Below are 54,153 nucleotides of genomic sequence, written 5' to 3'. Positions count from 1 at the left end.
ACTTCACCCAGTTCATCTCGGCGCTGGAAAACAGGCCGTGAAACATGAGGACCGGGCGGCCCTCGCCCAGGCAGTGGACAACGATGGAGGTGCCGTCAGGCGCGGCGATGGTTTCGCGGCGAATGTCGTTCATCGTGCGATGCAGTTCTCGCCCGCCCACAGCATCTGCACGGCGGCATTCTCGCCTTCGCCGGAGAACAGGCCGGCAATCTCCGGCCCGGCTTCCGCGGCGATCACGAATTCCTCGCCAATCGTGCTGTCTTCCACCAGCGTGACGCTTTCACCCGCCAGCATTTCGCCGCGTGTGGTTTCCGGCACGTAGGGTGCTTCCGCCGTGTAGCCGACGAACTGGCCGTCACGAAAATTGAGGCTCAGGCCCTCGTAACTGGTGAAAGTGAGGCCGCAGTCGTTGGGCTGGTCGCTCTCGTCGATGGCGCTGCCGACGAGATTGGCGAGTGTCGCCTCGGTCGGCGCGCGGGCGGAGCCGAACGGCACGGCCAGTTCCTCGAACCCGGCCTGTGCGGGGATCACGATACCGGTGCCCTGCAACTCCAGCGTCGCATCGGGGACCGGCTCTATCGCGCCCTGCCCGGCGCCCGCCTGGCCTTCGCCCTCCGGTGTATCGCCGCAGGCGGCGAGGAACAATGGAAGGGCGATCAGGGCAAGGCGGCGCATGGCGATTATCCTTTCTTCAGATGGCGACGGCCGAGAAGCTCGGCGATCTGCACGGCGTTCAATGCCGCACCCTTACGCAAGTTGTCGCTGACGCACCACAGGACGAGGCCGTTATCGACGGTGGAATCCTCGCGCACGCGGCTGATGTAGGTGGCGCTGTCGCCGGCGCTTTCCACCGGGGTGACGTATCCGCCGTCCTCGCGCTTGTCGACCAGCATGATGCCCGGCGCCTCGCGCAGGATGTCCTGCGCTTCGGTGGCAGAGATTTCCTTCTCGAACTCCAGGTTGATCGCTTCGGAGTGGCCCACGAACACGGGCACGCGCACGCAGGTGGCCGTCACCTTTACCTTGGGGTCGAGGATCTTCTTGGTCTCCACCACCATCTTCCACTCTTCCTTGGTGGAGCCGTCGTCCATGAAGGTGTCGATGTGCGGGATGACGTTGAAAGCGATCTGCTTGGTGAACTTGCGCGGCTCCACTTGGTCGCCCACGAATATGGCGCGGCTCTGTTCGAACAGCTCGTCCATGCCCTGCTTCCCTGCGCCGGAAACCGACTGGTAGGTGGAGACGATCACGCGCTTGATCGTGGCGGCATCGTGCAGCGGCTTCAGCGCCACCACCATCTGCGCGGTGGAGCAGTTGGGGTTCGCGATGATGTTCTTCTTCGTATAGCCGTCGATGGCGTCGGGGTTCACCTCGGGCACGATCAGCGGAACGTCAGGATCCATGCGGTAGAGCGAGCTGTTGTCGATCACCACGCAGCCCGCTGCCGCGGCCTTGGGAGCATAGGTCTTGGTCGCCTCGCTACCGCAGGCGAACAGCGCGATGTCCCAGCCGGAAAAATCGAAATGCTCGAGGTTCTTGCATTTCAGCATCTTGCCGGTGTCGCCGATCTCGATCTCGGTGCCGGTCGACCGTCCGGAGGCGACTGCGGACACCTCGTCCATCGGAAACTCACGCTCAGCCAGGATGGCGAGCATCTCGCGCCCGACATTTCCCGTCGCACCGACTACGGCAACACGATAACCCATTTCAAACTCACTTCCATTGATTGACGCGCGCTAGCTAGCGTGCCTTTTCGCACATGCAACCGTAATTGCGGTTTCATACGATACCGGCGAGATGCAGGGCCAGCAGGACGATCGCCGCCAGCGCGCCGAGGCAGCCCGCAATGGCTACGCCGCGATGCGCGACATTGCGGATATAGGCGATGAAGTTGACAGTGGCGAACACCGCCAGGAAAACGAAACTTGCCCCCTGCACCAGCTGGTCCAGCGCGCCGAAAAAGGCCATGGCGCTGGCGGCAATGGCGATGACAAGGATTCCGGCGTAAGGAACGCCCTCGCTGTCGGTCTTGCCGAAGATGGCGGGCATTTCCTCCTCGTCGGCCGCTTCCCTTCCCAGCCGCGCCGTAGCGAAGATGGTGGCGTTGATCGCGGACGCGGTGGAGAATACCGCGGCGATCGTGACGGCAATCAATCCCGCGGTGCCCGCCGCGGCGCGTCCCGCCTCCGCCAAGGCGATTTCCTGCCGCTCCACGATGGCATCGCCGCCCACCAGCATCGCGGTGCCGAGCACCACCACTATGTAGACCGCGATGGTGACGAGGATGGCCACGGACATCACCTTGCCGATGGCCTTGCCGTCTTCCATTTCGTCATAGTCGTAGGCGAGCAACTGGAAGCCTTCGTAGGCCATGAACACGGTTGCCGCGCCGATGATCGCGCCGCTGATGCCGGAGCCGGTGCTTTCGCTGGCGACAAGCTGGCCCGCGTCCCACTGCGACAGGCCGATGGCGGCCAGCACCACGAGGATGGCGAGCTTGCCCCACACCACCACGATTTCCACCATGCTGCTCTCGCCCGCCCCCATCAGGTTCACGCCCGCGAGAATGGCGATGGAGGCAATAGCGGCAGCCTGCGGCAACCAGCCCGGCCCGCCCACGGCATGGGCAAGGTAGGCCCCGAAGGTGTAACCGTAGACCGATACCGTCAGTGTGTACCCCAGCATCAGTGCCCAGGCGACAACGCGCGCCACCTTGTCGTGCCCAAGGTCGCGCAGGTAGGCGAAAGCCCCGCCGGCCTTGTCCAGTTGCCGGGTCAGGCAGCCGTAGGAATGGGCCGTGGCCAGAGCGATCAGCCCGCCGATCAGGAAGCTGGCCCACGCCCACTTGCCCGCCACCGAGATAACGACGCCCATCGTGGCGAAGATGCCGCCGCCGATCATCCCGCCAACGGCCATGGCAAAGGCCGCGTTGGTGCTGAGCTTGCTGCCACTCATGTGCGGGGGTGAAGCACCGGCAGGGCGCGATGGCAAGCGCCGCCCCTCTCAACGGTTCATGGTTAACTCGCTGCTAACCGTGTTCGGTAACTCCGTGTTAACCGTTCACCTTCAATTCTGTGCAAGGTGACACGGAAAACCCTGGCCTTCAGTCACCAGGTCGATCCTGGTTAGATCGATTGTCGCAAGAACGACAAAGGGGCGGCTTCCACCTTCTGGGAAGCCGCCCCTTCTCGTTTGCGGTGCGAGATTTCGCTGCGAAGCTTACTTCGGCTGGTTCTCGCGACGTTCGGCGATACGTGCGCGCTTGCCGGTGCGGCCGCGCAGGTAGTACAGCTTGGCACGACGCACGATGCCGCGGCGGACCACGGTGATGCTGTCGATGTTGGGCGAGTACAGCGGGAACACGCGTTCCACGCCTTCGCCGAAGCTGATCTTGCGAACGGTGAAATTCGAATTGATGGAGCGGTTCGAGCGCGCGATCACGACGCCTTCGAAGTTCTGCACACGCGTGCGCTGGCCTTCGACAACGCGCACACCGACGCGAACCGTATCACCGGCGCGGAAATCGGGGATTTCCTTGCCTTCGGTGAGGCCCTGGATTGCTTCGGCCTCAAGTTCCTGGATCAGACCCATTGGTCGTTCCTTCTAGTTTTCATGCTGCGCATCAGAGGCAGACTGGCCCGGAGCACCACCGCGGCGCTCCCAAAGGTCCGGCCTGCGTAACCGTGTATCGTGTTCGCTTCTTGCCTTGCGCCAAGCAGCGATCTTCGCATGATCCCCCGATCGCAGCACTTCAGGGATCGTGCGCCCTTCCCATTCCTGAGGTCGGGTATACTGCGGGTATTCGAGCAAACCGTCCTCGAACGATTCCTCATGCCCGCTAGAAGCCGCGCCCATTACCCCCGGAAGCAGCCGAATGCAAGCGTCGAGTATGGCAAGCGCGGCGGGTTCTCCGCCGGAGAGGACGATGTCGGCAAGGCTCACCTGTTCGACCTGCGGCCGCGCCTCGAAGAAACGCTCGTCGAACCCCTCGAACCGGCCGCACACGAAGGTGACGCCCGGCCCCGCCGCGATCTCCCGGATGCGCGCCTGCGTGATGGGCTTCCCGCGCGGCGTCATGGCGAGGACCGGGCGGCTGTCCGCCACGCTATCGAGCGCGCTTGCCAGCACGTCGGGCTTCAGCACCATTCCCGCTCCGCCTCCAGCGGGCGTATCGTCCACCGTGCGGTGCTTGTCGGTCGCGAAATCGCGGATCTGCACGGTCTGGCAAGACCAGTCCCCCCGCTCCATCGCCCGCCCCGCCAGCGACAGGCCGAGCGGGCCGGGAAACATCTCCGGGTAGAGGGTGAGGATGGTGGCGGCGAAGGTCATTCCGACCTGTTCTTCGCCCGGTTGCGCGCATAGGCATCGCCCAGCAGGCCCACGCCGAACCCCGTCACGGCAGTCAGCACGCCAATCACGTAGAAGGCCATCGCCCACAGCACCGCCATGTTCTCGCACGGCTCCTTGGTCGGGCAGGTCATGTCGTTCGTGAACGTGATCCACAGCGCATAGGCGAAGCACGGCAGGCTGACGGGCAGCGCGGCGAGCGCGGCGTTCTTCAGGCTGCGGCTTTCGGGACGGTAATGGGCCAGCACGAAGCCGATGGGGAACGGCACGAGCACCACGGCGAAGAAGATCAGGAACTGGTCGGTCATGCCGCCAGCGTTAGGCAGGATTGCCCCTTTGCGCAATCAGCCTCGCACAGCGGAAGCGCCTCAGGCGCATTTCACGAATTCCACGCCGTCGCCCGCGATCGTCGCGCCGCCCACGTCGACAGGGTCGTAGCGCGCATCTGTGGCGGGGCGCAGCACGGCGAGGCTATCGGGGCCGCGGCTTTCCAGCGGCATGTCGGGCAGCGGGTCGTCCCAGTCGATCACCGGGTAATTGCCCAGCGCGACGCGGCCCGTTTCGGGGGTGCCGTTGACGCTGGTCTCGATCACCAGCCTGTCGCCCTGGCCCGCGGTGATCTGGAAATCGGGCCGGTCGCAATCGGCATCGACGCCTTTGGCGACCCAGCTTCCGGTCACATAGGCGCGGGTGAGCGCGATGCCGCCTGCTCGTGCGGGATCGCGGTCCCTCGCCGGGGGCTGCATCGTGTCGATGCTGCTGGGGATGATAGTGCCCTGCCCTTCCATGCAGAAGCTGGCCTCGGCCTGTTCGCCGAAGACTTCCACGTAATCGCCAATGGTCACGTTGTCGGCCTCTCCCGAGATCGCCCAGCGCTCGCCATCCGGGGTAACGAGCACCATGCATTCGGTGCCCTGCTCCAGCCGTCCCTCGAGCGCGAGCGTGCCCGCCTGCGCCGAGGGGGCGGCGGCGATGGGATCGCTTTCGATGGCGGGCGTTGGCGCACTGTCATCGCCCGGTGCGTCCGAACAGGCGGCGATGAGAGCGGCGGCGGAAACGGATATCCAGTGTCTCATGCCACTGCAACGTGGCGGACGCGCGGATGTTTCCGATCAGCCCTCGATCAGTTCGGGCGCGTCGTTCTCGATCTCCGGCACCGTCTCCTTGCCGCGCCCCAGGCGCGTGGTGGCATACCATGCAGGCGGCAGGCAGCAGACGGAGAGGATCACGAAGGTCAGCAACACCAGCGCCACGACGCTGAGCAGGAATTCATCCTCGGCAACGTTCGCTTCAAGGAAGAAACCGCCGAAAGCGAGGCTCATTGGAAGGAATGCGGCGAGACCCGCGGCCCAGATGATGCGGGCCCGTTCCGCCATGCGCGGAAACAGCAGGTGCATACCCAGCGCCAGTCCGGCAGACATACCCGCGATCAGGAAAATGGTGAGCAGTACCCACAAGAGCCACATGATGTTCGATCCCTCCAGCTTGCGTCCCGGCAGGTGTATTAGCGTGATAAGACGCCTGAGGCAAGGGCGCGCCTAAATATCGGCGAAATCGTCCGTGACGGTGAGAGTTTCGTCGTCCCAGCCGGGCACGGCTTCGACGCGCATGGGCACCATGAAAGTTTTGCCGTTTTGGCGGCGAATTTCGATCACGTCGCCCGCGCCGAAGTTCTGCACGTCGATCACCTCTCCCAACGCGCTGCCGCTGGTCGACACGGCGGCAAGGCCGATCAGGTCGGTGTGGTAGTACTCGCCTTCCTCCAGTGGAGGGAGCGTTTCGCGCGGGACAGTGAGCGTGGTGCCGCGAAGGTTCTCGGCGGCGGTGCGGTTCTCGATTTCGGCGAAGCGCGCGATGGCGCCGCCCTTGTTGTCGTCGCGAACCTTTTTCAGGGTCAGGGTCGCCCCCGAACCGGAAGCGTTGAACGACTTGTGCCCTTTCAGCGAGGCAAACCCGTCGCCGAACAGTTTCAGGCGGACCTCGCCCGTCACGCCGTGCGCACCGGTGACAGCAGCAAGCGTGACGGGACGGGATCCGGACAAGATCAGCCTTCCGACTTCTCTTCTTCGGCAGCTTCCTCGGCGGGAGCTTCTTCAGCAGCGGCTTCTTCAGCGGGTGCTTCTTCAGCGGGTGCTTCTTCTTCAGCCGGAGCAGCCTTGGCTTCTTCCTCGGCAGCCTTCTTGGCTTCCTCGGCCTCGGCAGCCTTGGCGGCCTTTTCCTCGGCGCGTTCCTTGGCGGCTTCGCCCGGTTCACCCTTCTTGGGGTTGTTCTTCGGAGCGCGTTCCAGGATGCCGGCGGCATCGAGGAAACGGTGCACGCGGTCGCTCGGCTGGGCGCCAACGCTCAGCCAGTAGCGCACGCGGTCCTCAATCAGCTTCACGCGATCTTCGGAATCCTTGGGCAGCATCGGGTTGTAGGTGCCCAGCTGCTCCAGATACTTGCCGTCACGCGCACGGCGGCTGTCGGCAGCCACGATGCGGTAGTACGGACGCTTCTTGGCGCCACCACGGGCGAGACGAAGAGAAATTGCCATTAAAACTTACCTTTCCAACTCAAATCTTTGAATAATCTTATTTCTTCTTGAGAAAATCCTGCATTTCCGGGGGCAACTGGCCACCCGGAAGTCCGGGCATTCCGCCACCGGGAAGGCCGGGCGCGCCGCTGGGCGCACCGCCTGCGCCGCCACCGCCCATGCCGAACATGGCAGCAAGACCCTTCATGCCGCCCATCTTGCGGATCTGCTTCATGGCACGGCCCATTTCCTGGTGCATCTTGAGGATCTTGTTGACCTCCTGCACCGAGGTGCCGCTGCCCGCAGCAACGCGCTTCTTGCGCTTGGCGTTCAGCAGCGCGGGGTTCGCCCGTTCCTTGGCCGTCATGGAGCCGATGATGGCATCCATGTGCACCAGCACCTTGTCGTCCATGTTGGCGCCGGCCATGGCCTGCTTGGCCTTCTTCATGCCCGGCATCATGCCCGCCAGCATTCCGAGGCCGCCCATATTCTGCATCTGCTGCAACTGCTTGCGAAGGTCGTTCAGGTCGAACTTGCCCTTCATCATGCGGTTGGCGAGTTCCTCGGCCTCCTCGGCCTTGATCGTTTCCGCCGCTTTCTCAACCAGCGATACGACATCGCCCATGCCGAGAATACGGTCGGCCACGCGCGCCGGGTGGAAACGCTCGATCGCGTCCAGCTTCTCGCCGGTGCCCGCGAACTTGATCGGCTTGCCGGTGACGGCGCGCATCGAGAGCGCGGCACCGCCACGCGCATCGCCGTCCATGCGGGTGAGGACGACCCCGGTGAGCGGAACCTCGTCGGTAAAGCTCTGCGCGACGTTCACCGCGTCCTGACCCGTCAGCGAATCGACCACCAGCAGCACTTCGGCAGGCGTCGAGACACCGGCGACGGCCTTCATCTCGGCCATCAGCGCTTCGTCGACGTGCAGGCGACCCGCAGTATCGAGCAGCAGGACATCGACGTTCTGCAGCTTCGCGCTTTCCAGCGCGCGCTTGGCGATATCGACAGGCTGCTGGCCGGGCACGATTGGCAGGGTGGCGACACCGGCCTGTTCGCCCAGCACGGCCAGCTGTTCCTGCGCCGCCGGACGGTTGACGTCGAGCGAGGCCATCATGGCCTTCTTGCCCTGCTTTTCCTTCAGCAGCTTGGCGATCTTGGCGGTGCTGGTGGTCTTGCCCGAGCCTTGCAGGCCGACCATCATCACCACGGCAGGCGGGCGAACGTCGAGGTTGAGCGGCGGAGCTTCGCCCGCGCCCGCATCCTCGCCGCCGAGCATGGCGATCAGTTCGTCGTTGACGATCTTGATGACCTGCTGGCCGGGCGTGACCGACTTCAGCACTTCCTGGCCGACGGCGCGTTCGGTGACGCGGGCAATGAAATCGCGCGCAACGGGCAAAGCCACGTCGGCTTCCAGCAGGGCAACCCGCACTTCGCGCATGGCATCGCGCACGTCCTGCTCGGCCAGTGCCCCGCGACCACGCAGGCGGTCGAAGACATTGTTCAAGCGATCGGACAGCGTATCGAACATGCGCTACTAAAACTCCTGTGCGGCGGATGCCCGCCAAACGCGAAAAACGCCGGCGGACGAAAACTCGTCGGCCAGCGTGAGCCCCAAAAATGAATGGCGGCCCGCTAAATCAGAACACTGCGCGTATCGCGAAGTGCGTATCAAATGCTTCGATGGTGGAGCCTAGCGGGATCGAACCGCTGACCTCAACACTGCCAGTGTTGCGCTCTCCCAGCTGAGCTAAGGCCCCTTAACCATCGATATGAAGCATCTTACCAGATGCCGTTTCCCTATGCCAGTGGAAGCCCATCGGCGTCGGGAGGTGGCCCTTTATGAGAGGAGTATTCCTTTCGCAAGGGCTTTTTTCCATCTGCGCCCGCCCCACCGGACGGGCGCAGATCGAAAAATCAGGAATCTTCTTCCTTCTCGTCGTCGCCGGTGTCGACGCCGAGATCGTCGTCGCCGCCAAGGTCTACGTCGTTGTCGGGCGAATCGTCGTCGTCGTCGATATCATCCAGATCGTCATCGGCGAGATCCGAATCGGAATCCTTCTTCTCGTCCTTCTTCTCTTCCTCGAACGGGATCGGCTGCTTCGTCTTCAGCACGGGTTCGGGCGTCCACTCGTTGCCGCATTCGATGCAGGTGACCGGGTCTTCCTTGCCCAGGTCGTAGAAGCGTTCACCGCATTTGGGGCAGGTGCGCTTGGTGCCCCATTCTGCCTTCGCCATAAGTAAATCCTTGTCTCATCCGGCCCGCCCATGATCGGGAGGACCGGGGAATAGCGTTCTTTGCGTTTCGGAGTAGCCCCTGAATCGCGAGCGGGCGCGCCTTGCCATAGGGCCAAGCCGCTGTCAAAGCACCGCGCCGACAGACGATGAGATAGGCAGTACCTTGAGTCATTCCAACCCGCCCTCGCCCAAACGGTTTTCCGGCCTCGGCGCACTGACCGGTCGCATCCGCGTGCCGGGCGACAAGTCCATCAGCCACCGCTCCATCATGCTGGGCGCGCTGGCCGTGGGCGAAACCCGCGTCACCGGCCTGCTTGAAGGCGAGGACGTGCTGGCCACCGCTGCCGCCATGCGGGCGATGGGCGCGAAGGTGGAGCGCGGGGAAGACGGCACCTGGCGGATCAACGGCGTGGGCGTGGGATCGCTCTTGCAGCCGCAGCAGGCGCTCGACATGGGCAATTCGGGCACCAGCACGCGGCTGCTGATGGGCCTTGTCGCCAGCCATCCGATTACCGCGATGTTTACGGGCGACGCCAGCCTGTCGAAGCGGCCGATGGGACGGGTGATAGACCCGCTCTCGCAGATGGGCGCATCGTTCGAGGCCAGCCCCGGAGGCCGCCTGCCGCTGATGCTGCGCGGTATCTCGCCTGCCGTGCCGATCACCTATCGCCTGCCCGTCGCATCCGCACAGGTGAAAAGCGCCGTGCTGCTGGCGGGCCTCAACACCGCGGGCACCACCACGGTGATCGAGCCGGTACCCACCCGCGACCATTCCGAACGGATGCTGCGCGGCTTCGGTGCCTCGCTGGAAGTGGGCGAGGAGAACGGCGCCAATGGTCCGGAACGCGTAATTTCGATCCACGGCGAAGCTGACCTGAAGCCGCAGGACATTGTCGTGCCGGGCGATCCGTCGTCCGCCGCCTTCTTCGCCGTTGCCGCCCTGCTGGTGCCCAGCAGCGACCTCGTGATCGAGAACGTCGGGCTCAACCCCACGCGAGCCGCGCTGTTCGACGTGCTGCGCGACATGGGCGGCCTGATCGACGAGCTGGACCGGCGCGAAGTCGGCGGGGAGCCGGTGGCGGACCTGCGCGTGCGCCATTCCGCGCTGAGCGGCGTCGAGATCGATCCCGCAGTCGTGCCCGCGATGGTCGACGAGTTTCCCGTGCTGTTCGTCGCCGCCGCGCTGGCGCAGGGCACCACCACGACTTCCGGCCTCGAGGAACTTCGCGTCAAGGAATCGGATCGCATCACCGCCATGGCCAACGCGCTGACGCTGGCAGGCGCACGGGTGGAAGAGCGCGAGGACGGCCTCGTCATCCACGGCACCGGCGGCGATCCGCTGCCGGGAACGCCCGAAGGCGCAGAAGTCACGACCCACCTCGACCACCGCATTGCCATGTCTATGGCCGTGGCGGGCCTCGCCAGCCGCGAAGGCGTGGCGGTTGACGACACCTCGCCCATCGCCACCAGCTTTCCCACGTTCGAGACCTTGCTGGCCTCGGCCTCAGGCACCAGCTAGGCTGCATCGACCAGGAGACCTACGCCGATGACCAACCGATCCTTCCGCCGCTTCGTCGCCCCTGCCCTGCTTGCGCTGGCCGCCTGCTCCAGCGCCGCACAGGCCGCGACCTACACCATGTTCAAGGACCCGAACTGCGGGTGCTGCGATCACTGGGCCGATCACGTGCGCGAGGGCATGCAGACCGAAGTCGCCGTGACGCAGAGCACCGACATGGCCGCAGTGAAGGACGAGCACGGCGTGCCCGCACAGCTGCGTTCCTGCCACACCATGATCGTCGACGGTTACGTGATCGAGGGCCACGTGCCCGCCGCCGAGATCGAGAGGCTGCTGGCCGAACGTCCCGAAGGCGTGCGAGGCCTTGCCGTGCCCGGAATGCCCATCGGCTCCCCCGGCATGGAAATGGGCGACCGCACCCAGTCCTACCAGGTGATTGCCTTTGGCGATGCGGGCATGTCCGTCTTCGCCAGTTACGAGTGATCTGATCTTCGCATGGGCCCCGACCTCGACGTCTTCGCCTTCATCGGCTTCATCGGCACGGCCTGCATCATCGGTGCCTATTTCTACCTGACGGCGGTCGACAAACCGAACCCCTATATCCTGCACGGCACGAACCTGATGGGCGCGGCGCTGCTCACGGTGTCGCTGCTGAAGCATACCAACTGGCCCAGCCTCGTGCTGGAAGGCTTCTGGGCCGCCATCGCCATCTGGGGTCTCACCAAGGCGCTGCGCGGTCGCCGACGCACCGAAGAAGGAGCGCGCGAGGCATGAGCTTCGACTTCCTGGTCTTCGTTCCGGCAGCAGCGCCCCGCACGGACGACGGCTTTCGCAGCTGGTACGAAATGGAAATGGCCGATGCGGAAGCAAGCGGACACTCCAGTTCCATCGCCAAATCTGCTGCACTGGTGCAATTCTATGGCCACATGCGCGAGATGTTCACGCCATTCAACGGGCCTGACGACGTGAAGCTGCCCGATGATGCCACGCAAGCTCGTATCCTGCGGACATGCGAATATACTTTTCGCCCGAATTCGCTGCTGATGAGTTTTCGCCGGGACGCGCAGGATATGGCACGCGCCGCCGCGTCCACTTTTGCCAGAGCATTCGATCTTGGCGCGTATCACGTGTCGGCACAATACGGACAAGCGGTGTTCCCTGATGGAACAAGCGTATGGCCGCAGGGACGTTATCCCGGCTACGGATCAGGGAAGGCCTCGAAATGATCATCGCCGTCGACGGACCCACCGCATCAGGCAAGGGCACGATTGCCAAGGCGCTGGCCAAGCACTTCGGGCTGCCGCATCTCGATACAGGGCTGCTCTACCGCGCGGTGGGCTACCAGGTCTCGCTTTACGATGGCGACCCGGACGATCCGGCAGAGGCGCTGGCCGCCACGCGCTTTGCCGACGAACTGCTGGGCCATCCGGAACTGCGCAGCGAGGCGACGGGCGGCCTCGCCAGCCGTGTCTCCGTCCACCCAGGCGTTCGCAAGGCGCTGCTGGAACGGCAGCAGGCTTTTGCGGGCCAGCCCGGCGGCGCGGTGCTGGACGGGCGCGATATCGGCACGGTCATCGCCCCCAATGCGGACGTGAAGCTGTTCGTCACCGCCAGCGTGGAAGCACGGGCAAAGCGCCGCTGGCAGGAAATGCGCGACCGGGGCGAGAGCCACACGCTGCTGGAAATCGAGGAAGACCTTCGCCGCCGCGACGAGCGTGACAAGAACCGCGCCGCCGCGCCGCTGGTGTTGCCCGACGATGCCTACGTGCTCGACACCACGGAACTGGACAAGGACGCGAGCATCGCCGCCGCCATCGATGCCGTGCTGGAAGCGACCGGCCAGAAGCCCTGCCCGTGAGGCGCGCCTAGCCTTCCACCTGCCGGCGAAGGCCCTTCATCAGGCCAAGCGCGAACAGCCCCTCCACCACCACGAACAGCGGCCCGACCAGGAAGCTGCGCAGATCGTCCACGAAGGCCGGTTTGCGCCCCTCGAACTTGTGCCCGACAAGCTGGAACACCCAGCCGACGAGGAACATCGCGATCCCGCCGCCAAGCCACGCGGCGGTGGAAACGGACGCGATCTGCGCCCCGGCGATGACGAACATGGCCAGCAGCGCGGTCATCAGCAGGCCCAGCTTCAGATCGAGGCTGAGATACCAGCCCGCCGCCAGAACGGCCGCGACCAGTGAAAGCGGAACCGCGGCACCGGGAATGGGAAGCTGCAAGGGGGCCAGCAGCGTCGTGATGGAAAGCACGATCAGCGGGATTCCGATCACGTGGGTCAGCACGTTGCGATGATCGTGGTGGTAATCGCGATACTTCGCGAGCTGCCATGCAAGGCCGTTCTCAGTCGTCATTTGCCTGTCCTACACCGAAACTGGAGCGGCACAAAATCGGCCATGACGACACGCCGCGCCCACCTTTGCCGGAAGCCCTGGACCGCGCAGAAATGCCGGGCTCGGTTTTCTGCTTCAGGACAGTGTTCCATGTGTTCCAGGTTAGCGCCTGCCAGCCCTCCCACAGAGTCGCTTTCGCCTTGCCAAATGCTGCGTTTTCGCATAGGCGCGCGCTCGTTCGACGGACGGATCACATGTCCGCGAGCGTGACTGCCAGCATGGTCGGCTTTCCACCGGGGCGCAACGACGCCTTTGCCAGCTGCTTTCCCGCCCGCCCTCATGCCATTCGAAGAGCGCCTGTGCCGGCATCCGGCCGCATGGGCAGTTCGGCCCTTTGGCCCGTCTCTCGCAATCCCGCGAGGCGCGGAGAAAAGACCCCGGGACATACCCGGTGGCCGGAAAAAACGTGAAGTAGGAACCTAGAAACATGGCAACCTCTGCCAATCCCAGCCGCGACGATTTCGCGGCTCTCCTTGACGAACAGCTCGGCGGCGCCGAGGGCGGCTTCGAAGGCCGCGTGGTCAAGGGCACCGTTACCGCAATCGAAAACGGCATGGCCGTTATCGATGTTGGCCTGAAGAGCGAAGGCCGCGTCAACCTCAAGGAATTCAGCCGCGTCGACGGCGAGCACGGCCTGAGCGTCGGCAGCGAAGTCGAAGTTTTCGTCGACCGCGTCGAGAACGCCGACGGCGAAGCCATGCTGAGCCGCGACCGCGCCCGCCGCGAAGCCGCCTGGGACAAGCTGGAAAGCGAGTTCGGCGAAGGCAAGCGCGTCGAAGGCCGCATCTTCGGCCGCGTGAAGGGTGGCTTCACCGTCGATCTCGACGGCGCCGTGGCCTTCCTCCCCGGCTCGCAGGTCGACATCCGCCCCGTGCGTGACGTGACCCCGCTGATGGACGTGCCGCAGCCCTTCCAGATCCTGAAGATGGACCGTCGCCGCGGCAACATCGTCGTCTCGCGTCGTGCGGTGCTGGAAGAAACCCGCGCCGAACAGCGCAGCGAACTGATCGACAAGCTGGCCGAAGGCCAGATCACCGACGGTGTCGTGAAGAACATCACCGACTACGGTGCCTTCGTTGACCTCGGCGGTATCGACGGACTGCTGCACGTCACCGACATGAGCTACAAGCGCGTCAACCACCCCAGCGAAGTGATCGAGATCGGCCAGACCGTAACCGTCCAGATCATCCGCATCAATGCCGATACGCAGCGCATCTCGCTGGGCATGAAGCAGCTGGAAAGCGATCCGTGGGAAGGCGTCGGCGCCAAGTACCCGGTTGGTGCCAAGGTCACCGGCCAGGTTACCAACATCACCGAATACGGTGCGTTCGTGGAACTGGAACCGGGCATCGAAGGCCTGGTCCACGTTTCCGAAATGAGCTGGACCAAGAAGAACGTGCACCCCGGCAAGATCGTCTCCACCTCGCAGGAAGTGGAAGTCATGGTGCTGGAAGTGGATTCCGAGAAGCGTCGCATTTCGCTCGGCCTCAAGCAGGCCCAGCGCAATCCGTGGGAAGAATTCGCCGAAGCGCACCCGGTCGGCAGCCAGGTCACCGGCGAAGTCAAGAACGCCACCGAGTTCGGCCTGTTCATCGGCCTGCCCGGCGACGTGGACGGCATGGTTCACATGTCCGACATCGCCTGGGGCATCTCGGGTGAAGACGCGCTGGCCCTGCACCGCAAGGGCGAGGAAGTCGAAGCCGTGGTTCTCGATGTCGACGTCGACAAGGAACGCATCAGCCTCGGCATGAAGCAGCTCGAAAAGGGTGCTCCCTCGGCTGAAGGCGCTGCCGGCGCCGGCTCGCTGCGTCGCGGCGAAGTCGTTACCGTCACCGTGCTGGAAGTCCGCGATGGCGGCCTCGAAGTGCAGGTTGGCGACGATGGCGCGACCGGCTTCATCAAGCGTTCGGACCTGGGCCGCGACCGCGACGAGCAGCGTCCCGATCGCTTCCAGACCGGCCAGAAGGTGGACGCCATGGTCACCGGCTTCGACCGTTCGAAGAAGCCGAACTTCTCGATCAAGGCGCACCAGATCGCCGAAGAGAAGGAAGCCGTGGCACAGTTCGGCTCCGCCGACTCCGGCGCCTCGCTGGGCGACATCCTGGGCGAAGCCCTGAAGAAGAACGACTAAGTTCTTCTTCCCCTGCAAGGGGATTTGGAAAAGGCCCGTCCGGAGCGATCCGGGCGGGCCTTTCCTACATCTGGGGCTCGTGTAGAATGCATGGCCTCAAGTAGTGAAGCGTTAGGCCAATAAGAAATCCATGCTGAAAGTTCACCAGTTCCCCTGCCTGTCCGACAATTACGGCTTCCTGCTGCACGATCCCGACAGCGGCGAGACCGCCTGCATCGATACGCCCGATGCCGAGGTCTACCTGCGCGAGGCCAAGGCCAAGGGATGGACGATCACGCAGATCTGGAACACGCACTGGCACCCGGACCATGCGGGCGGGAACGAGGCGATCAAGGCGGCAACGGGCTGCACGATCATCGCCCCGCTGGTGGACGCCGAGAAAATCGCGGGCGTAGACCGAACGGTGCGCGATGGCGATTTCGTGAAGCTGGGCGAGCACAGTGCCTGGGTAATCGACGTGAGCGGGCACACCATGGGCCACATCGCCTATCACTTGCCGGAAAGCGGCATGGCCTTCGTGGGTGACAGCGTGTTCGCGCTGGGCTGCGGACGCATGTTCGAAGGAACCGCCCCGCAGTTCTGGGACAGCCTCTCGCGCATCAAGCGCCTGCCCGCCGACACCACGCTCTACTGCGCGCACGAATACACCAAGGCCAACGCCAGGTTCGCGCTGCACGCCGATCCCGATAACGAGGCGCTTCGGGCCTACGCTGACGAGATAGACGCGAAGCGGGCTGCGGGTGAGCCGACGGTGCCCTTCCCGCTCGATCGTGAACTGGAAACCAATCCGTTCCTGCGCGCCGACGATGCTGCCATGCAGGCCCGCTGGGGCGGCGATGCACCGCACGAGACCTTTGCGGCCCTGCGCGAGGCGAAGGACAATTTCTAGGGCTCTTGCCTAGTAGGCCGCTGTGAATCGCGTCCGAATGTGGCGGTGCTCTTCCAGCTCGTCGACCATGGCGATAGCGTAGTCGGCGTAGCTGATCTTGGAATTGCCATCGGCATCGGTGACCAGTTCGTCTCCGCCGAGGCGGAAGCTGGCGGGCCCCTGCCGTTCGCCTTCGAAGATAAGCATCGCGGGTGAGAAAAAGGTCCAGTCGATGTCCTTCTCCTTGCGCAATTCCTCCAGGAAGGTGATGGCGGGCTTCACCATCGGCTTGATCTGCTCCGGAAAGGTGGACGAATCGTAGAGCATCACGCCGTCGGGGCCCAGCAGGCTGGCCGCGCCGCCCATCACCAAAAGCCGATCAACACCGGCATTGCGCACCGAGGTCAGCAGCGTGTCGCAGTCGATATCGAAATGCACCGCGCTGATGACGGCATCGACGCCTTCCAGCATGGGCGCGAGTTCATCGGGTTTTCCCGCATCGCCCGCCTTGGCCTTGACGCCGTCAAGCGAGGGTATCTTGGCGGGATTGCGTGCAATGCCGAGGACCGTGTGGCCGCGCGATACCAATTCCCTGACGATTTCCGATCCGCCTTTTCCGCTCGCGCCCAGTACCGCAACGTGCATTGTCGTTCTCCAATCATGCCTTAATCCGTCGCAGGACTAACCGCCCTTCCCGCAAGTTGTGAAGCGGAAACCGAATGAATGGCGCACATACAAAAAGCCCCCGCCGAAGCGAGGGCCTGATGCTCGGTAAAAACGCGAGGCCTTAAAGGCCGGCGATCACGTTATCCGCCAGCGCCTTGTCGGCCGAGGCATCGTGTTTGTCGCGGATCAGCTGGGCGGAGGCAGCGGTGGACGCATCGGCAGCCTTGGCGCGAAGGTCAGCCAGCGCCTGGCGTTCTGCCGCAGCGATCTTGTCCTGTGCCATGCGTTCGCGGCGAGCGACCATTGCCGCGGTGTCTTCCTCGGCCTTGGCGATGATGCCTTCAGCCTCGCGGCGGGCATTGTCGAGCATGGCCTCGGCGTCCTTCTCGGCACCGGCGATCTTGGCGGCGTACTCTTCACGAAGAGCCTCCGCCTCGGCGCGAAGTTGCTTAGCTTCGTCGAGATTGTCGCGGATCGACTTGATCTTGGCATCGAGACCGCCGGCGATGGACTTGTGGACCTTCAGTCCGGCAAACGCGATCAGCAGCAGCACGGCCATCGCGATCGAGACCCATTGGAACGGCACCAGGCCCAGCAGTTCAGGCTCGGCGTGCGTCGCGCCGCCGTGCTCGTCCGAAACCTCGATCATCGCCTCTTGCGTGGCGAAGACTTCGGGCAGCTGCTCGGTCGTTTCCGGGATGGTGTTGGAATTAGCCATGGGCCATCGCCTTCTGCACTGCCGAGCGAGCCTCGGCATCGGTCACGGTCACATTGGCGAGGCGGGCAGTGATATCCTGCGCGGCCTCGGCAGCAACGCTTTCGATCTCGGCAGCGGCCTTGGCGCGGCTCTCTTCGATACGCGCCTCGGCTTCGGCCAGTTGCGCATCGATGCGAGCCTGCACTTCGGCCAGCTTGCTTTCGGTGGATGCCTGGGCCTTGCCCTTGGCTTCCGTCACCAGCGCCTGTGCCGCCTCGCGGTTGGCGTTCTCACGCTTGCGCCAGGCTTCCTCCGCCTCGTCCGCCGCATCGCGGGCGGACTGGGCAGCGGCCAGATCGTCGGAGATCTGCTTGTCGCGTAGGCCCACGGTGTCCATCACCTTGGGCACCATGCCCCGGCCGACGACGAAATAGACGAAGCCGAAGATCACCAGCAGCCAGAAGATCTGGCTGGCATAGGTTTCGGCCAATTGGGCTATCTGGGGCATGGACGGATTCCGCCTGTAAGCGCGAGATTACAAATTGAAAGCCAGCCGGGCGCGAATTCACCCGGCCAGCCGATGATCGAATTCGATCAGGCGACGAAGATCAGGATCATCGCCACGACGAACGCCAGCAGGCCGAGAAGTTCGGCAGCGGCGAAGCCGATGAACAGGCGACCCTGCTGGCCGTCGGCGGCACCGGGGTTGCGCAGGGCGGATTCGAGGAACGAGCCGAACACGTTACCCACACCGATGGCGGCCATACCGGCACCGATTGCAGCAAGACCGGCACCGATCAGCTTGGCAGCTTCCATATCCATGAGATTATCCTTTCAAGAGAATTCGTTACTAAGAGGGATTGCGAAATTAGTGCAGGTTCTCGGCGTCGTTGATGTAGAGCGACGAGAGCAGTGCGAAAACGTAGGCCTGGATCGCGGCGACCAGGATTTCCAGCGCGCAGATACCGATCATCAGCAGGAAGCTGGGGACACCCACCAGCAGGCCGAAACCGGCGCCCGCGTTCCATCCGTCGATCACGAAGCTGGAGAGCACTTCCAGCAGCACGTGTCCGGCCATCATGGCGACGAAAAGTCGCAGGCCGAGGCTGAAGGGGCGCACGAGGAACGAGATAAGCTCGATCGGGAAGATGACCGGGATCATGGGCAGCGGCGTGCCGTGCGGCACGAACAGGCTGAAGAAGTGGAAGCCATGCTTCCAGAAACCCACGATCAGCACGATCGAGAAAGAGATGATCGCCAGCACGCCGGTGACGGTGAAGTGGCTGGTGAAAGTAAAGGGGTGCAGGCCCACGATGCCCAGTGGCAGCAGGCCGAGCAGGTTGGCGAACAGGATGAACATGAAAAGGCTGAAGATGTAGGGCACGTACTTGCGCCCTTCCTTGCCGACGTTCGCTTCCAGCATGTCGTCGATGAAACCGGTGAAGGTTTCCACCGTCATCTGCCAGCGACCGGGCACCAGTTCGCGCTTCATGCCGCCGAGCATGAAGATCCACAGCACGACGGCCGTGATCAGCATCCACAGGGCGGAATTCGTGAAGGCGATGTTGAATCCGGCCACATCCATGTTCGCACCGAGCAAAGGCTCTATGGTGAACTGGTGCATCGGATCGACCTTGGCGGTTTCGGCTGCCACGTCTCTGTAAACCCTTGCGTTTCTAGTCCGTTCAGTCGCCCGAGGGCGGCTGGCTGGAAGACCGAATGATATTCCTGAATGCGACCACGATCCCAAGGAAGAGGCCGATCAACAGGGCCCAGGGATTCGTATCGGTCAGCCATCCGATGGCATATCCGACAACGCATCCACCGAGAATCCCACCAAGCAGATCCGCCAGCACCTTGTTGCCAGCCTTGTAGCTGGCGTCAGAGCCTTTGACCTGCGGCGCGTTGCGCTTCTCTTCCCGCTCGCGTGCGGCTTTCAACCGCCCTTCGAGCGCATCGATCCGCGCATCTTCGCCGATGGGTTCCCGTGCAGGTTTGTCGTCACTCATGCCGCCTCCTGTAGGTCAGGGAAATGACACGCGCAACGCGCTACCCGCCGAGGGCGCCGCCCCCTTAGATGGGGGGTATGAACGAGTCAACCGGTGGAGGGCTTCGTTTTGCCGATATCTTCGCGATTGCAGCATTGCCGAAACCCTGATTGCCACCCTTCGCTGCCACCAGATCAGCTTCTTGCTCCACAACCCCTGCGTGGTAGCATCCAGCGAGAGCTTCGGGGGGAGCAACGATGGCACGCATATCGAAAGAACGTTGGCTGTATTTCATTCTCGCGTTGGTGATTACAGCCAGCGTCATCTGGGGATTTTACTACACCTATATCGGTCCGTGGCTGAGCGACGGGATGGCCGGCGATCTCCCGGCCGCAGTTCACGTGCACGGTATCAGTTTTCTTGGCTGGTATGCCCTGCTTGTAGTTCAGGCGACACTGGTGGTGTCGGGCGCGGTAAAAATCCACCGCTGGCTGGGCCTTGTATCGATCCCGCTTGCGATCCTGATGGTCGGGACTGGCCTGCTGGTAATTGGCGTGCAAATGCAGGCAGGATTGTACGAGGACGACCAGTTCTGGGCGACCTTCAGCCTCGTAATCCTCTCCAACCTGATCCTTTTCGCGGGGTTTCTCATTCTCGCCCTGATCAGGCGCAATCGGATGGACCAGCACAGGCGGCTGATCATCGCTGCCGCAGCCACAGGCAGTGGCGCCGCGGTTTTCCGTATTTTCTTCACGCTGGCAGGGCCGGGCTTCTATGCCGTGCCGACCGGCATCCTCGTCACGAACCTGTTCATTGTCCTCGCCATGGTCGGAGACAGGATCGTGCTCGGCAAGGTTCACCGGATCTACTGGACCGCCCTGGCTGTGGCTCTGGCGACGGAAGTGGCGCTTTTCGGGCTGGCGTTTACCGAGCCCGGAATTGAAATCCAGCGCGCGTTCGTCAGCCTGCTGGAACCTGCCTTCAGGCTTTACTGAGCGACAATCTTACGGACAGCGCGGATCGCGCTGCGGCGCGCCGCTGCCACGTTGCTGCCAGGTGCCGTCCGGGGCTTGGTACATCTCGCCCGGCGAAGTGCGCGAAATGGCGAGGCATCCGGCGGTGAAGGCATATTCCTCCAGCGTGGCGTTGTTCGCCTGCGCCTGTTCGGCATAGACGGCGCGGCGGCGGTTGTTGATGTCGTTCACCATGTCGCGCAGCGCGGGCGTCGCTGCGCCCACGATGCCGAGGTAGCCGTCCATCTTCTCGCCCACCTGCCCGGCTTCGCGCGCGGACTGGTAGGCAGGGTCGCGCTGGGCGGCGGCGGGCGATGCAGGCAGCCCCAGCATGGCGGCGGCACCGGCGACTTTCAGCATGGTCATGGCACTGGTCATTTCATTCGCTCCCCAAGGGCACGCGATCAGAAGATCGCGGAATTGTCTTCAATGGTCTGCTCGGCATCGTCTGCCAGGCGATAGATCACTTCCTGCGTGATGTTGATGTTCAGCTCGATCACGATCGGCTCGTCCGGTGCTTCCAACGTGATGCACCCGCCAAGCATGACCGTGGCCGCCATCGCCACCACCGCGACCATATTGCGCCCTGCCCCTCTCATGCGGGGATTATGCGCAGCGCAGCCGCAATTCGTCAATTTCGTCGTGGTCATGGCACGGGTTCGCTTTCCTGGGGCTGAATATCGGGGTCATCGGGTTCGAGCGCCTCGCGCAGGAGACGCTCCTCTTCCGCCTCGGCGGCGGCGTCACGTTCATCGACGGCCTGCTGGTTCACCGAAACCTGCAAGCGCACGCCTTCCTCGGTCACGAGACCGATGGAGCGCGGATCGCGCACGGCGGAAGGATCGTAGAGGCTGCGCAACGAGGTGATGAGCTGGTAGAACGGCGCGCGGATATTGATGCGCAGTTCGATCGGCAGGTCCGCCACGGCGCGGGTAATGAAATTGCTCTGCGCCGTCTCGCCCTGCCCGATCCCGTCGAACCGTACCCGCGTGACGAGTTCGCCCGTCAGCGGCCCGTCCATGTAAATCTCCATCCGGTCGTATTTCAGGTCACGCAGCGCGCTGAACGCGTAGTTGGCGAAGAAGCCCATGTCCTCGTAAGTCAGTTCGCCGATGTAGGCGACATTGCCGCCGGGCGGACGCGAGGTGAGCACGCCGTTCTCCAGCCTGCCGTTGCCGTTTTCATCGAAGATGATCGGCACGACGCCGTCGAACACGCCGTTGGCGGCAAGGTTGCCCAGTTCCATGTTCTGCACGAATTGCGAGGCTTCCAGCCCCTCGATCACCATGATGTAGCTACGCACTTCGGATGCGCCGAAGCGGATATCGACCGGACGCATCGTCAGGGTGCCGCCCATGAAAGGCCATGTGCCGCCGCCCAATTGCAGAAGTTCGCCGCCGCTGATCCGGTATGTCACGACGCCATCGTAGATCTCGATGCCGGGGTTCACCGCGTCGATGGCCAGGCGCTGGTCCGGAGCGGTAGTGAGGCCCAGTAGGTCCGTGAATTCGATGGTGCCGCGCGCGCCTTTTACCGGACCGAACGGCGCGGCAACGTCGACGCCGTCGGTCGAGAAAGTGCCGGAAGACATCACGCCCTCCGCATCCCAGTCGATCCGCCCGGTCCCGCTCACGCTGCCCTGCACGTCGCTGACTATGCCAAGTGCGAGGCAGGTGAGCCCGCGCGGGCGCAATTCCGGAGCCGCGCCATTCCGGCACTGGCTGTAAGACGGCGCGGGCTGGAACGTGTCGTCGAAGATCAGTTCTTCGACGATCAGGTCCGCATGGCCGGCGCTGGTGGCGAGATCGTGCGCAATGCGGACACGGGTGACGGGACGGTCCAGCACCGGCTCGCGCAGCACGGCGTCGGCGGTGATCAGGTTGTCGAACAGCGAGAGACTTGCATCGCGCGCAACCAGCGGTTCGAAGCGGTCCACTTCTTCGCGATCTTCAACACGCAGCGCGCCCTCCGTAATGCTCAGGCGGTCATCAGCATAGGTCCAGGTGCCAGAGGCATCGCGGATATCGAGCGGAACGGAAGCGAGAAGAACGTCGGCCCCTGCGAAATCCCCGCCGATATTGTCAGCAGAGAGCTGCGCGCGAAGGTCTGTCACGGTGAAACGCTGGGCACTGCCCTGCGGACCGAGGCGGATATCGAGATTGCTGGCCGAGAGCGCGCCGGGCCAGGCAACGCCCAGGGGCCCTGAACGCACGGCGATTGGCGTTTCGGCAAATTCGCCTCTCAGATCGAGCGCGTTAACCCCGGCGGCGAATTGCAGTCCGGCACTGCCAGAGCGAAGAATCGGGCGGCCCGATGGCGGGCAGAGCGTCAGAGACTCGCGCCCCAGTCGCAGGTTCGCGACTGTCAGCCTATCGAAGCGCACATCCCGGCAGCCGCGCCACAGGCTGAGCGAGCCATCGGCGGAAAGGGTAGCGTCGATCGGCAGCACCAATCCGGAAACCGTGCCACCCGGTATATCGCCACTTGCGAGGGCTCGCCCGTTTAGCGCGAGTTCCCCGCCCCGCCCCTGCAGCAGGCGCATGTCGGACAGCGCCAGGCTGGCCCCGCCCGCTGTATACTCGCGCATGGTCATGCGCAGTTCGAGTGCGCCGCCCGGCGTTTGTTCCATCCGCCCGGCGATACGTGGCAGGCCCGCACCGCCGGTCTGGAAATTGCCCGAAAACCGCGGCAGTCCGCCCTCGCCTGTTACCACTTGCCCGCGAGACAGGGCCAGCAATGTCTCATCGCTGCCGCCGCGAAGCCGGGCGTCAGGAATCGTCAGGCTAGCCCGGCCATCACGCTGGCGAGCGTTGAAAGTTGCCGCGAGCTCGCTCCCCCTCAGGTCCCTCGCCAGATTGAGGCCGATGCGGTTGAGCAGCGGCGCCAAAAGGGTGCCCTGCGTGGCATCTGCGGCGTCTGCGATGGCATCATTCACCTCGGGCCCCATGCGCAGGTCTTCTCCGGCAATCTCACCTTCGACCTCGGCCTGGGCGAAATTGTCGAGCGCGCGGATCCGGCCCTCCATCTCGAGGCTGCCGATTGTTGCCCAGGGCGTCTCGGCTTCGGCAGCAGCGACATCGTAACGAACGTTCAGGTCACCGTCACGCCAGGTGAACCGGCCATCCCCGCGGAGCGCGGCCTGCATATCGGCGACGGCGACCGACCCGGCGGCGAAATCGAGATCGCCTTCGTATTCCACGAGGTTTCGCTCGGCCTGCAGGTCCAGCTGCACGCCCGCATCGCGCACGGCCAGGCCGCTTCCTTCGCAATCAAGCGCGGCGAAGCGGACAGGTCCGCGAAACTCGGGCCGCTCCGCATCGATGGCAATGCGGCCGTAGAGCGTTGCACCGTCCGCCGCGCAGTCGCCGATCGCCAGTTCGGGAGCGGCGACGGCGAGTTCGCCTTCAAAACCGCCACGAAGGTGTCCGCTGCCCGAAAGTTTCATCCCGACACGGCCGTAATCGGTTTCCATCAGAGCGCGCCCATCGTCCACGGCCAGGCGCATGGCGGGGAATTCGAACGGTGCGTCGCTGCCGGTGAAGATGAACGAATCAAGCGCGCCGAAACTCGCCTGTCCGTCCCGGTAAGTGCCGAACAGGCGCGGCCTGGTAAGCCGAACCTCGCGGATATCCGGCAGGCCGAGGCGCGGAGCGATCCGCACCTCGATACGCTCTACTGTCAGGTCTGGCCGCTGCGGATCCCCGATAACGACATTGGTGAGGACCTGGCGGCGCGCCGAGATCTGTTCCACGTCGTAGGTCGCAGGGATGCCCCGGTCGGAAAAGGTATCGGCGATGAAATTGTCGGCGATCTCCTCACGCCGCAGCCACATGACGACCAGCGCAACGAGGACGACGATGACGGCCACGCGGAAGCCCGCTCGCAAAGCGCGGCGCGTGCGACCCTTCGGACGGGCGTTTCCGGTCTCTTGCGGAGCGTGCGCCATTGCACGGGCACACTTGCGCGAGAGCGGAGACAAAGGCAATGCATGGCGTGAGGGGGTCGCGCCGAAACGTGTCGCAGGATATTCAAAAGTCGGACAAATCGGGTGCTTCAGGGCACCGCGCCCGGCTGCGCGAACGCCTGCTGGGCGGTGGGGCGGAGGCGTTGGCCGACTACGAAGTGCTAGAATACCTGCTGTTCGGGGCACTGGCCCGAGGTGACACGAAGCCGCAGGCAAAGGCGCTGCTGGCACGCTTCGGCACGCTGGCGGGCGTACTGAATGCGGAACCTGCGGCCCTCAAACAGGTGAAGGGCGTTAGCGATGCCAGCGTCGGCATGATCAAGATCGGCGCGCTGATCGCCCGGCGCATGGCCCGCAGCGAAGTGCAGGACAAGCCGGTGCTGGGTAGCTGGCAGGCTTTGCTGGACTATCTCGCCATCGACATGGCGCACCTCAATACAGAGCGTGTGCGGGTGCTATACCTGAATGCGCGCAACCGCCTGCTGCTGGATCACCATTTCGGCGACGGCACGGTGGACGAAGCCGCGATCCACCCGCGCGAGGTGATCAAGCGCGGGCTGGACCTTGGCGCTTCGGCCATGATCCTGGTGCACAACCATCCCAGCGGCAACCCGGAGCCAAGCCGCGCCGATATCCAGATCACCCGCCGCATCGCCGATGCAGGCAGGCCGCTGGGCATCACCGTGCACGATCACGTAATCGTAGGACGCGAGGGGCACGTCTCCATGCGCGCCAAGGGGCTGATCTAGATTACGGCATCCAGATTACGACAGGGGCGAGGCGATACCGTGCCGGGCGTAGAAATCATCAAGGTGCGGTGCCATGCGAAGGGCCATCGTCAGGTCGGCCTCCGCCCCGTCGATGCCGGCGTGCATCTTGGCAAGTGCGCGTAGGTAAAGCGATTCGGCGAGGCCCGGAGAGATCGCCAGCGCCCCGTCGAGATCGGCGATCGCGCCTTCGTAGTCGCCCTCGCGGAACCGGACCAGCGCCCTGCTGTCCAGCGCAGCGGCGGCATTGCTGGCACGCTCGATAGATCGCGTGCAAACGTCCACGGCATCGTCCAGCCCGGTGTTCCACAGGCCGCGGAACCAGCAATCGGCATTCAACGCATCGGCGCTTTGCGGGGCCTGCGCCACAGCATCGGACATGAACGCCTCGGCATCCTCCAGCTTGCCTTCCGCCGCAGCGATGGTGGCAAGGGTGGAATAGTGCCAGATGAGATCGCCATCTGCGACGGCCAGCGATTCCATCAGTTCACGCGCCTCGTCGTGGCGACCTTCATATGCGAGCATTTCCGCGACTTCGCGTGCTACGCCGTTATCGGGATCGAGTTCGTAAGCCGCCTGCATGTCGGCCAGCATCGCGTCTCTGTCGCCCTGCGTCCGGTGCAGCCAGGAACGTGAACGGAAGGCCCACGAAGAGGGCTGCTCTTCCACCAGCACATCGAAATCGGCCATCGCCGCGTCGAAATCGTATATCGAGCGCAGGAACAGTGCGCGCGCGATCAGTGGCTGGAAGTCATCCTCCTTCGCAAAATCGATGGCCCGGTCGTAGGCATCGAGCAGCGGGGCCGCACGTTCGAACCGCTCCGCATCGGGCAGTTCCCAACGCCAGGTCACGCTTTCGGGCGGCACGAGTTCGAGCGTATTGCTGCTGATCTGGCGCGCGGCGCGGCGCGCTTCGGGCAGATCATCGGCCGCGATTTCGCCGAGCCGCGCGAAGGTTTCGCCCGTCGCCAGCAGTTCGCTGCCATCGATGCTGGCCGTGCGCGTGATGCGCAGGTTGCCAAAGCCCATTTCAACATCGCGCTCCCCTTCCAGGGAGAAGCCGTTGCCGTCCTGCGGCAGGACCATGCGCATGCCGAATTCCTGGCGCATCGGGCCAGGTGTTGCCACGGGAATGTCGCGCCAGGCAGGGCGCGCACGATTGGGATTGAATTCGTTCACCTCCTCGCCCGGCTCCACGCTTGAGCGCAGGCGACCATCGACCCACTGGAATTGCGGCTGCGTAACGCCTTTCACCACCACGGTGGCAACGGCGTCGTCCTCGTCGTAGTCGATCGTCAGCGAACTGACCTGCATCGCCATGGATTCGTCACCGGCGAAACTGTGCGCCAGGGCCTGCAACATCGCCGGATCGTCGGCATCGACCATCGCCTGCATCTGGGCCGCGGCCGGACCGCTGAAGTCGATGTCGAGCGTTACCAGTGCAGGGAAATCGATCCCGGCGGAATGGTCCATCGTGATGTTGGCGCGCATTTGCGGCACGGCGAGGTCGCGCTGGGTCATCGGGATCAGCTCGGCCCCGCCTTCCCGCAGCGGCAGCGCGTAGTGGAACGGCGGCACGTTGGCGAGCGTGGCCAGCCGGGTGGCGGAACTGGTGCCGTCGAGCCAGTAATCCGTGCCGTCGATCATGGCGTGGACGATCACGTGATCGAACGCGGCGGGCAGCGGCAGCAATTCGGGCACGGCATCGCCCATCTGCGAACTGACCAGCACAGGTTCTGCGTCAATATCCATCTCGCGCAGCAGGGCGAGCAGTAGCACGGTCTTCGCCTTGCAATCGCCGTAGCGGATGTCCCACGTTTCCTCGGCGGATTGCGGCAGGTAGTTGCCGCCATCGAGGCCATTGAGCAAGTAGCTGACTTCGTCTTGCACCAGCCGCACGGCGCGGGCGGTGCGATCCAGCGGATCGTCGGTCTGCGACATGATTTCGCGCGCCAGCCGGGCCACGTCCGAATCGGCGGCGATGGTTGCCGCCTCGTCGAAATGCGGCGCCATCGTTGCGGAGACTTCCTGCCAGTCTGCAAAGCTGCCGGCACGCAGGATTGCCGGGCGGTGATAGCGGCGCGGTGCGTCGTCAGGTACGGGGTCCGGCTCTGCCAGTGGCAGGTCGACGCTGAGGTAGCGATAGCCATTGCGCAATTCCGGCTCCGGCAGGTCGACGGTGTCTTCCACGCCCCAGTAGATTTCCTCGTCTGCCGGCCAGCTCAGCGTGGCGCGGGCAGTGCCCACCTGCCACGGTTCTGTCGGCAGGTATTGCGTGGCCTGCACCTCGTCTCCCAGAGCCTGGTCATCGGTCGAAACAGTGCGCGAGATGCGCAGCACGTCGCCTTCGCGCAGGCCCGGAACGGAGACGGTCGCCGTGAGGCTGCCGTCGAGCAGGCGCTGCTCCAGCCCCTGCTCGCGCCGCAGCACGTCGAAGGTAACGCCCTGTTCGAGCAGGTCGATCACTTCGCCGTCGCGGTGGATTTCCATGCGGTGGACGATAAGGTCGCCCTTGTCGGGCAGCCATTCCAGCGTCTGCGTGTTCGCCTGCATCAGAGACTGCGGATTGTCGATGCGCTGCACCCAGTCGATGTAGCCCCAAGCCACGCCGTCCTCCAGTCGGTGCTGCCAGTCGTACAGCAGGGTTGCAGGGCCATCCTCCGCGATCAGGCTCGCCACGTCGGCTTCGTCCACCCACGCAGGCGCCGGTTGGTACAGCGGCTCCTCCCCGGCATATGCGGGCGCGCTGATGGCAATGGCCACGAGCGGGAGGGCGGAGATGGAACGGTGCATGAATTTCCCCTGTTGATCGCACGCGGTTAGCGCCGCGATGTTACTGTATTCTCATCACGAACCGGTTTCGATTGCAACGGCGGTAAACGGGTGTCTTGCCAATCGCAGGCGCAGGCCCTAGCCGCCCAGCGATATTCCCAGCATAGAACAACCGGAGTTCACGATGGTCCCCCGTTACGCCCGCCCCGCCATGACCGCCATCTGGGAGCCCGAGACCAAGTATGAGATCTGGTTCCTGATCGAAGCGCACGCGACGCAGAAACTTGCCGAACTGGGCGTGGTGCCCGAAAGCGGCGCGAAAGCTCTATGGGATTGGTGGGCGACGAACCCGAAGATCGACGTTGCCGCCATCGACGAGAAGGAGCGCGTGCTGAAGCACGACGTGATCGCGTTCCTCGACTGGGTAGCAGACGAAGTCGGCCCCGAAGCGCGCTTCATGCACCAGGGCATGACCAGTTCCGACGTGCTGGACACGACGCTGGCGGTGCAACTGGCGCGCGCCACGGATATCCTGCTGGAAGACCTCGACGCGCTGCTGGATGCGCTGAAGCGGCGGGCGGAAGAGCACAAGTACACCGCCACCATCGGGCGCAGCCACGGCATCCATGCAGAGCCGACAACCTTCGGCCTTAAGCTGGCACAGGCCTATGCCGAGTTCGACCGTTGCCGCTCGCGCCTGCAGGCTGCCCGCGCCGAAATCGCCACCTGCGCAATCAGCGGCGCGGTGGGCACCTTTGCCAACATCGATCCCAGCGTTGAGGAATACGTCGCCGAAAAGCTCGGCCTGACGGTGGAGCCGGTTTCCACGCAGGTCATCCCGCGTGACCGCCATGCCATGTATTTCAGCGTGCTGGCCGTCATCGCTTCCTCGATGGAACGGTTGGCTGTCGAAGTGCGCCACCTGCAGCGTACAGAGGTACTGGAAGCAGAGGAGTATTTCTCCCCCGGCCAAAAGGGCTCCAGCGCCATGCCGCACAAGCGCAACCCGATCCTGACGGAGAACCTGACCGGGCAGGCCCGCATGATCCGCGGCTATGCCATCCCGGCGCTGGAAAACGTGGCCCTGTGGCACGAACGCGATATCTCGCACTCGTCGGTCGAGCGGTTCATCGGGCCCGATGCCACCATCACGCTGGACTTCGCGCTCGCCCGCCTGACGGGCGTGGTCGACAAGCTGCTGGTCTATCCGGAGCGAATGCAGAAGAACCTCGACAAGATGGGCGGCCTCGTCCACTCGCAGCGCGTGCTGCTGGCGCTGACGCAGGCCGGCATCACCCGCGACAACGCCTATCGCCTGGTGCAGCGCAACGCGATGAAGGTCTGGGAATCGGACGGCCAGATGTCTCTGCTGGACCTGCTGAAAGCCGACGAGGAAGTGACTGCGGCGCTCTCCGAGGAACAGCTCGAGGAGAAGTTCAACCTCGACTATCACTTCAAGCACGTCGACACGATCTTCGCCCGCGTTTTCGGGGAGTAAGCCGCAGCGCCCTTCCCTTGGCCCGATTGCTGCCCTAGCATCGCGGCCAAAGCGAAACGGACAGAAGAGAGAAGCCGATGCAGATCGTTCGCACCGTCATCTGGGTACTGCTGCTGGTAGGCCTGTTGCTGTTTTCCATCGCCAACTGGGACCCCACCGTCACCGTGCGGATCTGGGATGGCATCGTGGTGGACACCAAGATTCCCGCAATCGTGATCGTGTCCTTCGCCATCGGCTTCGTGCCGATGTGGCTCTATCACCGGGCGAGCAAGTGGCGCCTCAATCGCAAGATCGCCAGCCTCGAGAACGCTGCTAGAACCGCTGCCGCAACGCCCGTTGCGGTGAGGCAGGACCACGAGGAAGAGCCGGTGAGCACCGAACCCGATGTGCGCGCCGATCCCGATACGCCTTTGAAACCCACCACGCGCGAACATATCGGCCCCGAAGCGACGACCACGGAGTCTACCGAGGCGGACAAGCCCGGCCCGCTTTTCGGCAGCGACGATCCCAAGAGCGACAAGCCCGGCAGCGAGAGCGAAACCAAGGCATGAGCAATCCCGTTTACCTCGCGCTGGACGTGCCGCAACTGGACGCGGCAAAGGCGCTGGTCGAGAAGGTGAAGGGTCACGTCGGCGGAGTAAAACTGGGGCTGGAATTCTTCTGCGCCCACGGCACGCACGGCGTGCACGAGATCGCCCACCTCGGCCTGCCCATCTTCCTCGACCTGAAGCTGCACGACATTCCCAACACCGTGGCGGGTGCCATGCAGTCTCTGCACGTGGTGGAGCCTGCCATCATGACCGTCCACGCCAGTGGCGGACGCGCGATGATGGAGGATGCCAAGGCGGCGGCGGGCGAGAACACCAGGGTCGTCGCCGTCACCATGCTCACCAGCCTCGACGAGCGCGATCTGGAACGCACCGGCGTTCAGGGCACGCCGCACGATCACGTGATGCGGCTGGCCGAACTGGCGCAGGACAGCGGACTGGACGGGATCGTATGCTCCGGTCAGGAAGTGAAATCGGTCCACAAGCAGTGGAAGGACGGCTTTTTCGTCGTTCCCGGCCTGCGCCCCGGCGGCAAGGCGACAGGCGACCAGAAGCGCGTCGTCACACCGCGACAGGCGCGCGACGATGGTGCATCGGTGCTGGTGATCGGTCGCCCGATCAGCCGCGCCGACGATCCGTTGCAGGCTGCCCGCGAGATCGAGGCGACCCTTTAGGAATATTTCTGCGAACGGCGGTGACGGCTTAACCCTTCACCAACCGTCTCGCTGTCACTAAGTCACCTGTATGCCAGACCAGCTCATCAAGATTTGCGGCCTCAGCACAGGCGAAAGCATCGACGCCGCGGTGAATGCCGGCGCGACTCACGTCGGCCTCGTTCATTTCGAGAAATCGCCGCGCCACGTCTCGATCGCAGATGCCGCAAAGCTGCGCGCCCGCGTGCCGGACCATGTGAAGGTCGTGCTGCTGACTGTGAACATGGAGCCGAAGCCGACGGCGGAAGCGCTACAGGAAATCCAGCCCGACGTGCTGCAACTGCACGGCTCCGAAAAGCCCGAATGGCTATCGCTGCTGCGCGACAAATCGAACCTCGAGATTTGGAAGGCGGTCGGCGTTAAGGACCGCGCTTCGCTGGAGCGGGCGGCGAAGTTCAAGGACTGCGCGCATCGCCTGCTCTACGATGCGGCGGGCGGGGCCCTGCCCGGCGGCAACGGTCTTGCGCTGGACTGGCGACTGCTGCTGAACCATCGGCACGTCCTGCCCTGGGGTCTTGCTGGCGGGCTTGGCCCGCACAACGTCGCCGATGCCATCCGCTACACCGGTGCGCCGCTGGTGGATGCCTCCTCCGGCCTCGAAAGCGAGCCCGGCAAGAAGGACCCCGCCAAGATCGCCGCTTTCTGCAAGGCCGCGAAAGAGGCGCGCGCGAAAGCGGCCTAGGGCTTTCGACTCGCTGGACTTGGCCGCACGGCTCTGCCAATCGGCAGGCCATGACCGAGAACAAACCCAATTCCTTCCGCAACCAGCCCGACGATCGCGGGCATTTCGGCCAGTTCGGCGGCCGCTACGTCGCCGAAACGCTGATGCCGCTGATCCTCGACCTCGAGCGTGAATACAACGCCGCCAAGGTGGACCCAGCGTTCAAGGAACAATTCGACGACCTGCTGGAGCACTACGTCGGCCGCCCCAGCCCGATGTATTTCGCCCCGCGCCTAACGGAAGAACTCGGTGGCGCGCAGATCTGGTTCAAGCGCGACGAGCTGAACCACACCGGCGCGCACAAGATCAACAACTGCATCGGCCAGATTTTGCTCGCCCTTCGCATGGGCAAGACGCGCATCATCGCGGAAACAGGCGCGGGCCAGCACGGTGTGGCGACGGCCACTGTCTGCGCGCGCTTCGGCCTGCCCTGCGTAGTCTATATGGGCGCAGAGGATGTGCGGCGGCAGTCGCCCAATGTCTTCCGCATGAAGCTCCTCGGAGCGGAAGTGCGCCCCGTCACCGCCGGGCGTGGCACGCTGAAGGATGCGATGAACGAGGCGCTGCGCGACTGGGTCGCGAACGTGCACGACACCTTCTACATCATCGGCACCGCCGCCGGGCCGCATCCCTATCCCGAGCTTGTCCGCGATTTCCAGAGCGTGATCGGCAAGGAGGCGCGTGCCCAGTTGCTCGCCCGAACCGGCAAGCTGCCGGACCTGCTGGTGGCGGCCATCGGCGGCGGCTCCAACGCCATCGGCCTGTTCCATCCTTTCCTCGACGATCCATCGGTGAAGATGCTGGGCGTGGAAGCGGCAGGCCACGGCCTCGACGGAGACGAACATGCCGCCAGCCTCGCAGGCGGCTTCCCCGGCGTGCTCCACGGCAACAAGACCTACCTGCTGCAGGACGAGGACGGCCAGATCACCGAAGGCCACTCGATTTCGGCAGGCCTCGACTACCCCGGCATCGGTCCCGAACACGCCTGGCTGAAGGAAACGGGCCGCGTGGAATACACCCATGCCACCGATACGGAGGCGCTGGAAGCCTTCCAGCTGCTCTGCCGTACAGAGGGCATCATCCCCGCGCTGGAACCTTCGCACGCCATCGCCGCCATCACCAAGGTCGCGCCGACCATTCCGAAGGACGCGATCATCTGCGCGAACCTGTGTGGGCGCGGCGACAAGGACATCTTCACCGTGGCGGAGGCGCTTGGGGTGGAGATGTGAGCAAACTGTTCAAGAGAGCCTTGATTTATGCCGTCTTGTGGACTGCCTGGATGTTCTGTCTTTTTTCGTTGATGGAATGGATTGGTTGGTGGACCAGCAGCGCAAAAGGCCTCCAGTTTTGGCTTATGATGGCAGCATCGATGACGGTGCTGACTCTTATCTCCATTCCGCTGGACGAACGGTTTAACAAGCGCCGCGACCACAGGAAGCGCATGAAAAAGCGCAACTTTCAGTGAATACCCTCTCCATCTCCGTCACCCCGGCCCCCGAGCCGGGGTCCAGCTTACTTCAGCGCAACATTCGAAGAAGCAGGACCCCGGCTCGGGGGCCGGGGTGACGACTTTAGAGGTACTTCCACATGAAATTCTCCCTCGCGCGAGCCGGAGTATTCTTACTCATCGGCCTGCCAATAGGCTTCATCCTCTCGGCCCTCGGCTTTGCCGTCACCGGGCAGGAGATAAGCGCGCCGCAGATTGCGCCGTTCGCCGGTGGAATTGCCATTGTGATTGCCGCGGCAGCGGGGCTATGGCGCCCGGCATCATGACCCGTTTTACCGATACCTTCTCCCGTGGCCCCGCGCTCGTCTGCTTCATCACCGCAGGCGATGGGGACACCGCCGCCAATCTCGATGCGCTGGTCGAAGGCGGCGCCGACGTGATCGAGCTTGGGATGCCCTTCACCGATCCGATGGCCGATGGCCCGGCGATCCAGGCCGCGAACATTCGCTCGCTGACCGGGGGTACAAAAACCGCCGACGTGCTGCGCCATGCCAAGGACTTTCGCGCCCGCCACCCGGACGTTCCGCTGGTGCTGATGGGTTATGCCAACCCGATGATCCGGCGCGGGCCGGAGTGGTTTGCCGATGCGGCCGACAAAGCGGGCGTCGATGGCGTGATCTGCGTCGATCTCGCGCCCGAGGAGGACGAGGACCTCGGCCCTGCCCTGCGTGACAAGGGCATTGCGCCCATCCGCCTCGCCACGCCGACCACCGACGACGCGCGCCTGCCCATGGTGCTCGATAAGTCGGCAGGCTTTCTCTACTACGTCTCCGTCGCCGGAATTACCGGCAAGCAGCAGGCCGCTGTCGACACGATCGAGGCCAATGTCAGCCGCATCAAGCAGCATACCGACCTACCAGTCGCGGTCGGCTTCGGCGTGCGCACGCCCGAACAGGCCGAGGCGATTGCCAGGGTTGCGGACGGCGTCGTTGTCGGCTCCGCGCTGGTGGAGATCGTCGCCGAGCATGGGGAAAACGCCCCGCAGCACCTTCGCGCATTGGTCGAAAAACTTGCCAATGCGGTCCATTCTGCCCGATAGGCCCCATCCATGAGCTGGCTAACCCGTGTCCGAGAGCGCCTGCCCTTTGGCAACAAGCGCGAATCGCCCGACAATCTGTGGATCAAGTGTCCGCGGTGCACCGAGATGGTGTTCCGTACCGAGTACGAGCAGAACATGAGCGTCTGCCCGCATTGCGATCACCATGGTCGCATCGGTGCCGACAAGCGCCTGTCTCAGGTGATGGACGAGGGCAGCTTTGAACTGCTCCCCTCGCCGCAGGTGACCGAGGACCCGCTGCGCTTCAAGGATACCAAGCGCTATACCGACCGGCTGAAGGCCGCCCGCGCCAGCAATCCGCACGACGATGCCTTCACCGCTGCATTCGGCACGATCGAAGGGCAGAAGGCTGTCGTGGGTGTGCAGGATTTCATGTTCATGGGCGGCTCCATGGGCATGGCCGTGGGCGATTCGTTCTGCAACGCGGCACAACGCGCGCTGGATGAAAACTGCGGCTTCATCTGCATTACCGCCGCTGGCGGGGCGCGGATGCAGGAAGGTATCCTCTCCCTGATGCAGATGCCGCGCGCCACGGTAATGACGCGCCGCCTGCGCGAGGCAGGCCTGCCCTACATCGTCGTGCTGACAGACCCGACCACCGGCGGCGTCACTGCAAGCTACGCCATGCTGGGCGACGTCCATATCGCAGAGCCCGGTGCGCTGATCGGCTTTGCAGGCCAGCGCGTGATTCAGGAAACCATTCGCGAGCAGTTGCCCGAAGGCTTCCAGCGCGCGGAATACCTGCACAAGCACGGCATGGTAGACATGGTTGTGCACCGCAAGGACCTGCGCGAAAGGCTGTCGCAGTTGCTGGAGTATCTCACTCCGGCGAAAGCTGCCTGAGCCTTTCCCACGCGACTCTTGCGATGAAAGACTTCGCCATTTCCGATAACGAGGACGTGCAGCGCCAGCTCGATCGGCTGGGCGCGCTGTCACTGCCGCAGGGCCGCATCGGGCTGGACGTGATCCGTGAACTGCTGGCGCGACTGGGCAATCCGGAAAAGCATCTGCCGCCGGTGTTCCATGTGGCGGGCACCAACGGCAAGGGCTCCACCTGCGCCTTCCTGCGCGCCATGCTGGAGGCCGACGGAAAGACCGTCCACGTTGCCACCAAGCCGCATCTGGTGCGCTACAACGAGCGTATCCGCGTGGGCGGAGAGCTGATTTCCGACGCCATGCTGGCGAGTCTGCTGGAAGAAGTGCTGGATACGGCGGAAGACCTTTCGCCCAGCTTCTTCGAAGTCACCACGGCGGCGACGTTCCTCGCGTTCTCGCGCGAGCCTGCCGATGCCTGCGTTATTGAAGTCGGCCTTGGCGGGCGCTTCGATGCCACCAACGTGATGGAGCGGCCCGCTGCCTGCGGCATCGCCTCGCTCGGCATCGATCACGACCAGTTCCTGCTGACCGAAGACCCCGACGCGCCCGATCCCAAGGCCAACCCGATGGTCCGCATCGCCTTCGAGAAATCGGGCATCGCGCGCGCCGGTTCGCCGTTGGTGATGCAGGGCTATTCGCCCGATGTCGCGGCCGAGGTGGAGCGCCGCGCGGGCCTTGCCGGGGCACCGCTGCGCATGCGCGGTCATGACTGGTGGGCCGAAGCAGGATCCGATGCCATCGCCTACCGCGACAGGCACGGGCAACTGGACCTGCCCTTGCCCACAATGCCCGGCGCGCACCAGTCGGACAATGCCGCGCTGGCAGTCGCCATGCTTCGCCATCAGGACACGGTGCCGGTGTCGGCAGCCGCCATGGCCGAAGGTATTCGCAACTGCCGCTGGCCTGCGCGCCTCCAGGAGCTGGGCGATGGCCCGCTCACCGAACTGCTGCCTCAGCGCGGGTTCCTGCTGGATGGCGGGCACAACCCCGATGCGGCCAATGCCCTCGCCCGCTATCTCGAAGCGAAGGCGCAAAAGCCGGTCGATGCGATTATCGGCATGATGGCGGCAAAGGATGCACGCCGGTTCCTGGCGATCGTTGCGCCGCATATCGATTCGATCACGGCGGTGCCGATCCCCGGCAACGATTGCGTCGCGCCAGAAGCCCTCGCCGAACTGGCGCGGGAGGCCGGTATCGCGAATGTCACGACCGCAAACGACGTGCCCGCCGCCGTACGCGCCATGAGCGAGACGAGCGAAGGCACGGTGTTGATCTTCGGCTCGCTGTACCTTGCAGGCAAGGTGCTCAGCCTGAACCGGGAGCTTCCGGACTGACAGCCTTCTTCGGCTGCAGCTTGCGCACTTTCATCGTGTACCAGCTTGCGATGCCGACAATCAGCATCAGGCCACCAAAAAGCGTCAGGTCCCACCAGGCGCCATCATAAGCGTCCTTGAACTGCCAGAATGCGAGAAAACCGAGAATGGCTATGCCGACCCCGGTTCCCTTCGGCACCATCAGCCGCGCCCCGCATCCCTTGCATGTGAATGGTTTGCCCATTCCCCAGAACAGCAGCGTTAACGGCGCGTCCCTCCCACAGTCGGGGCAGTAGGGGTCGGGCTTTCTCGCCATGGCTATTCCGCCGGTTCGGGTGCGGCTTCGTGGCGATCGGGCGTGACCACGCCGGACTTAGCCCCGGCGCGGCTCACACGTATCCATTCGAACACGCACAGCACCACCGCCACGAAACCGATCAGTGTGGTTAGGATGAAGACGTCGTAATAGCCGCGGTCTTCGATCATTTCGCCCAGCGCGCCGCGTCCAAGAGTGCCGACAAGCAACGTGAGCGATGAAAGCAGAGCATACTGCACGGCGGAGTATTTCTTTGAGACGATGGAACTAAGCCAGGCGACGTAAGCAGCGCCCGCGATGCCGATGGCAAGATTCTCCCACATGATCGTGAATGTCAGGCGCGGCAGACCCTCGGAGCCGAACGGAGCCATGAAATTGATCAGCGAAGAAAAACCGATGAAATCACTGGCCGCCTGCATGTTCGCGCCGCCGATTGCCATGTCGGCATAGAGAAGGTTCGTCAGCGCCGCGATCAGCGCGCCCAGCGTCAGCGTTGCCATGCGCCCGATCACGGTGAGCAGATAGCCGCCGAACGCCAGCCCGGCGATAATCGCGCCAACGCCGAAGAACTTGGAAGCGAAGGCCACCTCGTCGTTCGTGTAGTTCAATTCACCGAGGTAGAACGGATAGGCGAAGGTACCCCAGATGGCGTCGCAGATGCGATATGTCAGCACTAGCGAGAGGATCAGCACCAGCGACCAGCCCATGCGGCCAACGAATTCCACCAAGGGCATCACCAGTGCGCGGTAGAGGTGATCGACTGCGTAGGAATTGCCCGCGCGTTCGGAGAGGTCCTCGGTCATCACGTTCTCGCCCTTGGCCTTTTGAGAGGCGAGCCAGCCCGCGATCAGCGCGGGGATCACCACGGTCGCCACGATGATCCACGGGCCGTAGTTGAGCGTGAAATCGGTGGGATTGGGCCGGTCCTCCGGCGGGTAGGCCAGCGACATGAACATGAAGGTGAGCACCACGCCGATTGCCAGCGCCCAGAGCAGGCCGACAGCGCCCAGCGCCTTGGCCCGCACTGATGGTTTCAATTCGCCTTTCCTGCGCAAGCTCAGCAGCAGGTCGTCGGTTACCGTGCCGTCCACGTTTTCGCCCGCCTTGCTGTCCGGCGCGAAAAGCCCCGCGATGCCGATCGCGAGCAGGATGCCGCCCATCAGCAGGTAGGTCTGCGGCCAGCCGATGCGCGCGGCGATAATCAGGCCCAGCGCGCCGCCGACCAGCGCGGCGAGGCGGTATCCCATCTGGTAGACCGTGGAGAGGATATCGAGCGTCGCCTCCTCGTCCGCCACGTCGATCCGCCAGGCGTTGATGGCGATATCCTGCGTGGCGCTGGCCAGCGCGCCGATACCGGCAAGCAGGCTGAACCAGCCGATCGCTTCGTTTGTCGGGTTCGACAGCGAGAGCGCGATCAGGATAACGCCGAGCAGGATCTGCGAAGGCACGATCCACTGCTTGCGCCGCCCCAGCTTGCGGAAACCGGGGATCGAAACCTTGTCGATCAGCGGGGACCACAGGAACTGGAAGGCATAGGCAAGCCCGATCAGGGAGAAGACGCCCATCGTCTCCAGTTCCACCTCAGCCTCGGACAGCCAGGCGTAGAGCGTGCCCAGGAACAGAGCGAACGGCAGGCCGCTGGCAAAGCCGAACAGCGCCATGTAGCCGCTCTTGGGGTTCTTCAGCGAACGGGCCAGCGTGCGCCAGCCGGGCTTGGATTTCTTTGTATCGGCGGCCGCTTCGGCCATAAATTGCTCTCCGCTCTGGTGCCCGTCGTGTCGGTCTAGCTGTAATCCACTGCAATGGAAGGCTGGATGAACGGCCCATCAACGACTAAGGCCCGGCGAATGTCCCAGGAAGAACGCCCAGAGGGTGACCGCATCGCCAAACTGCTTGCCCGCGCAGGCGTTGCCAGCCGCCGCGAGATCGAGCGCATGATCGACGATCGCCGCATCAAGATCGGCGATGAATTCGTCACCACGCCCGCCACCTTCCTCACCAGCTTGCGGGGGGTGACGGTGGACGGCAAGCCTGTGGCCAAGCCGGAGCGCACGCGCCTGTTCGCCTTTCACAAGCCCACCGGCCTGCTGACGGCGGAGCGCGATTTCTCGGGCCGTCCCACGATCTACACCGCGCTGCGCAACGCTCTGCCCAAGGACACCCCGCGCCTGATGCCGATCGGGCGGCTGGACATGAATACCGAAGGACTGCTGCTGCTCACCAACGATGGCGAGTTCAAGCGGCTGCTGGAACTGCCCGCCACGGAAATCCCGCGCACCTATCGCGCCCGCACATTCGGGGATGTGACGCAGGAACAGCTGGAAGATCTGATGGACGGCATCGAGATCGAGGGGATGCGCTATGCGCCCATCGACGCCAACCTGGAACGGCGCACGGGCCGCAACCAGTGGATCGAAGTGACGCTGACCGAGGGCAAGAACCGCGAAGTTCGCCGCGTGCTGGAACATCTCGGCCTCGAAGTCAGCCGCCTGATCCGCACCGCCTACGGCCCCTTCGGCCTGGCAGACCTGCCGCGCGGCGCGGCGCAGGAAATTCGCAAGGAAGATATCGAACGCTTCCGGAGCAGCCTGAAATGAGGATCATCGCAGGCGACTGGAAACGCCGCCAACTGCGCGCTCCAGCAGGCGAAGCCACGCGCCCCACGGCAGACCGCACGCGCGAAACACTGTTCTCCATGCTGGTAAGCCGCCTCGGCTCGTTCGAGGGACTTTCGGTGGCAGACCTGTTCGCAGGCTCCGGCGCGCTGGGGCTGGAGGCACTTTCGCGCGGGGCGGACAATTGCCTGTTCGTGGAGCAGGACGCCGCCGCGATCCGCTGCATCCGGCAGAACATCGCCGCCTTGCGCGCACAGCAGCAGTGCGAGGTGGTGGCGGGCTCTGTCATGTCGCTCGGTCCGGCCAAGATCGCGCGCGACCTTGTGCTGCTCGATCCGCCCTACGGCACCAATGCCGGCGCTGTGGCGATCGACCGGCTTGCGCGGCTCGGCTGGATCGGGCCTGCGACGTGGGTCGCGCTGGAAGTGGGCGCGAAAGACGATGTGAAGATCAAGGCGCTCGATATCGAGAGCGAGCGCAAGGTCGGCCCGGCGAAGCTGGTCCTGCTGCGCTGGCCCGAAGTCGCGGCCTAGCCCTCGGCGTCTTCCGATTCCTGCGCGGGCGCTTCGATCGGCAGATCGCCCTCGATCTCGCTCGCGGGCCTGCCGGGCCAATAATCGATCGGCACGCCGCCGAAATCGAGGCCGGCCTCTCGCGGATTGATGCAGTCGTCCTGCTGCCCTTCGCGGCACACCTCGACTTCGTAGCCGTCGACGCGGATACGCGTGGCTCGTCCGTCTTCGTCACGCTCGATCACTTCGGCCTGCGGCTTCTCCTCAGCATCGTGGTTGTCAGCCAAGGCCGGGGTCCCGATGCACAAGGCGATCACAGGCAGGGCAATTGTAAATTTCACGGCGCTTCTCCTCACAGCACACGGACATTGCCTACCATAATCGACGAAGGGCCGCCCGGTTTCCCGGACGGCCCCTCAAGGTCTTTCACGAACGGTCAACTGTTACGAGCTGGCGGGTTCACCCGGCCAGTAGTCAAGCGGACGGTCAACACCGGGGCCACGCTGTCCGGCGGCCCATGCGTTGATGCAGTTATCGTCCGCATCGCTTTCGCACACGGGATACTCACCCTGATGCGGGGCCGGTGCGTTCTGCACCACGGCATTGCTCACGAAGCGCATGTCGGAGGTGCTGGTGGGAGTAGCTGCCTGCCGTGTCGCGGCATTACCATCTTCCAGTTCGGCCACCTGCGAAAGGACCGAGTTCCATGCAGCACTCCGCTGTTCGGGGGCCTGGATCTGGAAGATCGTGGCGCGCTGTTCGTCATTCAGATACCACCAGGCGTCCTGCTGCTGGTCGTTCAGCGACCAATAGTAGCCGCGAAGGGCGTCGTTCCAGCCGAAGTACATGGTCTGCTGGTCTGCCGAATAGGTATCGAACTCGGCCTGGTCGGCGGGGCTGAGTTCATCATACATCATCTGCTGATCGGCAGTCATTTCGCCGCTTTCATGGTGATCGGCCATGGCAGGCACGGAAATCATCGAAAGCGCGGTTGCGGCGGCCAAAAGTGTCTTGTTCATCACTGGTCTCCTGTGTCGGTTCGCGTCGTTGCGATTGCCGATAAAACGGGGTGAGACGTGCGCCTGTTCCGAGAAAACGCGGTTCCCCAGTTCGTCGCTGGCCTTGCACGGCGCGCCCCTGTTCCCTAGTTGTTCACCAGTGACCCAGTCCCCCTCCACATCCGATTCACTGCCCGCAGAAAGCGCGCCCGAATGGCTCGCGCACCTCAACCCGCCGCAGCGCGATGCCGTGCTGACCACGGAAGGGCCGGTGCTGATGCTGGCAGGGGCCGGCACGGGCAAGACAGCTGCCCTTACCCACAGGCTCGCCCATATCGTGCGGGAGCGGCTGGCCTGGCCCAGCGAAATCCTTTGCGTCACCTTCACCAACAAGGCCGCGCGCGAAATGCGGGAGCGTGTCGGCACGCTGACCAACGGCGCGCTGGAGGGGATGCCGTGGCTCGGCACGTTCCACTCGATCTGCGCCAAGATGTTGCGCCGCCATGCCGAACTGGTCGGGCTGGAAAGCAACTTCACCATCATCGACACCGATGACCAGTTGCGCCTGCTCAAGACGCTGATCCGCGAGGCAGAGCTGGACGAGAAGCGCTGGCCGCCGCGCCAGCTTGCCGGGCTGATCGACAGCTGGAAGAACCGCGGCCTCAACCCGGAGGATCTGACGGCGGTCGACAACGAGAGTTACGCCAACGGCAAGGGTGCGGAGATGTACCGCATCTACCAGGAGCGGCTGAAGAGCCTCAACGCCTGCGATTTCGGCGACCTGCTGCTGCACATGCTCAACATCTTCCGCCGCCACACGGACGTGCTGAAGAGCTACCAGCAGCGCTACAAGTACATTCTGGTGGACGAATACCAGGATACCAACGCCGTGCAGTATCTGTGGCTCCGACTGATGGCGCAGGAGCGCAAGAACATCTGCGTGGTGGGGGACGACGACCAGTCCATCTATTCCTGGCGCGGCGCGGAAGTGGCGAACATCCTGCGCTTCGAGAAGGATTTCCCGGGCGCGAAGGTCGTTAAGCTGGAGCAGAACTATCGCTCCACCCCGCAGATCCTCGCGGCTGCCAGCGGGCTGATCGAAGCGAACAGCCAGCGATTGGGCAAGACCCTGTGGACCCAGTTACCCGAAGGACAGAAGGTCCGCGTGATCGGCGTGTGGGATGCGCCCGAGGAAGCCCGCCGTGTGGGCGAGGAACTGGAGCGGCTGGAGCGCGAGGGCCTGTCTCTGGAACAGGCCGCGATCCTCGTGCGCGCGCAGTACCAGACCCGCGAGTTCGAGGACCGCTTCATCCAGATCGGTCTCTCCTACCGTATCATCGGCGGCTTCCGGTTCTACGAGCGCGCCGAAATCCGCGATGCGCTGGCCTATTTGCGCGTGATCGCCCAGCCGGCGGACGACCTTGCGTTCGAGCGTATCTACAACCAGCCCAAGCGTGGCCTCGGCGCGAAGACGCTGGAGAAGATGTATCAGCACGCCCGTCGCACCGGCCAGCCATTGGCGGCCGCCGCTCTGGAATTGGCCGACAGCGACGAACTGCCCGCCCGCGCCCGCAACACCATCGCCGCGCTGATGGGCGATTTCCTGCGCTGGCGCGAGATGAGCGAGGCGGTCAGCCCTTCCGAGCTGATACGCGCCGTGCTGGAGGAATCGGGCTACGACGCGATGCTGAAGGCCGATCGTTCCGCCGAGAGCGCGGGCCGTGCGGACAACCTCGTCGAACTTGCTCGCGCCATGGAGGAATACGAAACGCTCGGCGATTTCCTCGAGCACGTCAGCCTCGTGATGGACAACGATGCCAACGACGACGAGGACAAGGTCACCATCATGACCATGCACGCGGCCAAGGGGCTGGAATTCGATCACGTGTTCCTGCCCGGCTGGGAGGAAGGCGTGTTTCCCTCGCAGCGGTCGCTCGACGAAGGCGGCCTCGCCAGCCTGGAGGAAGAGCGCCGCCTCGCCTACGTCGCCATCACCCGCGCGAAACGCCGCTGTACCATCCTGCACGCTGCCAACCGGCGCATCTACGGCCAGTGGAACAGCTCCATTCCCAGCCGCTTTATCGAGGAATTGCCCGAAGAGCATATCGAGCAGGAAACCACGATGACGGGCGGCAAGTCGCTATGGCAGGCCAACTGGAGCGAGAGCGAGGATCCCTTCGCGCACGTTTCCACCAGCCGGCCCGACCGTTCCAGCGCGCGGGGCCCCGGCTGGCAGAGGGCGCTCGCCACGGGCTACGAAACCAAGCCTGCCCGCCTCAAGGAACCGGGCCGCAGCGCCGCCAGCTTCGCCGCGAAGCCGCGCACCGATGTCGAGATCGGTGCGCGCGTGTTCCACGAGAAGTTCGGCTACGGCGAAGTCATCGGGCAGGAGGGTAACAAGCTCGAGATCGATTTCGAGAAGGCCGGGACCAAGCGCGTGATCGACAGTTTCGTGACGCTGGCGCAGTAACGCCGCGCCCGTCCGCAAAATCTTCCCAACTAGATATTTGTTATAGCGTCTGGCCCGGTTCGGGTTATCAGGCGGGAGGATCAACATCGGCGGGGTGGGAAATTGCGGCAGGACGATCGCGACATCATCGATTCCTTTGGACGGGAATCCATACCAGACATCTGGAAATTTCTCGCCGCGGTGCGCCGACGCTTCCAGTTATCCGAGGAGGAAGCTGGCCTGTTGCAGGACGCGATGCGGGAAACCGCCGTGTTCGCGCCCGGCGAATATATGGTGCGCGAGGGCGACAGGATTCGCTACTCGTCGCTTATCCTCGAAGGGTTCGCCTGCCGCTGCAAGGACAACCCGGACGGCGTTCGCCAGATCATGGAAGTCCAGATTCCCGGCGATTTCGTGGACCTGCATTCCTACCCGCTCGAGGTTCTCGATCATGGCATCTGCGCGTTGTCGGAGTGCCGCATCGTAAAATTCCCGCACGCTGAAATCTCTCGCCTGATCGACGAGAGCCCTCGCCTCGCAAGGATCATGTGGTTCACCACGATGGTGGATGCTTCCATCCACCGCCAGTGGATCGTCAACATCGGTTCCCGCTCCGGCAAGGCGCGGATCGCGCACCTGCTGTGCGAGCTCTATCACCGCTGCAAGGTCGTGGGGCTGACCACGGATCATTCCTACTGGTTGCCGCTCAACCAGACGCAGATCGGCGAGTGCCTGGGCTTCACCCAGATGCACGTGAACCGGATGCTGAAGGAACTGCGCGAACAGGGGCTGGTGACGTTCCAGTCCCAGAAAGTGCAAATCCACGATTGGGAGGGCCTTTGCGAACTCGCCCAGTTCGATCCGAATTACCTCTACCTGACCCCGCGCGAGGGCTGATCGCGAGGCTGCAACGCGGTTACAGCGTGTAGAGGGGTTTCAGCGACCAGGACTTGTCGGCGTGAAGGCGAATTTCGTAGTCGCGGCTTCGCCAGCAGCGCAGTTCGACCTCGCCGACACCGAAATGACGGCTTGCGATGCCGATGGCTTCGACGATATCCGCTGCCTCGCAGATCATTTCCTCGATGATCGTGCTGTCGGGCCGCATTCCGCGCAGCCGAAAGCTGTTCTTCACCGGCGCTCCGCCGCTGCCCTTGACCCCTTCTGTCCTGAACACCTGCGTCCCCCTTTGCGCGACCCCGACGCCACGGATGATGGCAAAGTGCGAAGCCCAAGGGCGACAACATTTGTCTATCACGCGACATTTCGGCGCGCGCGCTTCCCCTTGCTGGAAAGCAGGTCTAACGGCGAGCAATGCCATTTCGCGATATCGCCCTGCTCGTCCTGCTCTGCCTTATCTGGGCGGGGAACGTGCTGGTGAGCCGCCTCGTCGTGACGGACCTTGGCGTGCCGCCGCTGTGGTACGCCGCGCTGCGCACGGTCGTGGTGATGGTGGCGCTCGCTCCGTGGCTGAAATGGCCCGGCCGCGACTGGTGGCGCGTGGCGCTGGTAACGACGGCAGTCAGCGGCGGCGGATTTGCCCTGCTCTTCGTGGGCCTACAGGATGCCACCGCATCGTCCGCGGCGATCGTTCAGCTGGCGGGTGCGCCGATGACGGTGCTGATGGCCATGGTCATTCTGAAGGAACAAGTCCGCTGGCGGCGCGGCATCGGCATTGCCATGGCGCTTGGCGGCGTGATCTTGGCCATCGCCTCGCCTGATGGGTGGGAGAATTCCACTGGGCTGCTGTTCGTCTTTGCTGGTGCCTTCGTCGGTGCGCTCGGTTCCGTCTATCTCAAGACTATCGAGCTTTCAGCCTTGCGCATGATGGCCTGGGCGGGATTCTTCTCCACCGCGCTGCTGCTGCCGCTAAGCCTGCTGCTGGAAAGCGGACAGGTCGAGGCGTCGCTGGCGGTCCCGGTGGAACTGGCAGGCGCGCTGGCTTTCTCAGGGCTGGTCGTCTCGGTCTTCGCGCACACCGTCTACTTCCGCATCCTGCAGAAGAACGAGGCGGGCGTGGTCGCGCCGATCACGCTGCTGACGCCCGTGTTCACGATCCTAATGGGCGCGACGCTGGCGCGCGAACCTGTCGGCCTGATGATGCTGGCAGGCGCGGCGCTGGCAGTGAGCGGCGTGCTGGTGATCGCGGTGCGACCCAGCAAGACCATCTTCAAGGGGCTGCTGGTGCGCCCCCGGCTGTAGGATCAGTCGATCAGTTGAAGCCGACCCCGAGGAAATCGGGCTTCGGACCGTTCCATTCACCCGCAGGCACCGGCTCGTCGTCCTGGTCACGGCGGCGCGACTGGTTGCCGGACTTCGGACCACCGGAACGCGAGCCGGAGCGATCCTCGCGCTTTTCCCGGCGCGGGGCGCGATCGTTCTGGCGATCGTCGTCTCGGCTCTCGTTGCGGCGCGAGCGGGTGCGCTTGGGCTTTTCGTCCTGCTCGTCCTCGGAGTCGTCCTGCTTAGGCCCTTCCTTCTTGGGCTGCGCCTTTGGCAGTTCGACCCGTACGTCCTTCTTGCCGAACACCGGCACTTCGCTGCCGGTCAGCTTCTCGACGTTCTCGATAGCCTCGGCATCTTCGGGCGCTACGAAAGTGAATGCGCGGCCCTTGGCTCCGGCGCGGCCCGTACGGCCGATGCGGTGGACATAATCGTCCGGATGCCACGGCGTGTCGAAGTTGAACACGTGGGACACGCCCTTGATATCCAGACCGCGCGCGGCGACGTCGCTGGCGACCAGGATGTTGATCTCGTTGTTCTTGAACCGCTGCAATTCCGCGTTGCGCTGGTTCTGGTCGATATCGCCGTGGATCTCGCCGCTGGCAAAGCCATGGCGTTGCAGGCTCTTGTTGAGCTCACGCACCGTCGTCTTGCGGTTGCAGAAGATGATCGCGTTTTCGACGAGGTCGTTGCGCAGCAGCCAGCGCAAGGTCTCTCGCTTCTCGCGGGTCTTTACCGGGATCTTGAAGGCGGTGATGTTCTCGTTGGTGGAAGCAGCGCGTGTCACCTCGATCCTCTTCGGATTGTCGAGGAACTTCTTCGCCAGCTTCGCAATCGGCGCGGGCATGGTCGCGCTAAACAGCAGGGTCTGGCGCTTCTCCGGCAACTTCTCGCAAATGAACTCGATGTCCGGGATGAAGCCCATGTCGAGCATGCGGTCAGCCTCGTCGATCACCACCAGTTCGCAGGCATTGAGCATGATCTTGCCACGCTCGAACAGGTCCATAAGGCGACCTGGCGTGGCGATGAGCACGTCCACGCCGTCGTTCAAGGCTTTCACCTGCTCGCCCATCTGCACGCCGCCGATCAGCAGCACCATGGTGAGATCGTGGTTCTTGCCGTACTTCTCGAAATTCTCGGCAACCTGCGCGGCGAGTTCGCGCGTCGGAGCGAGAATGAGGCTGCGCGGCATCAACGCGCGGCGGCGGCCACTGGCCAGAACATCGATCATCGGCAGCACGAAACTGGCCGTCTTGCCGGTGCCGGTCTGGGCGATGCCCAGCACGTCCTTCATCATCAGCACCGCAGGAATCGCTTCCGCCTGAATGGGAGTCGGCTCGGTATAGCCAGCCTCCTCGACGGCTTTGAGCAATTCAGGCGAAAGGCCGAGATCGGCAAAAGTGGTCAAATCGTAAGGTCCGGAAATAAGAGGGAGTGCCGATCACACGGCACGATGCTTGCGCCGCGCCCTATGCAGCAGGTGGGCAGAAAGTCAAGATTTACGGGTAAATCGCTGCTACTGGCTGACGGCGACCAGACGGCTGAATTCGGTCACTTCGCAACTCGCTCCGGCGCGCGATTGCAACAGGTCGCGAGCCACGCACAGGCGGCCATCGTCGCTGCGCTCCACATAGAAGCCTGCGTAGAAAGCCCGCGCAACGCATGTTTCGCCCAAACGGGCAGACAGGATCTGCCGCTGGCGGGTGAACATCAGCAGGCGATTTCCCTCGGCGGGCTGCACACCCAGGATGTCGTCCACCTCGACGCAGTCGTCATGGTCCACTTCCGCAAAGCTCTGGCGCATCGGGCGGCGCGGAAGTTCTGCCATCATCTGCGAGCGGGCACGCGCCGGTGCGGGCGACACCCGCACGATCACGCGCTGGCGAATGCGAACCTGGTTGTGCTCCTGCGCCCGGTGCGCCCCGTCCAGTAACGTGGTGGGTGAAGTTTGCGATGGGCCGAAGCCCAGCGGCAGGCTCGATTGCGGACCCGTCAACCGTACGTTGTCCTGCGCTGCCACGCGCACCGGCACCTGCGCCGCGAAGATCGGGGCTAGCAGTGCGACAAGCGCGAGGATGGCGATAAGGCGTTTCATGGATTCGAATAATTGGTCGGCAGGCGTCCGGTCACGTGCGTGTCACAGCGTTAGGAAGTGGAGATAGCAAGAAGGATTGAATGGTGGCTTAACCTGCATATGCACCTTTGCAACCCGGCCATAATGCTGGCAACGCGAGAAACCATGAGCACGACCGACGAATTTCTCTCCGCCGCCAGCAGTCTGCTGGGAGAGCGCGGATTTACCACCGATGCGGACCTTATCGAACCCTGGCTGACCGATTGGCGCGGACGCTTTACCGGGCGCGCCCTTGGCATGGCCTCTCCCGCCAGCACGCAGGAAATAGCCGGACTGATGAAGCTGTGCGCCGCACATCGTGTTCCCTTGGTTCCGCAGGGCGGCAACAGCGGCATGTCGGGCGGGGCCACGCCCGATGAAACCGGCAAGGCCATCGTCCTGTCGCTGAGGCGGATGGACAAGGTGCGCAGCTTCGATGTGGATGCCCGCCAGATCACCTGTGACGCGGGATTGATCCTGCAAACGCTGCACGAGACGGTTGAAGCCGAGCGCCTGCGCTTTCCGCTCACGCTGGGCGGAAAGGGTTCTGCCACCATCGGCGGGCTGATCTCCACCAATGCCGGCGGAACGCAGGTGCTGCGTCACGGCTCGATGCGGGCACAGGTGCTGGGGATAGAGGCGGTGATGGCCGACGGCAGGGTTTTCGATTCGCTGCGACCGCTGAAGAAGGACAATCGCGGGTTCGACCTGAAGCAATTGCTGATCGGTTCGGAAGGCACGCTGGGTATCGTCACTGCCGCCACCTTGCGCCTGTTGCCCGCCCTCGCCGACCGTGCCGTGCTGTGGGCGGGGCTTGGCGACATTCGCGATGCGCGCAAGCTCCTGCTCCATGCAGAGCGTGTGGCAGGCGATGCGCTGGAAGGGTTCGAGGTCATGCCGCGCCACTCGTTGGAGGCGGTGCTGGCCCACAGTGCCAATGCCCGCGCGCCCTTGCAGGACCATCACGAATGGAACGCGCTGATCGAACTGACCGCCGATGCTTCGGGCGCGGACGCACTGCCCGCCCTCGCCCAGTCGCTACTGGAAAGCGCGTTCGAGGAAGGGCTGGTCGCCGATGCCACCATCGCCCGCAACGAGGCGCAGGCGGAGGAATTCTGGATGCTGCGCGACGAGATCGCCCCCGCCGAACGCGCGATCGGCCCGGCAATGCAACACGATATCTCAGTGCCGGTGCCGGACATGGCCGAATTCGTCGCCGATGCCGTGCCGAAAGTGGAGAAGGCCTTCCCCGGCACCACCGCCGTCGCCTTCGGACACCTCGGGGATGGCAATGTCCATTTCCACGTGCTCGCCCCCGAGGGTGCCGTTCCGGGCGAGTGGGAGCTTGGCCAAGGCAAGGCCATCAGCGCCTTCGTGCACGATGAGGTGACGGCGTGGAACGGATCGATCAGTGCCGAGCACGGGATCGGACAGTTGAAGCGCGACGAACTGGCGCGGCTGGGCGATCCCGCGCAGCTTGCCATCATGCGGCAGGTGAAGCGCGCGCTCGACCCCGCCGGCCTGCTCAACCCGGGCAAGCTGGTGCCGCTTGAAACCGGCACCGAACCCCTTTAAGGCCGCGCCCCAACAGTTTCACGAGATTCTATTTCGGATAAGGGCCTTGTTGGCCGCACAGCCGAATTCAACCTGATCGGAGAGTATGATGGCCAGCGCGCCGAAAGCCAGTTTGCCCGTTTTCTACAACGAACTGATCCCCCTCAACAGCAACGACCACGGCGACTGGAACGCCCGCTCGGTCGACAAGGCTCCGTGGGTGGTCAACAACCACGCCGTGCCGCTGACCGTCGAGGAATTCCCCTCCGCCCAGCGTGACTTTCCAATCGTGTTCTCTTCGGGTGAACGTTCGGTGCCGCTGGCGCTGATGGGGCTGAACGAAGGCGTGAACGTGTTCTTTGACGACGAGGGCGCCCCGCGCGACGCGACGCCGCCGTACATTCCCGCTTACATCCGCCGCTATCCGTTCCTGCTGGCGAAGCTGGATCCGAACTCGGAAAACCTGTCGCTCTGCTTCGACCCGACCAGCGACCTCATCGGCAAGTTCGACGAAGGCCAGAAGCTGTTCAACGACGACAAGGAACCCAGCGATCACACCAAGGGCCTCCTGCAGTTCTGCGAGAAGTTCGAGGAAGCGGGCAACCGCACCCAGCTGTTCATGCAGGAACTGGAAGCCCACGACCTGCTGATGGACGGGGAAATCGCCATCAACCGCGCGGACAAGCCCGACCAGCCCTTCGTCTATCGTGGCTTCCGCATGGTGAACCAGGAAAAGCTGCGCCAGCTTCGCGGCGACCAGCTGCGCAAGTGGAACGAAAACGGCCTGCTGCCGCTGATCTTCGCGCACCTCTTCTCGCTGGACCTGATGCGCACGATCTTCGCGCGCCAGGTGGAACAGGGCAAGGGTCCGCAAGGCATGGAAGCTGCTGCAGCGGCAACCGCACCCCAGGCGTAAACGCACATTTTCGAAGCGGCGTCGACGATACGCCCGTTTTTCAGGATGACATCAGCCAAGGGCGGTCCGAGAGGGCCGCCCTTGGTCCATGTGATCTTGAAACATTTGCGCTTCTGCTTATCTTTCAATTGTCCGGTCGGCGCTCCCCTCATGGCCCGGCCGGATAGGTGCGCTTCGGCGCGCCTCCTCCCTGAACCTTGGCCGCCTCGTGCATTGTGCACGGGGCGGTTTTTTCATGACTATTCGGCAGCCTGGGCGAAGCCGCTCGCACCCTTCGCCACCTCTTCGGCCAGCCTGCGCACGAGAGCGGCCAGCAAGGTGCCGACAGGCTCAACCCCATCGCCCGGCTCGCGCAGGTGCCGGTCGAGATAGGTCGCACGGCAGATTTCCAGCTGAATGGCGGAAATTCCCCGCGCCGGAGCGCCGTGGCGATCGAGCACGTATCCGCCCGCATAGGGACGGTTGTGCGCCGCGCGCACACCGCTCGCGTCGAAATGGTCGAGCGCGGTGGAAACGAGGTTGCCCTCGCACGAAGCGCCGAACCGGTCTCCGATGACGAAATCCACCGCAGCCCCCTCCCCCGTCTTGGGGCCGAGCGGAGGCATCGAATGCATGTCGAGCAGCAGCGCCCCGCCCCACTTGTCCCGCAGCGCCTCCAGCGTCTGCGACAGGGCGAGGTGATAGGGCGCGTGGACCTGGTCTATCCGCTTGGCAAGATCGGCGGACGGGAGCGGCTGGCGCCATAGCTCGCCAAGGCCAGGCAGTCGCCGCGGAACCAGCCCCAGCCCGCTGCGCGAACGGCGCCCCGCTGCAAGGCGCGAGCGCACGAAGCCCGTGCGTGGGCCCGTTATCATGTCCCAATCCACGTCTTCCGGCGAGCGGTTGAGATCGATCATCGCGCGCGGTGCGTTCGCCACCAGCAGCGTTGCCCCGGTCGCGTCGGCCACGTAGCGGGCGACGAGATCGACGTAGCGGTCTTCCAGCCGCGGCGCGGCCTCTCCGGGATGGCGCATCCGGTTCACGAGGCTGAGCGGATATTCGCGCCCGGCGTGGGGCACGGCGATCAGTACGGGAATGGTCAGCGCGCGTGGCCGGTGCAGGACATAGGCCGGCTGCCCCTCCCCGCCGGGGATCAGGCCGCCTTCCTGCATCTGCGAATCACGGGAGCCATTATCGTGCTGGGTCATTGGGTTGTCATTGCTGGCGGGGAAGTCCGCAAGTGTCAAAGGGCGCGGCACCGTGCGGTGGCTGTCCCAATGCTGGGCAAGTCTTACGAGGGTGCAGATTCTTAACGCGAATCTGCTTAAACACGATCCTCACAAACATTCACGGGGAAGAGTAAGAAGCATGATCCGTATCCTGCTGGCCGAAGATGATACCGCGATGCGCACCTATCTGAAGCGCGCGCTGGAACAGGCTGGCTTTTCGGTCATGGCGGTATCCTGCGGCACCGAGGCGATGCCGCTGCTGGAAACCGAGATCTACGACCTTCTCCTGTCCGATATCGTGATGCCGGAAATGGACGGGATCGAACTGGCCCAGCGCTGCAACGAGCTGAGCCCGTCGACCAAGGTCATGTTCATCACAGGATTCGCCGCGGTCGCCCTGAAAGCCAACCGCGAAGCCCCGCATGCAAAGATGCTGTCCAAGCCCTTCCACCTGAAGGACCTGGTGCTGGAAGTGGAGCGCATGTTCGAGGATAGTGCCGTCGCTTCGCTATAACGCGCAAGTAGGCTCTTGCGAAACGAACGAGGCGGCGCTATCTGGCCCGCCTGCCGACCGAAATACGGTCTGCAACACCCGAATGGTGTGGGCGTATAGCTCAGTGGTAGAGCACTATGTTGACATCGTAGGGGTCGCAAGTTCAATCCTTGCTACGCCCACCATTCGCACCCTTCTGAAATAACCCCCTGATCCGCCGCTACTTGTCCTTCCTGGCAAGGTGCTGGCGCGACATCTTCTCGATGCTTTCCAGCTCGGAAATCGTCTGGTCGATGGCTTCGCGCTGGTGGCGCAGTTCCGCCAGGCGTTCCTGCGTGGCATCCAGCATCCGCTGGGCCTGCACCACCTGATCGGGATCGTGATCGTAAAGGCTCAGGAATTCGCCGATCTCGCGAATCGAGAACCCCAGCCGCTTGCCGCGGAGAATAAGCTGCATCCGCCCCATCTCGCGGCGTGAATAGACCCGCATCGAGCCGACGCGGCCCGGCTGGATCAGTCCCTTGTCCTCGTAAAAGCGCAAGGTGCGCTGGGTGACGCCAAGCGCTTCGGATGCCTCGGCGATGCTCTTCAGGTCGCCCTGCTGCATGTCCTCGAAGCCGGGCAGTTCGCCCGAAATGCGTTCTCGCTGTTCGCTCATGCAGTTCCCCCTTCGCCTTCCGCCGCCTCGCGCCTGGCCTTCTCCTCTGCCACAAGCGCCTTCTTTTCCAGCTTGCCGACCAGAGTTTTCGGCAACTCGTCTCGAAATTCGTAGGCGTCGGGCATTTCGATCGGGCTGAGACGCATCTTCAGGAATGCGTGCAGGGTCGCTGCGTCCAGTTCCTCCCCCTCGTGCAGGGCAATGAACAGCTTTGGCGCTTCGCCGCGATACTCGTCGGGAATCCCGATGGCGACGGCTTCCTTCACCGCCGGGTGTTCGTAGGCCGCATCCTCGATCACGCGCGGATAGACGTTGTATCCGCTGCACAGGATCAGGTCCTTGATGCGGTCGACGATGAAAAGATAGCCGTCCTCGTCGAGGTAGCCGATGTCGCCGGTGCGCAGTGCGCCGTCCAGGAAGACCTTCTCGGTCGCATCGTCACGCTTCCAGTAGCCTTTCATCAGCTGTGGCCCGCGTGCGCAGATCTCGCCGCGCTCGCCTTGCTCCATCAGCTTGCCCGTTTCGGGATCGCGGATTTCGACCACGGTGTGCGGGAAAGCGGGCCCGGCGGAATTGTCCTTCACCGGCGTGCGGCCCAGCAACGGGTTGCTGGTGATGATGGGAGAGGCTTCGGTCAGGCCATAGCCCTCCGACACCGGCGAGCCGGTGCGCGTTTCGTACTGGTGGCGCACTTCCAGTGGCAGCGGCGCCCCGCCCGAAATGCTGGTGCGTACGCCAGACAGGTCCGGCACCTTGTCGTCCGGCAGCGATCCCAGCGCGTTGTAGATCGTAGGCACGCCGAACATCATGGTGGGCGGCTTGCGCTTGATGGTGGCCAGCACCTCGTCCATCTCGAACCGCGGCAGCAGCACCAGTTCGGCAGCCACTTCCACGCCGAAATTCAGCACACAGGTGAGCGCGAAGACGTGGAACAGCGGCAGCACGCCCAGCGTGCGCTCCTGCTGGTCGCGCTCCTCGCCGATGTGCAGCAGCATCTGCGCCGAATTCGCGGCAAGGCTGGCGTGGGTGAGCATGGCACCCTTTGGCCGCCCGGTCGTTCCCCCTGTATATTGCAGGACTGCCACGTCGTGCGGATCCTGCGGAACGGAGCGGAGAGTGGCCTGGTGCGCAGCGAGTTCGCTGTAGTCGGAATAAGTGATGCCTGCCCGCTTGCTGGCGAGCGAGGACCGCTTGAGCGTGCGCAGGCCTACACTTTTCCAGAACGGCAGGACATCGGCCATCGAGCACAGGACGATGCGCTCCATAGCGGAATCGTCCGCGCCCCAGGCATTCGCGACCTTCGAATGCAGGAGTTCCAGATCCGGCACGGCGACCATCTTGGCGCCCGAGTTCGTAATGAGGAATTCGATCTCGCTGTCGGAATAAAGCGGGTTCAACTGCACCACGACGCCCCCTGCCCGCAGCACGGCGTAATAGAGAATGATGGAATAGGGCGTATTGGGCAGACAGAGGCCGAACCGGTCGCCTTTATCAAGGCCCAGAGCCTGGAGGCCCGTGGCAACCCGCTCCACTTCCTTGCCAAGTTCGCCGTAGGTGTATTCCTTGCCGAGGAAATCGATCGCCACGCGGTTCGGAAACTGGGTGATCGCCCGGTCGAACGCTTCAGTCAGCAGTCGCGGACGCAGGTTCCCCTCCGCATCCAGGATCCGGCTGGGATCAAGCGGGTGGGACGTAACCGCGGCCTCGTTCATCGATCATCCTTTCCATTTGTGGCGCAGTTTTTGACCAAACTGCGTCTTGATTTCACCGTGCTTGACGTATACGTCAGGTCACAGACTTTATCGTAACCATTCGGCGCAAAAGGTCAACAAAGGTCGATGCGCGAAAAAGAAAGGCAGAACAGAACCATGAGTGATGTCGTCATTGCAGGATATGTCCGATCCCCGTTCCACCCCGCGCATCGCGGCGCGCTGGCCAAGGTTCGTCCTGACGACCTGGCGGCAAATACCATCAAGGGGCTGATCGAACGCAC

Annotated in this window: 62 protein-coding genes and 2 tRNA genes (2 of these 64 running past the window's edge); 29 read left to right on the top strand and 35 right to left on the bottom strand. The window is 63.9% G+C overall.

What is annotated here, in order from left to right; translation table 11 throughout:
• The 14 genes from D4Q51_RS13525 to D4Q51_RS13460 form a co-directional block, all read right to left on the bottom strand.
• Positions 1-133, bottom strand: partial view of an alpha/beta fold hydrolase gene (locus D4Q51_RS13525; protein WP_120078361.1) — the 5' end (the start) only. 623 nt of this gene lie to the left of the window's left edge; the window shows 133 of its 756 coding nt (coding positions 1-133); the start codon lies at positions 131-133; the stop codon falls past the left edge of the window.
• The gene (locus D4Q51_RS13520) at positions 130-675 is read right to left on the bottom strand and encodes a hypothetical protein (RefSeq protein WP_120078360.1); all 546 of its coding nucleotides are present in this window, start codon (positions 673-675) and stop codon (positions 130-132) included. The genes D4Q51_RS13525 and D4Q51_RS13520 overlap by 4 nt, the downstream gene beginning before the upstream one ends.
• Positions 676-680: 5 nt before the next feature.
• Complete coding sequence (locus tag D4Q51_RS13515) at positions 681-1,706, bottom strand: aspartate-semialdehyde dehydrogenase (RefSeq protein WP_120078359.1); 1,026 nt, start codon at positions 1,704-1,706, stop codon at positions 681-683.
• Positions 1,707-1,779: 73 nt separating this feature from the next.
• Positions 1,780-2,955 carry an APC family permease gene (locus D4Q51_RS13510; protein WP_120078358.1) on the bottom strand — a complete coding sequence of 392 codons (1,176 nt, stop codon included), beginning with the start codon at positions 2,953-2,955 and terminating at the stop codon, positions 1,780-1,782.
• 264 nt (positions 2,956-3,219) lie between these two features.
• The gene (gene rplS, locus D4Q51_RS13505) at positions 3,220-3,591 is read right to left on the bottom strand and encodes a 50S ribosomal protein L19 (protein WP_120078357.1); all 372 of its coding nucleotides are present in this window, start codon (positions 3,589-3,591) and stop codon (positions 3,220-3,222) included.
• A gap of 12 nt (positions 3,592-3,603) precedes the next feature.
• The gene (gene trmD / locus D4Q51_RS13500; protein ID WP_120078356.1) at positions 3,604-4,329 is read right to left on the bottom strand and encodes a tRNA (guanosine(37)-N1)-methyltransferase TrmD; all 726 of its coding nucleotides are present in this window, start codon (positions 4,327-4,329) and stop codon (positions 3,604-3,606) included.
• Positions 4,326-4,655, bottom strand: coding sequence for a hypothetical protein (locus tag D4Q51_RS13495; RefSeq protein ID WP_120078355.1), 330 nt, complete (start codon positions 4,653-4,655; stop codon positions 4,326-4,328). Before D4Q51_RS13495 ends, trmD begins: the two co-directional genes overlap by 4 nt.
• A gap of 60 nt (positions 4,656-4,715) precedes the next feature.
• Positions 4,716-5,423, bottom strand: coding sequence for a DUF5818 domain-containing protein (locus D4Q51_RS13490; protein WP_120078354.1), 708 nt, complete (start codon positions 5,421-5,423; stop codon positions 4,716-4,718).
• Positions 5,424-5,459: 36 nt separating this feature from the next.
• On the bottom strand, positions 5,460-5,813 hold the full coding sequence (locus D4Q51_RS13485) for a hypothetical protein (RefSeq protein ID WP_120078353.1): 354 nt from the start codon (positions 5,811-5,813) through the stop codon (positions 5,460-5,462).
• 72 nt (positions 5,814-5,885) lie between these two features.
• Positions 5,886-6,389 carry a ribosome maturation factor RimM gene (gene rimM, locus D4Q51_RS13480; protein WP_120078352.1) on the bottom strand — a complete coding sequence of 168 codons (504 nt, stop codon included), beginning with the start codon at positions 6,387-6,389 and terminating at the stop codon, positions 5,886-5,888.
• 2 nt (positions 6,390-6,391) lie between these two features.
• Positions 6,392-6,880 (bottom strand): 30S ribosomal protein S16, encoded by a 489-nt coding sequence (rpsP, locus tag D4Q51_RS13475; protein ID WP_120078351.1) that lies wholly within the window; start codon positions 6,878-6,880, stop codon positions 6,392-6,394.
• A gap of 37 nt (positions 6,881-6,917) precedes the next feature.
• Positions 6,918-8,390, bottom strand: coding sequence for a signal recognition particle protein (gene ffh, locus D4Q51_RS13470; protein ID WP_120078350.1), 1,473 nt, complete (start codon positions 8,388-8,390; stop codon positions 6,918-6,920).
• 153 nt (positions 8,391-8,543) lie between these two features.
• A tRNA-Ala gene (locus tag D4Q51_RS13465) sits at positions 8,544-8,619 on the bottom strand.
• A 157-nt stretch (positions 8,620-8,776) separates the two neighbouring features.
• The gene (locus D4Q51_RS13460; protein ID WP_120078349.1) at positions 8,777-9,097 is read right to left on the bottom strand and encodes a TIGR02300 family protein; all 321 of its coding nucleotides are present in this window, start codon (positions 9,095-9,097) and stop codon (positions 8,777-8,779) included.
• Between the two features lie 163 nt (positions 9,098-9,260).
• On the opposite strand from D4Q51_RS13460, the gene aroA reads away from it, so the two are divergent.
• The 5 genes from aroA to D4Q51_RS13435 are packed head-to-tail and all read left to right on the top strand — an operon-like array spanning position 9,261 to position 12,471.
• Positions 9,261-10,616, top strand: a complete 1,356-nt coding sequence (aroA, locus tag D4Q51_RS13455) for a 3-phosphoshikimate 1-carboxyvinyltransferase (protein WP_120078348.1) — start codon at positions 9,261-9,263, stop codon at positions 10,614-10,616.
• Positions 10,617-10,643: 27 nt separating this feature from the next.
• The gene (locus D4Q51_RS13450; RefSeq protein WP_240624745.1) at positions 10,644-11,096 is read left to right on the top strand and encodes a DUF411 domain-containing protein; all 453 of its coding nucleotides are present in this window, start codon (positions 10,644-10,646) and stop codon (positions 11,094-11,096) included.
• Between the two features lie 12 nt (positions 11,097-11,108).
• Positions 11,109-11,387 carry a CBU_0592 family membrane protein gene (locus D4Q51_RS13445; RefSeq protein ID WP_120078347.1) on the top strand — a complete coding sequence of 93 codons (279 nt, stop codon included), beginning with the start codon at positions 11,109-11,111 and terminating at the stop codon, positions 11,385-11,387.
• A complete protein-coding gene (locus D4Q51_RS13440; RefSeq protein WP_120078346.1) occupies positions 11,384-11,839 on the top strand; it encodes a hypothetical protein in 456 nt (151 codons plus the stop codon). The genes D4Q51_RS13445 and D4Q51_RS13440 overlap by 4 nt, the downstream gene beginning before the upstream one ends.
• Entirely contained in the window at positions 11,836-12,471 is a 636-nt protein-coding gene (locus D4Q51_RS13435; protein WP_120078345.1) for a (d)CMP kinase, read from the top strand. Before D4Q51_RS13440 ends, D4Q51_RS13435 begins: the two co-directional genes overlap by 4 nt.
• 7 nt (positions 12,472-12,478) lie before the next feature.
• Here the strand turns inward: D4Q51_RS13435 and D4Q51_RS13430 are convergent, their stop codons facing one another.
• Positions 12,479-12,970 (bottom strand): Mpo1 family 2-hydroxy fatty acid dioxygenase, encoded by a 492-nt coding sequence (locus D4Q51_RS13430; RefSeq protein ID WP_120078344.1) that lies wholly within the window; start codon positions 12,968-12,970, stop codon positions 12,479-12,481.
• 466 nt (positions 12,971-13,436) lie between these two features.
• On the opposite strand from D4Q51_RS13430, the gene rpsA reads away from it, so the two are divergent.
• Together rpsA and gloB are read left to right on the top strand one after the other, a co-directional pair.
• Positions 13,437-15,140, top strand: a complete 1,704-nt coding sequence (rpsA, locus tag D4Q51_RS13425; RefSeq protein ID WP_120078343.1) for a 30S ribosomal protein S1 — start codon at positions 13,437-13,439, stop codon at positions 15,138-15,140.
• A gap of 130 nt (positions 15,141-15,270) precedes the next feature.
• Positions 15,271-16,029, top strand: a complete 759-nt coding sequence (gene gloB, locus D4Q51_RS13420; RefSeq protein ID WP_120078342.1) for a hydroxyacylglutathione hydrolase — start codon at positions 15,271-15,273, stop codon at positions 16,027-16,029.
• Between the two features lie 9 nt (positions 16,030-16,038).
• Here the strand turns inward: gloB and D4Q51_RS13415 are convergent, their stop codons facing one another.
• The 6 genes from D4Q51_RS13415 to D4Q51_RS13390 all read right to left on the bottom strand — a co-directional run bounded on the left by D4Q51_RS13415 (position 16,039) and on the right by D4Q51_RS13390 (position 19,380).
• On the bottom strand, positions 16,039-16,653 hold the full coding sequence (locus tag D4Q51_RS13415; protein ID WP_120078341.1) for an NAD(P)-dependent oxidoreductase: 615 nt from the start codon (positions 16,651-16,653) through the stop codon (positions 16,039-16,041).
• Between the two features lie 142 nt (positions 16,654-16,795).
• A complete protein-coding gene (locus D4Q51_RS13410) occupies positions 16,796-17,392 on the bottom strand; it encodes a F0F1 ATP synthase subunit B family protein (protein WP_120078340.1) in 597 nt (198 codons plus the stop codon).
• Positions 17,385-17,879 (bottom strand): F0F1 ATP synthase subunit B family protein, encoded by a 495-nt coding sequence (locus tag D4Q51_RS13405; RefSeq protein ID WP_120078339.1) that lies wholly within the window; start codon positions 17,877-17,879, stop codon positions 17,385-17,387. The genes D4Q51_RS13410 and D4Q51_RS13405 overlap by 8 nt, the downstream gene beginning before the upstream one ends.
• An 86-nt stretch (positions 17,880-17,965) precedes the next feature.
• Positions 17,966-18,193, bottom strand: a complete 228-nt coding sequence (locus tag D4Q51_RS13400) for a F0F1 ATP synthase subunit C (protein ID WP_057884388.1) — start codon at positions 18,191-18,193, stop codon at positions 17,966-17,968.
• Positions 18,194-18,239: 46 nt separating this feature from the next.
• Positions 18,240-19,025, bottom strand: a complete 786-nt coding sequence (locus tag D4Q51_RS13395) for a F0F1 ATP synthase subunit A (RefSeq protein WP_276309494.1) — start codon at positions 19,023-19,025, stop codon at positions 18,240-18,242.
• A 31-nt stretch (positions 19,026-19,056) separates the two neighbouring features.
• Positions 19,057-19,380, bottom strand: a complete 324-nt coding sequence (locus tag D4Q51_RS13390; RefSeq protein WP_120078338.1) for an AtpZ/AtpI family protein — start codon at positions 19,378-19,380, stop codon at positions 19,057-19,059.
• Positions 19,381-19,616: 236 nt separating this feature from the next.
• Between D4Q51_RS13390 and D4Q51_RS13385 the strand changes: the two genes are divergently transcribed.
• Positions 19,617-20,354 carry a hypothetical protein gene (locus tag D4Q51_RS13385; protein WP_120078337.1) on the top strand — a complete coding sequence of 246 codons (738 nt, stop codon included), beginning with the start codon at positions 19,617-19,619 and terminating at the stop codon, positions 20,352-20,354.
• Positions 20,355-20,363: 9 nt separating this feature from the next.
• Here the strand turns inward: D4Q51_RS13385 and D4Q51_RS13380 are convergent, their stop codons facing one another.
• The 3 genes from D4Q51_RS13380 to D4Q51_RS13370 are packed head-to-tail and all read right to left on the bottom strand — an operon-like array spanning position 20,364 to position 24,318.
• The gene (locus D4Q51_RS13380) at positions 20,364-20,750 is read right to left on the bottom strand and encodes a YdbL family probable chaperone protein (protein WP_120078336.1); all 387 of its coding nucleotides are present in this window, start codon (positions 20,748-20,750) and stop codon (positions 20,364-20,366) included.
• A 26-nt stretch (positions 20,751-20,776) separates the two neighbouring features.
• A complete protein-coding gene (locus D4Q51_RS13375) occupies positions 20,777-20,971 on the bottom strand; it encodes a YnbE family lipoprotein (protein ID WP_240624743.1) in 195 nt (64 codons plus the stop codon).
• A gap of 47 nt (positions 20,972-21,018) precedes the next feature.
• Positions 21,019-24,318: an intermembrane phospholipid transport protein YdbH family protein gene (locus D4Q51_RS13370; protein WP_120078334.1), complete on the bottom strand. Its 3,300-nt coding sequence runs from the start codon at positions 24,316-24,318 to the stop codon at positions 21,019-21,021.
• Positions 24,319-24,386: 68 nt separating this feature from the next.
• Here D4Q51_RS13370 and radC point away from each other — a divergent pair, with 68 nt between their 5' ends.
• Positions 24,387-25,085: a RadC family protein gene (radC, locus tag D4Q51_RS13365; RefSeq protein WP_240624742.1), complete on the top strand. Its 699-nt coding sequence runs from the start codon at positions 24,387-24,389 to the stop codon at positions 25,083-25,085.
• Positions 25,086-25,100: 15 nt separating this feature from the next.
• On the opposite strand, the gene D4Q51_RS13360 is transcribed toward radC, so the two are convergent.
• The gene (locus tag D4Q51_RS13360; RefSeq protein ID WP_120078332.1) at positions 25,101-27,896 is read right to left on the bottom strand and encodes a DUF3857 domain-containing protein; all 2,796 of its coding nucleotides are present in this window, start codon (positions 27,894-27,896) and stop codon (positions 25,101-25,103) included.
• Between the two features lie 163 nt (positions 27,897-28,059).
• Between D4Q51_RS13360 and purB the strand changes: the two genes are divergently transcribed.
• The 10 genes from purB to D4Q51_RS13310 all read left to right on the top strand — a co-directional run bounded on the left by purB (position 28,060) and on the right by D4Q51_RS13310 (position 36,129).
• Entirely contained in the window at positions 28,060-29,373 is a 1,314-nt protein-coding gene (purB, locus tag D4Q51_RS13355; RefSeq protein WP_120078331.1) for an adenylosuccinate lyase, read from the top strand.
• A gap of 77 nt (positions 29,374-29,450) precedes the next feature.
• Positions 29,451-29,924, top strand: coding sequence for a LapA family protein (locus D4Q51_RS13350; RefSeq protein WP_120078330.1), 474 nt, complete (start codon positions 29,451-29,453; stop codon positions 29,922-29,924).
• A complete protein-coding gene (gene pyrF / locus D4Q51_RS13345) occupies positions 29,921-30,595 on the top strand; it encodes an orotidine-5'-phosphate decarboxylase (RefSeq protein ID WP_120078329.1) in 675 nt (224 codons plus the stop codon). Before D4Q51_RS13350 ends, pyrF begins: the two co-directional genes overlap by 4 nt.
• 70 nt (positions 30,596-30,665) lie before the next feature.
• Positions 30,666-31,316, top strand: coding sequence for a phosphoribosylanthranilate isomerase (locus D4Q51_RS13340; protein WP_120078328.1), 651 nt, complete (start codon positions 30,666-30,668; stop codon positions 31,314-31,316).
• A gap of 50 nt (positions 31,317-31,366) precedes the next feature.
• Entirely contained in the window at positions 31,367-32,584 is a 1,218-nt protein-coding gene (gene trpB, locus D4Q51_RS13335) for a tryptophan synthase subunit beta (protein WP_120078326.1), read from the top strand.
• On the top strand, positions 32,581-32,820 hold the full coding sequence (locus D4Q51_RS13330) for a hypothetical protein (protein ID WP_120078323.1): 240 nt from the start codon (positions 32,581-32,583) through the stop codon (positions 32,818-32,820). The genes trpB and D4Q51_RS13330 overlap by 4 nt, the downstream gene beginning before the upstream one ends.
• A gap of 122 nt (positions 32,821-32,942) precedes the next feature.
• A complete protein-coding gene (locus D4Q51_RS13325; RefSeq protein ID WP_120078320.1) occupies positions 32,943-33,128 on the top strand; it encodes a hypothetical protein in 186 nt (61 codons plus the stop codon).
• The gene (gene trpA / locus D4Q51_RS13320; protein ID WP_120078762.1) at positions 33,125-33,901 is read left to right on the top strand and encodes a tryptophan synthase subunit alpha; all 777 of its coding nucleotides are present in this window, start codon (positions 33,125-33,127) and stop codon (positions 33,899-33,901) included. The genes D4Q51_RS13325 and trpA overlap by 4 nt, the downstream gene beginning before the upstream one ends.
• 9 nt (positions 33,902-33,910) lie before the next feature.
• Positions 33,911-34,762, top strand: a complete 852-nt coding sequence (gene accD, locus D4Q51_RS13315) for an acetyl-CoA carboxylase, carboxyltransferase subunit beta (RefSeq protein ID WP_120078317.1) — start codon at positions 33,911-33,913, stop codon at positions 34,760-34,762.
• Positions 34,763-34,785: 23 nt separating this feature from the next.
• A complete protein-coding gene (locus D4Q51_RS13310; protein WP_120078315.1) occupies positions 34,786-36,129 on the top strand; it encodes a bifunctional folylpolyglutamate synthase/dihydrofolate synthase in 1,344 nt (447 codons plus the stop codon).
• Here D4Q51_RS13310 and D4Q51_RS15800 read toward each other — a convergent pair.
• Positions 36,101-36,424 (bottom strand): hypothetical protein, encoded by a 324-nt coding sequence (locus D4Q51_RS15800; RefSeq protein ID WP_162925333.1) that lies wholly within the window; start codon positions 36,422-36,424, stop codon positions 36,101-36,103. The two genes, D4Q51_RS13310 and D4Q51_RS15800, sit on opposite strands and share 29 nt — an antisense overlap.
• A gap of 2 nt (positions 36,425-36,426) precedes the next feature.
• Positions 36,427-38,172, bottom strand: coding sequence for an AmpG family muropeptide MFS transporter (locus tag D4Q51_RS13300; protein ID WP_120078310.1), 1,746 nt, complete (start codon positions 38,170-38,172; stop codon positions 36,427-36,429).
• 99 nt (positions 38,173-38,271) lie between these two features.
• Between D4Q51_RS13300 and D4Q51_RS13295 the strand changes: the two genes are divergently transcribed.
• Positions 38,272-39,021, top strand: a complete 750-nt coding sequence (locus tag D4Q51_RS13295) for a pseudouridine synthase (protein ID WP_120078308.1) — start codon at positions 38,272-38,274, stop codon at positions 39,019-39,021.
• Positions 39,018-39,572, top strand: coding sequence for a 16S rRNA (guanine(966)-N(2))-methyltransferase RsmD (gene rsmD, locus D4Q51_RS13290; protein WP_120078306.1), 555 nt, complete (start codon positions 39,018-39,020; stop codon positions 39,570-39,572). The genes D4Q51_RS13295 and rsmD overlap by 4 nt, the downstream gene beginning before the upstream one ends.
• Here the strand turns inward: rsmD and D4Q51_RS13285 are convergent.
• Positions 39,569-39,892 (bottom strand): hypothetical protein, encoded by a 324-nt coding sequence (locus D4Q51_RS13285; protein ID WP_162925332.1) that lies wholly within the window; start codon positions 39,890-39,892, stop codon positions 39,569-39,571. The genes rsmD and D4Q51_RS13285 overlap by 4 nt on opposite strands.
• A gap of 102 nt (positions 39,893-39,994) precedes the next feature.
• Positions 39,995-40,570: a hypothetical protein gene (locus tag D4Q51_RS13280; RefSeq protein ID WP_120078302.1), complete on the bottom strand. Its 576-nt coding sequence runs from the start codon at positions 40,568-40,570 to the stop codon at positions 39,995-39,997.
• A 169-nt stretch (positions 40,571-40,739) separates the two neighbouring features.
• Here D4Q51_RS13280 and D4Q51_RS13275 point away from each other — a divergent pair, with 169 nt between their 5' ends.
• Both D4Q51_RS13275 and D4Q51_RS13270 read left to right on the top strand, forming a co-directional pair.
• Positions 40,740-43,019 carry an ATP-dependent helicase gene (locus D4Q51_RS13275; RefSeq protein ID WP_240624809.1) on the top strand — a complete coding sequence of 760 codons (2,280 nt, stop codon included), beginning with the start codon at positions 40,740-40,742 and terminating at the stop codon, positions 43,017-43,019.
• A gap of 102 nt (positions 43,020-43,121) precedes the next feature.
• Positions 43,122-43,895, top strand: a complete 774-nt coding sequence (locus tag D4Q51_RS13270) for a Crp/Fnr family transcriptional regulator (protein ID WP_120078296.1) — start codon at positions 43,122-43,124, stop codon at positions 43,893-43,895.
• Between the two features lie 19 nt (positions 43,896-43,914).
• Here D4Q51_RS13270 and D4Q51_RS13265 read toward each other — a convergent pair whose 3' ends face one another.
• Positions 43,915-44,172 carry a hypothetical protein gene (locus tag D4Q51_RS13265; RefSeq protein ID WP_120078291.1) on the bottom strand — a complete coding sequence of 86 codons (258 nt, stop codon included), beginning with the start codon at positions 44,170-44,172 and terminating at the stop codon, positions 43,915-43,917.
• A 137-nt stretch (positions 44,173-44,309) separates the two neighbouring features.
• Here D4Q51_RS13265 and D4Q51_RS13260 point away from each other — a divergent pair, with 137 nt between their 5' ends.
• Positions 44,310-45,197: a DMT family transporter gene (locus tag D4Q51_RS13260; RefSeq protein WP_120078286.1), complete on the top strand. Its 888-nt coding sequence runs from the start codon at positions 44,310-44,312 to the stop codon at positions 45,195-45,197.
• A 10-nt stretch (positions 45,198-45,207) separates the two neighbouring features.
• Here the strand turns inward: D4Q51_RS13260 and D4Q51_RS13255 are convergent, their stop codons facing one another.
• The gene (locus tag D4Q51_RS13255) at positions 45,208-46,626 is read right to left on the bottom strand and encodes a DEAD/DEAH box helicase (RefSeq protein ID WP_120078284.1); all 1,419 of its coding nucleotides are present in this window, start codon (positions 46,624-46,626) and stop codon (positions 45,208-45,210) included.
• A gap of 108 nt (positions 46,627-46,734) precedes the next feature.
• Complete coding sequence (locus tag D4Q51_RS13250) at positions 46,735-47,313, bottom strand: hypothetical protein (protein WP_120078280.1); 579 nt, start codon at positions 47,311-47,313, stop codon at positions 46,735-46,737.
• Positions 47,314-47,457: 144 nt separating this feature from the next.
• On the opposite strand from D4Q51_RS13250, the gene D4Q51_RS13245 reads away from it, so the two are divergent.
• Positions 47,458-48,906: an FAD-binding oxidoreductase gene (locus tag D4Q51_RS13245; protein ID WP_120078761.1), complete on the top strand. Its 1,449-nt coding sequence runs from the start codon at positions 47,458-47,460 to the stop codon at positions 48,904-48,906.
• Between the two features lie 88 nt (positions 48,907-48,994).
• Positions 48,995-49,801 (top strand): SapC family protein, encoded by an 807-nt coding sequence (locus D4Q51_RS13240; RefSeq protein WP_120078760.1) that lies wholly within the window; start codon positions 48,995-48,997, stop codon positions 49,799-49,801.
• Positions 49,802-50,040: 239 nt separating this feature from the next.
• On the opposite strand, the gene D4Q51_RS13235 is transcribed toward D4Q51_RS13240, so the two are convergent.
• Positions 50,041-50,988, bottom strand: a complete 948-nt coding sequence (locus tag D4Q51_RS13235) for an N-formylglutamate amidohydrolase (protein WP_120078278.1) — start codon at positions 50,986-50,988, stop codon at positions 50,041-50,043.
• 160 nt (positions 50,989-51,148) lie between these two features.
• Here D4Q51_RS13235 and cpdR point away from each other — a divergent pair, with 160 nt between their 5' ends.
• A complete protein-coding gene (cpdR, locus tag D4Q51_RS13230) occupies positions 51,149-51,523 on the top strand; it encodes a cell cycle two-component system response regulator CpdR (RefSeq protein WP_120078275.1) in 375 nt (124 codons plus the stop codon).
• Positions 51,524-51,612: 89 nt separating this feature from the next.
• Positions 51,613-51,687, top strand: a tRNA-Val gene (locus D4Q51_RS13225).
• A gap of 35 nt (positions 51,688-51,722) precedes the next feature.
• Here the strand turns inward: D4Q51_RS13225 and D4Q51_RS13220 are convergent.
• Together D4Q51_RS13220 and D4Q51_RS13215 are read right to left on the bottom strand one after the other, a co-directional pair.
• Complete coding sequence (locus tag D4Q51_RS13220; RefSeq protein ID WP_120078273.1) at positions 51,723-52,160, bottom strand: MerR family transcriptional regulator; 438 nt, start codon at positions 52,158-52,160, stop codon at positions 51,723-51,725.
• A complete protein-coding gene (locus tag D4Q51_RS13215) occupies positions 52,157-53,872 on the bottom strand; it encodes a long-chain-fatty-acid--CoA ligase (RefSeq protein WP_120078271.1) in 1,716 nt (571 codons plus the stop codon). Before D4Q51_RS13215 ends, D4Q51_RS13220 begins: the two co-directional genes overlap by 4 nt.
• Before the next feature lie 156 nt (positions 53,873-54,028).
• Here D4Q51_RS13215 and D4Q51_RS13210 point away from each other — a divergent pair, with 156 nt between their 5' ends.
• Positions 54,029-54,153 carry the 5' end (the start) of a thiolase family protein gene (locus D4Q51_RS13210; protein ID WP_120078759.1) on the top strand. 1,012 nt of this gene lie beyond the right edge of the window, so the window shows 125 of its 1,137 coding nt (coding positions 1-125); the start codon lies at positions 54,029-54,031; its stop codon lies off the right edge, out of view.

It is taken from the genome of Aurantiacibacter odishensis, from assembly GCF_003605195.1.
GTDB classification, from domain to species: domain Bacteria; phylum Pseudomonadota; class Alphaproteobacteria; order Sphingomonadales; family Sphingomonadaceae; genus Alteraurantiacibacter; species Alteraurantiacibacter odishensis.
Note: the sequence above shows the minus strand (reverse complement) of the source record. Positions and strands in the feature narration are given on the sequence as shown.

Excerpts from the sequence above, each read along its gene's own strand:
- D4Q51_RS13520 (WP_120078360.1), bottom strand. The coding sequence starts at position 675 with ATGCGCCGCCTTGCCCTGATCGCCCTTCCATTGTTCCTCGCCGCCTGC.
- D4Q51_RS13515 (WP_120078359.1), bottom strand. The coding sequence starts at position 1,706 with ATGGGTTATCGTGTTGCCGTAGTCGGTGCGACGGGAAATGTCGGGCGC.
- D4Q51_RS13510 (WP_120078358.1), bottom strand. The coding sequence starts at position 2,955 with ATGAGTGGCAGCAAGCTCAGCACCAACGCGGCCTTTGCCATGGCCGTT.
- rplS (WP_120078357.1), bottom strand. The coding sequence starts at position 3,591 with ATGGGTCTGATCCAGGAACTTGAGGCCGAAGCAATCCAGGGCCTCACC.
- trmD (WP_120078356.1), bottom strand. The coding sequence starts at position 4,329 with ATGACCTTCGCCGCCACCATCCTCACCCTCTACCCGGAGATGTTTCCC.
- D4Q51_RS13495 (WP_120078355.1), bottom strand. The coding sequence starts at position 4,655 with ATGACCGACCAGTTCCTGATCTTCTTCGCCGTGGTGCTCGTGCCGTTC.
- D4Q51_RS13490 (WP_120078354.1), bottom strand. The coding sequence starts at position 5,423 with ATGAGACACTGGATATCCGTTTCCGCCGCCGCTCTCATCGCCGCCTGT.
- D4Q51_RS13485 (WP_120078353.1), bottom strand. The coding sequence starts at position 5,813 with ATGTGGCTCTTGTGGGTACTGCTCACCATTTTCCTGATCGCGGGTATG.
- rpsP (WP_120078351.1), bottom strand. The coding sequence starts at position 6,880 with ATGGCAATTTCTCTTCGTCTCGCCCGTGGTGGCGCCAAGAAGCGTCCG.
- ffh (WP_120078350.1), bottom strand. The coding sequence starts at position 8,390 with ATGTTCGATACGCTGTCCGATCGCTTGAACAATGTCTTCGACCGCCTG.
- D4Q51_RS13460 (WP_120078349.1), bottom strand. The coding sequence starts at position 9,097 with ATGGCGAAGGCAGAATGGGGCACCAAGCGCACCTGCCCCAAATGCGGT.
- D4Q51_RS13450 (WP_240624745.1), top strand. The coding sequence starts at position 10,644 with ATGACCAACCGATCCTTCCGCCGCTTCGTCGCCCCTGCCCTGCTTGCG.
- D4Q51_RS13445 (WP_120078347.1), top strand. The coding sequence starts at position 11,109 with ATGGGCCCCGACCTCGACGTCTTCGCCTTCATCGGCTTCATCGGCACG.
- D4Q51_RS13440 (WP_120078346.1), top strand. The coding sequence starts at position 11,384 with ATGAGCTTCGACTTCCTGGTCTTCGTTCCGGCAGCAGCGCCCCGCACG.
- D4Q51_RS13435 (WP_120078345.1), top strand. The coding sequence starts at position 11,836 with ATGATCATCGCCGTCGACGGACCCACCGCATCAGGCAAGGGCACGATT.
- D4Q51_RS13430 (WP_120078344.1), bottom strand. The coding sequence starts at position 12,970 with ATGACGACTGAGAACGGCCTTGCATGGCAGCTCGCGAAGTATCGCGAT.
- rpsA (WP_120078343.1), top strand. The coding sequence starts at position 13,437 with ATGGCAACCTCTGCCAATCCCAGCCGCGACGATTTCGCGGCTCTCCTT.
- gloB (WP_120078342.1), top strand. The coding sequence starts at position 15,271 with ATGCTGAAAGTTCACCAGTTCCCCTGCCTGTCCGACAATTACGGCTTC.
- D4Q51_RS13415 (WP_120078341.1), bottom strand. The coding sequence starts at position 16,653 with ATGCACGTTGCGGTACTGGGCGCGAGCGGAAAAGGCGGATCGGAAATC.
- D4Q51_RS13410 (WP_120078340.1), bottom strand. The coding sequence starts at position 17,392 with ATGGCTAATTCCAACACCATCCCGGAAACGACCGAGCAGCTGCCCGAA.
- D4Q51_RS13405 (WP_120078339.1), bottom strand. The coding sequence starts at position 17,879 with ATGCCCCAGATAGCCCAATTGGCCGAAACCTATGCCAGCCAGATCTTC.
- D4Q51_RS13400 (WP_057884388.1), bottom strand. The coding sequence starts at position 18,193 with ATGGATATGGAAGCTGCCAAGCTGATCGGTGCCGGTCTTGCTGCAATC.
- D4Q51_RS13390 (WP_120078338.1), bottom strand. The coding sequence starts at position 19,380 with ATGAGTGACGACAAACCTGCACGGGAACCCATCGGCGAAGATGCGCGG.
- D4Q51_RS13385 (WP_120078337.1), top strand. The coding sequence starts at position 19,617 with ATGGCACGCATATCGAAAGAACGTTGGCTGTATTTCATTCTCGCGTTG.
- D4Q51_RS13380 (WP_120078336.1), bottom strand. The coding sequence starts at position 20,750 with ATGACCAGTGCCATGACCATGCTGAAAGTCGCCGGTGCCGCCGCCATG.
- D4Q51_RS13375 (WP_240624743.1), bottom strand. The coding sequence starts at position 20,971 with ATGAGAGGGGCAGGGCGCAATATGGTCGCGGTGGTGGCGATGGCGGCC.
- D4Q51_RS13370 (WP_120078334.1), bottom strand. The coding sequence starts at position 24,318 with ATGGCGCACGCTCCGCAAGAGACCGGAAACGCCCGTCCGAAGGGTCGC.
- D4Q51_RS13360 (WP_120078332.1), bottom strand. The coding sequence starts at position 27,896 with ATGCACCGTTCCATCTCCGCCCTCCCGCTCGTGGCCATTGCCATCAGC.
- purB (WP_120078331.1), top strand. The coding sequence starts at position 28,060 with ATGGTCCCCCGTTACGCCCGCCCCGCCATGACCGCCATCTGGGAGCCC.
- D4Q51_RS13350 (WP_120078330.1), top strand. The coding sequence starts at position 29,451 with ATGCAGATCGTTCGCACCGTCATCTGGGTACTGCTGCTGGTAGGCCTG.
- pyrF (WP_120078329.1), top strand. The coding sequence starts at position 29,921 with ATGAGCAATCCCGTTTACCTCGCGCTGGACGTGCCGCAACTGGACGCG.
- D4Q51_RS13340 (WP_120078328.1), top strand. The coding sequence starts at position 30,666 with ATGCCAGACCAGCTCATCAAGATTTGCGGCCTCAGCACAGGCGAAAGC.
- trpB (WP_120078326.1), top strand. The coding sequence starts at position 31,367 with ATGACCGAGAACAAACCCAATTCCTTCCGCAACCAGCCCGACGATCGC.
- D4Q51_RS13325 (WP_120078320.1), top strand. The coding sequence starts at position 32,943 with ATGAAATTCTCCCTCGCGCGAGCCGGAGTATTCTTACTCATCGGCCTG.
- trpA (WP_120078762.1), top strand. The coding sequence starts at position 33,125 with ATGACCCGTTTTACCGATACCTTCTCCCGTGGCCCCGCGCTCGTCTGC.
- accD (WP_120078317.1), top strand. The coding sequence starts at position 33,911 with ATGAGCTGGCTAACCCGTGTCCGAGAGCGCCTGCCCTTTGGCAACAAG.
- D4Q51_RS13310 (WP_120078315.1), top strand. The coding sequence starts at position 34,786 with ATGAAAGACTTCGCCATTTCCGATAACGAGGACGTGCAGCGCCAGCTC.
- D4Q51_RS15800 (WP_162925333.1), bottom strand. The coding sequence starts at position 36,424 with ATGGCGAGAAAGCCCGACCCCTACTGCCCCGACTGTGGGAGGGACGCG.
- D4Q51_RS13300 (WP_120078310.1), bottom strand. The coding sequence starts at position 38,172 with ATGGCCGAAGCGGCCGCCGATACAAAGAAATCCAAGCCCGGCTGGCGC.
- D4Q51_RS13295 (WP_120078308.1), top strand. The coding sequence starts at position 38,272 with ATGTCCCAGGAAGAACGCCCAGAGGGTGACCGCATCGCCAAACTGCTT.
- rsmD (WP_120078306.1), top strand. The coding sequence starts at position 39,018 with ATGAGGATCATCGCAGGCGACTGGAAACGCCGCCAACTGCGCGCTCCA.
- D4Q51_RS13280 (WP_120078302.1), bottom strand. The coding sequence starts at position 40,570 with ATGAACAAGACACTTTTGGCCGCCGCAACCGCGCTTTCGATGATTTCC.
- D4Q51_RS13260 (WP_120078286.1), top strand. The coding sequence starts at position 44,310 with ATGCCATTTCGCGATATCGCCCTGCTCGTCCTGCTCTGCCTTATCTGG.
- D4Q51_RS13250 (WP_120078280.1), bottom strand. The coding sequence starts at position 47,313 with ATGAAACGCCTTATCGCCATCCTCGCGCTTGTCGCACTGCTAGCCCCG.
- D4Q51_RS13245 (WP_120078761.1), top strand. The coding sequence starts at position 47,458 with ATGAGCACGACCGACGAATTTCTCTCCGCCGCCAGCAGTCTGCTGGGA.
- D4Q51_RS13240 (WP_120078760.1), top strand. The coding sequence starts at position 48,995 with ATGGCCAGCGCGCCGAAAGCCAGTTTGCCCGTTTTCTACAACGAACTG.
- D4Q51_RS13235 (WP_120078278.1), bottom strand. The coding sequence starts at position 50,988 with ATGACCCAGCACGATAATGGCTCCCGTGATTCGCAGATGCAGGAAGGC.
- cpdR (WP_120078275.1), top strand. The coding sequence starts at position 51,149 with ATGATCCGTATCCTGCTGGCCGAAGATGATACCGCGATGCGCACCTAT.
- D4Q51_RS13220 (WP_120078273.1), bottom strand. The coding sequence starts at position 52,160 with ATGAGCGAACAGCGAGAACGCATTTCGGGCGAACTGCCCGGCTTCGAG.
- D4Q51_RS13215 (WP_120078271.1), bottom strand. The coding sequence starts at position 53,872 with ATGAACGAGGCCGCGGTTACGTCCCACCCGCTTGATCCCAGCCGGATC.